This is a genomic window from Rhodococcus artemisiae (assembly GCF_036327795.1).
GTDB lineage: Bacteria > Actinomycetota > Actinomycetes > Mycobacteriales > Mycobacteriaceae > Rhodococcus > Rhodococcus artemisiae.
The window spans coordinates 55,828-113,498 of sequence record NZ_JAUTXY010000001.1; the positions used below are offsets into that span (position 1 = coordinate 55,828).

The 57,671-nt window shown below is 66.6% G+C and carries 49 protein-coding genes and 1 pseudogene (2 of these 50 only partly in view); 19 read left to right on the forward strand and 31 right to left on the reverse strand.

The features are described 5' to 3' along the window. From Q7514_RS00310 to pafA, 3 genes are all read right to left on the reverse strand, one after another. A protein-coding gene (locus Q7514_RS00310) for a helix-turn-helix transcriptional regulator (RefSeq protein WP_330131290.1) crosses the window boundary here: on the reverse strand, positions 1 to 818 show its 5' portion. 157 nt of this gene lie to the left of the window's left edge; only the first 818 of its 975 coding nucleotides appear in the window; the start codon lies at positions 816 to 818; its stop codon lies beyond the left edge, outside the window. Continuing rightward, positions 815 to 1,861, reverse strand: a complete 1,047-nt coding sequence (locus tag Q7514_RS00315) for a helix-turn-helix transcriptional regulator (RefSeq protein WP_330131291.1) — start codon at positions 1,859 to 1,861, stop codon at positions 815 to 817. Before Q7514_RS00315 ends, Q7514_RS00310 begins: the two co-directional genes overlap by 4 nt. 87 nt (positions 1,862 to 1,948) lie before the next feature. Beyond that, positions 1,949 to 3,307, reverse strand: a complete 1,359-nt coding sequence (gene pafA, locus Q7514_RS00320) for a Pup--protein ligase (RefSeq protein WP_330131292.1) — start codon at positions 3,305 to 3,307, stop codon at positions 1,949 to 1,951. A gap of 86 nt (positions 3,308 to 3,393) precedes the next feature. On the opposite strand from pafA, the gene Q7514_RS00325 reads away from it, so the two are divergent. After that, positions 3,394 to 4,875: a bifunctional phosphatase PAP2/diacylglycerol kinase family protein gene (locus Q7514_RS00325; protein WP_408016006.1), complete on the forward strand. Its 1,482-nt coding sequence runs from the start codon at positions 3,394 to 3,396 to the stop codon at positions 4,873 to 4,875. On the opposite strand, the gene prcA is transcribed toward Q7514_RS00325, so the two are convergent. The 6 genes from prcA to arc all read right to left on the reverse strand — a co-directional run bounded on the left by prcA (position 4,860) and on the right by arc (position 10,662). Further along, entirely contained in the window at positions 4,860 to 5,624 is a 765-nt protein-coding gene (gene prcA / locus Q7514_RS00330) for a proteasome subunit alpha (RefSeq protein WP_330131293.1), read from the reverse strand. The two genes, Q7514_RS00325 and prcA, sit on opposite strands and share 16 nt — an antisense overlap. Further along, complete coding sequence (prcB, locus tag Q7514_RS00335) at positions 5,621 to 6,475, reverse strand: proteasome subunit beta (protein ID WP_330131294.1); 855 nt, start codon at positions 6,473 to 6,475, stop codon at positions 5,621 to 5,623. The genes prcA and prcB overlap by 4 nt, the downstream gene beginning before the upstream one ends. Beyond that, a complete protein-coding gene (locus Q7514_RS00340) occupies positions 6,472 to 6,663 on the reverse strand; it encodes a ubiquitin-like protein Pup (protein ID WP_169690235.1) in 192 nt (63 codons plus the stop codon). The genes prcB and Q7514_RS00340 overlap by 4 nt, the downstream gene beginning before the upstream one ends. Positions 6,664 to 6,826: 163 nt before the next feature. Then, complete coding sequence (gene dop / locus Q7514_RS00345) at positions 6,827 to 8,320, reverse strand: depupylase/deamidase Dop (RefSeq protein WP_330131295.1); 1,494 nt, start codon at positions 8,318 to 8,320, stop codon at positions 6,827 to 6,829. A 10-nt stretch (positions 8,321 to 8,330) separates the two neighbouring features. Continuing rightward, positions 8,331 to 8,735 carry a nitroreductase family deazaflavin-dependent oxidoreductase gene (locus Q7514_RS00350; RefSeq protein WP_330131296.1) on the reverse strand — a complete coding sequence of 135 codons (405 nt, stop codon included), beginning with the start codon at positions 8,733 to 8,735 and terminating at the stop codon, positions 8,331 to 8,333. A gap of 145 nt (positions 8,736 to 8,880) precedes the next feature. Further along, positions 8,881 to 10,662, reverse strand: a complete 1,782-nt coding sequence (gene arc, locus Q7514_RS00355; protein ID WP_330131297.1) for a proteasome ATPase — start codon at positions 10,660 to 10,662, stop codon at positions 8,881 to 8,883. Between the two features lie 195 nt (positions 10,663 to 10,857). On the opposite strand from arc, the gene Q7514_RS00360 reads away from it, so the two are divergent. Then, complete coding sequence (locus Q7514_RS00360; protein ID WP_330131298.1) at positions 10,858 to 11,364, forward strand: nuclear transport factor 2 family protein; 507 nt, start codon at positions 10,858 to 10,860, stop codon at positions 11,362 to 11,364. 27 nt (positions 11,365 to 11,391) lie between these two features. On the opposite strand, the gene Q7514_RS00365 is transcribed toward Q7514_RS00360, so the two are convergent. Continuing rightward, positions 11,392 to 12,243 carry a tRNA (adenine-N1)-methyltransferase gene (locus Q7514_RS00365; protein WP_330131299.1) on the reverse strand — a complete coding sequence of 284 codons (852 nt, stop codon included), beginning with the start codon at positions 12,241 to 12,243 and terminating at the stop codon, positions 11,392 to 11,394. 167 nt (positions 12,244 to 12,410) lie between these two features. Between Q7514_RS00365 and Q7514_RS00370 the strand changes: the two genes are divergently transcribed. Next, a complete protein-coding gene (locus tag Q7514_RS00370; protein WP_330131300.1) occupies positions 12,411 to 13,247 on the forward strand; it encodes a thioesterase family protein in 837 nt (278 codons plus the stop codon). 46 nt (positions 13,248 to 13,293) lie between these two features. Here Q7514_RS00370 and hisG read toward each other — a convergent pair whose 3' ends face one another. The 6 genes from hisG to metH all read right to left on the reverse strand — a co-directional run bounded on the left by hisG (position 13,294) and on the right by metH (position 20,614). Then, on the reverse strand, positions 13,294 to 14,163 hold the full coding sequence (gene hisG, locus Q7514_RS00375) for an ATP phosphoribosyltransferase (protein WP_330131301.1): 870 nt from the start codon (positions 14,161 to 14,163) through the stop codon (positions 13,294 to 13,296). 100 nt (positions 14,164 to 14,263) lie between these two features. Further along, complete coding sequence (locus Q7514_RS00380) at positions 14,264 to 14,545, reverse strand: phosphoribosyl-ATP diphosphatase (RefSeq protein WP_199233311.1); 282 nt, start codon at positions 14,543 to 14,545, stop codon at positions 14,264 to 14,266. A gap of 38 nt (positions 14,546 to 14,583) precedes the next feature. Continuing rightward, a complete protein-coding gene (locus Q7514_RS00385) occupies positions 14,584 to 15,471 on the reverse strand; it encodes a pseudouridine synthase (protein WP_330131302.1) in 888 nt (295 codons plus the stop codon). 1 nt (position 15,472) lies between these two features. Beyond that, positions 15,473 to 16,336, reverse strand: coding sequence for an oxygen-dependent tRNA uridine(34) hydroxylase TrhO (gene trhO / locus Q7514_RS00390; protein ID WP_330131303.1), 864 nt, complete (start codon positions 16,334 to 16,336; stop codon positions 15,473 to 15,475). Between the two features lie 2 nt (positions 16,337 to 16,338). Further along, positions 16,339 to 17,052 (reverse strand): HAD family hydrolase, encoded by a 714-nt coding sequence (locus tag Q7514_RS00395; RefSeq protein WP_330131304.1) that lies wholly within the window; start codon positions 17,050 to 17,052, stop codon positions 16,339 to 16,341. Next, positions 17,045 to 20,614: a methionine synthase gene (gene metH, locus Q7514_RS00400; RefSeq protein ID WP_330131305.1), complete on the reverse strand. Its 3,570-nt coding sequence runs from the start codon at positions 20,612 to 20,614 to the stop codon at positions 17,045 to 17,047. The genes Q7514_RS00395 and metH overlap by 8 nt, the downstream gene beginning before the upstream one ends. A 51-nt stretch (positions 20,615 to 20,665) precedes the next feature. Here metH and Q7514_RS00405 point away from each other — a divergent pair, with 51 nt between their 5' ends. After that, complete coding sequence (locus tag Q7514_RS00405; RefSeq protein ID WP_330131306.1) at positions 20,666 to 21,559, forward strand: PAC2 family protein; 894 nt, start codon at positions 20,666 to 20,668, stop codon at positions 21,557 to 21,559. Beyond that, positions 21,556 to 22,698, forward strand: coding sequence for an MFS transporter (locus Q7514_RS00410; protein WP_330131307.1), 1,143 nt, complete (start codon positions 21,556 to 21,558; stop codon positions 22,696 to 22,698). The genes Q7514_RS00405 and Q7514_RS00410 overlap by 4 nt, the downstream gene beginning before the upstream one ends. A 250-nt stretch (positions 22,699 to 22,948) precedes the next feature. On the opposite strand, the gene Q7514_RS00415 is transcribed toward Q7514_RS00410, so the two are convergent. Then, positions 22,949 to 23,410 (reverse strand): 6,7-dimethyl-8-ribityllumazine synthase, encoded by a 462-nt coding sequence (locus Q7514_RS00415; protein WP_330131308.1) that lies wholly within the window; start codon positions 23,408 to 23,410, stop codon positions 22,949 to 22,951. Positions 23,411 to 23,534: 124 nt separating this feature from the next. On the opposite strand from Q7514_RS00415, the gene Q7514_RS00420 reads away from it, so the two are divergent. From Q7514_RS00420 to Q7514_RS00435, 4 genes are all read left to right on the forward strand, one after another. After that, a complete protein-coding gene (locus Q7514_RS00420; RefSeq protein ID WP_330131309.1) occupies positions 23,535 to 24,608 on the forward strand; it encodes a helix-turn-helix domain-containing protein in 1,074 nt (357 codons plus the stop codon). Between the two features lie 65 nt (positions 24,609 to 24,673). Beyond that, on the forward strand, positions 24,674 to 25,489 hold the full coding sequence (gene otsB, locus Q7514_RS00425; RefSeq protein ID WP_330131310.1) for a trehalose-phosphatase: 816 nt from the start codon (positions 24,674 to 24,676) through the stop codon (positions 25,487 to 25,489). A 41-nt stretch (positions 25,490 to 25,530) separates the two neighbouring features. Next, positions 25,531 to 27,954, forward strand: coding sequence for a glycoside hydrolase family 65 protein (locus Q7514_RS00430; protein ID WP_330131311.1), 2,424 nt, complete (start codon positions 25,531 to 25,533; stop codon positions 27,952 to 27,954). A gap of 16 nt (positions 27,955 to 27,970) precedes the next feature. Beyond that, on the forward strand, positions 27,971 to 28,750 hold the full coding sequence (locus tag Q7514_RS00435; protein ID WP_330131312.1) for an HAD family hydrolase: 780 nt from the start codon (positions 27,971 to 27,973) through the stop codon (positions 28,748 to 28,750). Between the two features lie 10 nt (positions 28,751 to 28,760). Here the strand turns inward: Q7514_RS00435 and Q7514_RS00440 are convergent, their stop codons facing one another. From Q7514_RS00440 to Q7514_RS00460, 5 genes are all read right to left on the reverse strand, one after another. Beyond that, the gene (locus Q7514_RS00440) at positions 28,761 to 31,142 is read right to left on the reverse strand and encodes a phosphoketolase family protein (protein ID WP_330131313.1); all 2,382 of its coding nucleotides are present in this window, start codon (positions 31,140 to 31,142) and stop codon (positions 28,761 to 28,763) included. 340 nt (positions 31,143 to 31,482) lie between these two features. Continuing rightward, complete coding sequence (locus Q7514_RS00445; RefSeq protein ID WP_330131314.1) at positions 31,483 to 32,652, reverse strand: site-specific integrase; 1,170 nt, start codon at positions 32,650 to 32,652, stop codon at positions 31,483 to 31,485. A 6-nt stretch (positions 32,653 to 32,658) separates the two neighbouring features. After that, a complete protein-coding gene (pepN, locus tag Q7514_RS00450) occupies positions 32,659 to 35,154 on the reverse strand; it encodes an aminopeptidase N (RefSeq protein WP_330131315.1) in 2,496 nt (831 codons plus the stop codon). 78 nt (positions 35,155 to 35,232) lie between these two features. Continuing rightward, a complete protein-coding gene (locus Q7514_RS00455; RefSeq protein ID WP_330131316.1) occupies positions 35,233 to 35,685 on the reverse strand; it encodes an NUDIX domain-containing protein in 453 nt (150 codons plus the stop codon). 70 nt (positions 35,686 to 35,755) lie between these two features. Further along, positions 35,756 to 36,604, reverse strand: coding sequence for an SDR family oxidoreductase (locus Q7514_RS00460; RefSeq protein WP_330131317.1), 849 nt, complete (start codon positions 36,602 to 36,604; stop codon positions 35,756 to 35,758). 144 nt (positions 36,605 to 36,748) lie between these two features. Between Q7514_RS00460 and Q7514_RS00465 the strand changes: the two genes are divergently transcribed. After that, positions 36,749 to 37,123 carry a winged helix-turn-helix transcriptional regulator gene (locus Q7514_RS00465; protein WP_330131318.1) on the forward strand — a complete coding sequence of 125 codons (375 nt, stop codon included), beginning with the start codon at positions 36,749 to 36,751 and terminating at the stop codon, positions 37,121 to 37,123. A gap of 75 nt (positions 37,124 to 37,198) precedes the next feature. Here the strand turns inward: Q7514_RS00465 and rph are convergent, their stop codons facing one another. The 3 genes from rph to Q7514_RS00480 all read right to left on the reverse strand — a co-directional run bounded on the left by rph (position 37,199) and on the right by Q7514_RS00480 (position 41,511). Next, positions 37,199 to 39,814: a rifamycin-inactivating phosphotransferase gene (rph, locus tag Q7514_RS00470; RefSeq protein WP_330131319.1), complete on the reverse strand. Its 2,616-nt coding sequence runs from the start codon at positions 39,812 to 39,814 to the stop codon at positions 37,199 to 37,201. A gap of 209 nt (positions 39,815 to 40,023) precedes the next feature. Then, positions 40,024 to 41,007 (reverse strand): alpha/beta hydrolase, encoded by a 984-nt coding sequence (locus Q7514_RS00475; protein WP_330131320.1) that lies wholly within the window; start codon positions 41,005 to 41,007, stop codon positions 40,024 to 40,026. A gap of 48 nt (positions 41,008 to 41,055) precedes the next feature. After that, complete coding sequence (locus tag Q7514_RS00480; protein ID WP_408016007.1) at positions 41,056 to 41,511, reverse strand: cupin domain-containing protein; 456 nt, start codon at positions 41,509 to 41,511, stop codon at positions 41,056 to 41,058. A 178-nt stretch (positions 41,512 to 41,689) separates the two neighbouring features. Here Q7514_RS00480 and Q7514_RS00485 point away from each other — a divergent pair, with 178 nt between their 5' ends. From Q7514_RS00485 to Q7514_RS00495, 3 genes are read left to right on the forward strand one after another with little or no spacing between them, the layout of a single operon-like run. After that, positions 41,690 to 43,150, forward strand: coding sequence for a TIGR02677 family protein (locus tag Q7514_RS00485; RefSeq protein WP_330131966.1), 1,461 nt, complete (start codon positions 41,690 to 41,692; stop codon positions 43,148 to 43,150). Continuing rightward, on the forward strand, positions 43,147 to 44,592 hold the full coding sequence (locus Q7514_RS00490) for a TIGR02678 family protein (RefSeq protein WP_330131321.1): 1,446 nt from the start codon (positions 43,147 to 43,149) through the stop codon (positions 44,590 to 44,592). Before Q7514_RS00485 ends, Q7514_RS00490 begins: the two co-directional genes overlap by 4 nt. Further along, complete coding sequence (locus Q7514_RS00495) at positions 44,589 to 48,755, forward strand: TIGR02680 family protein (RefSeq protein WP_330131322.1); 4,167 nt, start codon at positions 44,589 to 44,591, stop codon at positions 48,753 to 48,755. The genes Q7514_RS00490 and Q7514_RS00495 overlap by 4 nt, the downstream gene beginning before the upstream one ends. Before the next feature lie 84 nt (positions 48,756 to 48,839). On the opposite strand, the gene Q7514_RS00500 is transcribed toward Q7514_RS00495, so the two are convergent. Then, a complete protein-coding gene (locus tag Q7514_RS00500; protein ID WP_330131323.1) occupies positions 48,840 to 50,000 on the reverse strand; it encodes an RNA-guided endonuclease InsQ/TnpB family protein in 1,161 nt (386 codons plus the stop codon). A 104-nt stretch (positions 50,001 to 50,104) separates the two neighbouring features. On the opposite strand from Q7514_RS00500, the gene tnpA reads away from it, so the two are divergent. After that, complete coding sequence (gene tnpA, locus Q7514_RS00505; protein WP_330131324.1) at positions 50,105 to 50,521, forward strand: IS200/IS605 family transposase; 417 nt, start codon at positions 50,105 to 50,107, stop codon at positions 50,519 to 50,521. A gap of 48 nt (positions 50,522 to 50,569) precedes the next feature. Here the strand turns inward: tnpA and Q7514_RS00510 are convergent. From Q7514_RS00510 to Q7514_RS00520, 3 genes and pseudogenes are all read right to left on the reverse strand, one after another. After that, positions 50,570 to 51,134 (reverse strand): annotated as a pseudogene (locus Q7514_RS00510) (IS1380 family transposase); the annotation flags it as partial. A 359-nt stretch (positions 51,135 to 51,493) separates the two neighbouring features. Then, positions 51,494 to 52,219, reverse strand: a complete 726-nt coding sequence (locus tag Q7514_RS00515) for a VOC family protein (protein ID WP_330131325.1) — start codon at positions 52,217 to 52,219, stop codon at positions 51,494 to 51,496. A gap of 42 nt (positions 52,220 to 52,261) precedes the next feature. Then, positions 52,262 to 52,864: a PadR family transcriptional regulator gene (locus Q7514_RS00520; RefSeq protein ID WP_330131326.1), complete on the reverse strand. Its 603-nt coding sequence runs from the start codon at positions 52,862 to 52,864 to the stop codon at positions 52,262 to 52,264. 1,069 nt (positions 52,865 to 53,933) lie between these two features. Here Q7514_RS00520 and Q7514_RS00525 point away from each other — a divergent pair. Then, a complete protein-coding gene (locus tag Q7514_RS00525) occupies positions 53,934 to 54,167 on the forward strand; it encodes an SAM-dependent methyltransferase (protein ID WP_330131967.1) in 234 nt (77 codons plus the stop codon). A 26-nt stretch (positions 54,168 to 54,193) separates the two neighbouring features. After that, a complete protein-coding gene (locus tag Q7514_RS00530) occupies positions 54,194 to 54,535 on the forward strand; it encodes a hypothetical protein (protein WP_330131327.1) in 342 nt (113 codons plus the stop codon). A gap of 73 nt (positions 54,536 to 54,608) precedes the next feature. On the opposite strand, the gene Q7514_RS00535 is transcribed toward Q7514_RS00530, so the two are convergent. Together Q7514_RS00535 and Q7514_RS00540 are read right to left on the reverse strand one after the other, a co-directional pair. Further along, positions 54,609 to 54,926 carry a hypothetical protein gene (locus Q7514_RS00535; RefSeq protein ID WP_330131328.1) on the reverse strand — a complete coding sequence of 106 codons (318 nt, stop codon included), beginning with the start codon at positions 54,924 to 54,926 and terminating at the stop codon, positions 54,609 to 54,611. A gap of 55 nt (positions 54,927 to 54,981) precedes the next feature. Next, a complete protein-coding gene (locus Q7514_RS00540) occupies positions 54,982 to 55,671 on the reverse strand; it encodes a DJ-1/PfpI family protein (protein ID WP_330131329.1) in 690 nt (229 codons plus the stop codon). Positions 55,672 to 55,864: 193 nt separating this feature from the next. Here Q7514_RS00540 and Q7514_RS00545 point away from each other — a divergent pair, with 193 nt between their 5' ends. The 3 genes from Q7514_RS00545 to Q7514_RS00555 form a co-directional block, all read left to right on the forward strand. Beyond that, the gene (locus Q7514_RS00545; RefSeq protein WP_330131330.1) at positions 55,865 to 56,812 is read left to right on the forward strand and encodes a GlxA family transcriptional regulator; all 948 of its coding nucleotides are present in this window, start codon (positions 55,865 to 55,867) and stop codon (positions 56,810 to 56,812) included. Between the two features lie 209 nt (positions 56,813 to 57,021). Next, complete coding sequence (locus Q7514_RS00550) at positions 57,022 to 57,441, forward strand: DUF3626 domain-containing protein (protein ID WP_330131331.1); 420 nt, start codon at positions 57,022 to 57,024, stop codon at positions 57,439 to 57,441. Between the two features lie 29 nt (positions 57,442 to 57,470). Next, on the forward strand, positions 57,471 to 57,671 hold the 5' portion of the coding sequence (locus Q7514_RS00555) for a hypothetical protein (RefSeq protein ID WP_330131332.1). It continues 114 nt past the right edge of the window; 201 of the gene's 315 nt are visible here — the first part of the coding sequence; its start codon is at positions 57,471 to 57,473; its stop codon lies off the right edge, out of view.

Here is a 57,671-nt window from a genome sequence, read left to right on the forward strand (position 1 = left end):
AGCACCGCCTCGCAACTGCCGTCGGCGAGCAGCCTCACATCGGTGAGCGGGTAATAGTCGAGCAGCCACGTGTACGTCGGGGCGATCCACAATCGAGCGGCCGGCAGTGACGGGTCCCCGGCGAACAGTTCGAGGTGCTCGTCGTCGTCGAGCGCCCGCTGCGGGGGCCGCGCGGGTTCGTCGAGGATTCGGGCGGCATCGATCCGATCGAACCGGAACAGCCGCACTCCCTCGGCGGTGCGGCACCACGCCTGCAGATACGTGTGTTCGTCGATCAGCACGATGCGGATCGGGTCGACGTCTCGTTCGGAGACGGTGTCGCGGGACGCCGAATAGTAGGTCAGGTGCACCGCACGCCCGTCGCGGACCGCATCGCGGATCCGCGCGGCGACGGGATCGTCGGGAACCGGATCGGCCGCGGCCGCGGGCCCCGCCGCGGCGCTCCCGGCGGCCGCCTCGATCTTGGCGATGGCGCTCTGTGCCGCCGTCGGATCGACCACGCCGGGCATCTCGAGCAACGACCGCAGCGCGACGAGCAGCACCGTCGCCTCCGTCGAGGTCAACCGCAGCGGCCGGTCGATGCCCGCGGTGAACGTCACCACGATGCTCTCCTCGGAGAACGACAGGTCGATCAGATCACCGGGCCCATAGCCCGGCAGCCCACACACCCACAGCTGATTGAGATCGTCCATGATCTGTTTCGGCGTGACCCCCAGATCGCGGGCGGCGTCGGCTGCACTGATCCCCGGTCGCGCCGTGAAATACGGCACCAGATTCAGCAGCCGGGTCAACCGCCCGGCCAGTCGGGTACTGCTCATCGACGTTCCTCCCCCACGGTGTCGTCCCCCGCACTCTCGTCCGCTGCCCTGTCGTGTGCGGTGGCGCCACCGGCAGCGACCGAGCTCAGGATCTGCCGCACCTCGTCGCGTAACTCGGGTGGGTCGAGCACCAGCGCGTCGGGACCCTGACCGGCGAGGGTGCGGGCGATCCACTCCCCGGCACGCAGCGGCACCTCGAACACACTGCCGTCGCGGCCACCGACCGGCCGGGGCCCGAGATCACGGCCGAGCCGGCGCACCTCGTACGCCCGCCCCGCAGCCACCCACACCCGCGCCGACCCGGTCACATCACCGGGGCGGGTCGCGGCGAGCACCCGGGCACGCAGATCCACCCCCTCCGGGATCTGCACCGCACCCGGCTCCCCGACCCCGGTGACCTCATCGGAGATCCGCGACAGGCGGAACGTGCGGGTCGCATGGCGGTCCCGGTCGTGCCCGACCAGATACCAGCGGCCGTGCACCGTCACCACACCCCACGGTTCGACGGTGCGCACCGTCCACGGATCGGTGGGGGCACTGCGATGCTCGAACTGCACCGCCTGCCGCTCATCGACGGCGGCGAGCAACTTCTGCAATGCCGGTTCGGAACCGCGGGCCCGCGCCGGGATCGCCGTGACCGTGCCCGCCGGGTCCGCATCGACCTGCACCCCGGCCGCCCGCAACTTGAGCAACGCCCCCTGCGCCGCCGACGTCAACTCCGGTGACTCCCACAACGCCGCGGCGACGGCCACCGCGGCTGTCTCCTCCCGGCTCAGCTCGATCTCCGGCAACGCATAGGCATCCCGGTTGATCCGATAACCCTCGACGGTCGAATACCGCGACGCCAACCCCGTCTCGAGCGGAATCCCGAGGTCGCGCAGCTCGTTCTTGTCGCGTTCGAACATGCGGCTGAACGCCTCGTCGCTCGCGCACTCCGCGTAGCCCGCCACCGAAGCCCGGATCTTCTCCGCAGTGAGGAACTGACGGGTGGACAGCAACGCGATGACCAGGTTGACCAACCGTTCGACTTTCGAAATCGCCACGGGCCAACCCTAATGCCCCCGACGCGCACTGCCCCGCCCGCATCCGTGCGGGCGGGGCAGTGGCCGTCTCGTTCGTCGGGGTCGCTGCTACATCGAGGCGATGAGCCGATCGACGCGCTCGTCGACCGACCGGAACGGGTCCTTGCACAACACGGTGCGCTGCGCCTGATCGTTGAGCTTGAGATGCACCCAGTCGACCGTGAAATCCCGGCCCGCCTCCTGCGCCGCCGCGATGAAATCACCACGCAACTTCGCGCGAGTCGTCTGCGGCGGTGTCTCCACCGCCCGATCCACCGATTCGTCGGTGGTCAACCGCGTCGCCAGCCCCTTACGCTGCAACAGATCGAACACACCCCGACCGCGTTTGATGTCGTGATATGCCAGGTCGAGCTGCGCGATCTTCGGATCCGACAACTCCATGGAGTAGCGATCCTGATACCGCTGGAACAGTTTGCGTTTGATCACCCAGTCGACCTCGGTGTCGACCTTCGCGAAATCCTGCGATTCGACGGCGTCCAGCACCCGGCCCCACAGGTCCACCACCTGCGCCACATGCGCATCCGGCTCGCGGTGCCGCAGATATTCCACCGCCCGCGCATGGTATTCGCGTTGGATGTCGAGGGCACTGGCCTGCCGGCCCCCCGCCAGACGCACCGGGCGCCGCCCGGTCATATCGTGACTGACCTCCCGGATCGCGCGAATCGGATTGTCCAACGCGAAATCGCGGAACGAGATCCCGGCCTCGATCATCTCGAGCACCAACGACGCCGACCCGACCTTGAGCATCGTCGTGGTCTCCGACATGTTCGAATCGCCCACGATCACATGCAGCCGCCGATACTTCTCGGCGTCCGCGTGCGGCTCGTCGCGGGTGTTGATGATCGGCCGCGACCGGGTCGTCGCCGACGAGACACCCTCCCAGATGTGCTCGGCGCGCTGCGACAGACAGAACGTGGCCGCTTTCGGTGTCTGCAACACCTTCCCGGCCCCGCAGATCAGCTGCCGGGTCACCAGGAACGGCAACAGCACATCGGAGATGCGCGAAAACTCCCCGACCCGCGCCACCAGGAAATTCTCGTGGCAGCCATACGAGTTCCCGGCCGAATCGGTGTTGTTCTTGAACAGATAGATGTCGCCGCCGATGCCTTCCTCGGCGAGGCGTTCCTCCGCGTCGACGAGCAGATCTTCGAGCACCCGCTCCCCCGCATGATCGTGCTCGACCAGCTGAAGCAGATCGTCGCACTCGGCGGTCGCGTACTCCGGGTGGGAACCCACATCGAGATACAGGCGCGCCCCGTTCCGAAGGAACACATTCGAGCTGCGACCCCACGACACCACCCGCCGGAACAGATAGCGGGCCACCTCGTCCGGGCTCAGCCTGCGATGTCCGTGGAAGGTGCAGGTGACGCCGAACTCCGTCTCGATACCCATGATTCGTCGCTGCACACTTCGACAGTACCGCGCGCACGTAACACCGAGAGGGTGCAACGCATCTACAGTGTCCAGCTGTGACCTTCCGTCAGCGTCCAGCTGTGACCTTCCGTCGACACACCCGCGAGGCCGACCACGCGCTCTTCGCACTCACCGACCGTGTCCCCACCGCTGTCGACCCGCTCTTCCGGCGGCTGACCCGCAGCGCCGACCACAGTGTCCTGTGGATGGGTTGCGCCGCCGTGTGCGTGCTGTGCGGGGGTCGTGCCCGCCGCGGCGCAGTGCGCGGTTTGGCGTCGGTCGCCGGGGCCAGCGCACTGGCCAACGGCATCCTCAAACCGCTGTTGCCGCGCCGACGGCCTCCGGCCCGCACCGATCCGCGGTTTGCGCGGCGCCTCGTGCCGATCCCGACGTCGTCGTCGTTCCCATCCGGGCATTCCGCCTCCGCGGCCGCGTTCGTGACGGGGGTTGCACTCGAATCACCGGTCGCGGGTGCCGCCCTGGCCCCCCTCGCGGCGCTCGTCGCCTATTCACGGGTGCATACCGGGGTGCACTGGCCCGGTGACGTGCTGTTCGGAGCCGCCGTCGGCTCGGCGGTCGCACTGTCCACCCGGCGCTGGTGGGCGGTCCGCGCCGACGAACCGGCCCGCGCCGACACCGCCGCCGACGCCCCGGCACTGCCCGCCGGTGCGGGACTGCTGGTGGTGGTCAATCCACAATCCGGCACCGGCACCGGCACCGCCGACGAACTCGCCGACCGGCTGCCGCACGCCCACATCGCCGCACTCGAAGCCGACACCGACCTCGACCGATGGCTCGAGCAGCTCGTCGGCACCACACGACCGCAGGCGCTGGGTGTGTGCGGTGGGGACGGCACCGTGCAGGCCGTCGCCGCGATCGCCCACCGTCATGATCTGCCGCTTGCGGTATTCCCCGGCGGCACCCTCAACCATTTCGCGCTCGACGTCGGCGCGGGCACCCTCGACGACACGGTGCGGGCCGTGACCGACGGGCATGCGGCGCGCGTCGGCGTGGGGGCGGTGACCGTGCACGGCCCCCACGGGCCCAGCGAGCAGGTTTTCGTCAACACCGCCAGCCTCGGCGGCTACCCGGATTCGGTGCGGCTACGAGACAAGTGGCAACCACGGATCGGGAAATGGCCCGCGGCCGCCGCCGCGATGATCACGGTCCTCGCCACCGCCGAACCGATCCGTGCGCGGGTCGACGGCACCGACATGGCGCTGTGGTTGCTGTTCGTGGGCAACGGCCACTACCGGCCCACCGACCAAGTGCCGATGTCGCGGACCGCGCTCGACGCCGGAACCCTCGATGTGCGCTACCTCCGTGCGGATCGACGCTGGTCACGCACCCGACTGTTCTTCGCCGCGGCCACCGGCACCCTCGGCGCCAGCGCTGTGTACCGGCAGCGGGATGTCACCTCGCTGTCGGTACACCTCGACGGGCCGCCGGTGGCGTTGGCGACCGACGGGGAGGTCACAGCCGACGGCACCGCCTTCGAGGTGAAGGCGGTGCCGTCGGCTGTGACCGTGTACCGGCTACCGGACGCTCAGCTCGCACCCTGATCGGGGTCGCCGTCGTTCTTCGGGACGTCCGGGGTCGCGGCGGCGGGCAGCAGCGCGTCGAGGACCGCACCGGAGATCCGGCGGAACGCGCGCCGCGGCCGGGACCGCTCGAGCACCGCCACCTCGAGCTCACTGCGACCGAGGACCCGGCCCGCGGAATCCGCCCCTGCGGAGGTGCCCTTCTGTAGCGCGGACACAGCCACCTGCACAGCGTCCGCCAATGCCAGACCCGGACGGTACGACTCTCGTACCGCCGTCAGGATCGGTTCGGTGTTGCCGCCCATCACCACGAACTGCGGTTCGTCGACGATCGACCCGTCGTAGGTGATGCGATACAGCTGCGCCGATTCGTTGCCGCCTGCCTGACCTACCTCCGCGACACAGATCTCCACCTCATACGGCTTCGGCTGGTCGGTGAAGATCGTCCCGAGGGTCTGCGCGTACGCATTCGCGAGCGACCGGCCCGTCACATCCCGCCGATCGTACGAATAGCCGAGCATGTCGGCGCGCATGATCCCGGAGCGCCGCAACGCCTCGAACTCGTTGTACTTACCGACCGCGGCGAACCCCAGCCGGTCGTACAGTTCACTGATCTTGTGCAGCGCCTTCGACGGATTCTCCGCCACGAACACCACACCGTCCGCGTAGATCAACGCGATCACACTGCGCCCTCGGGCGATGCCCTTACGGGCCAACTCCGAGCGATCACGCATGATCTGCTCGGCGGACGCATAATACGGCAACGTCATCGGGCACCTCCTGCAGTACGGTCGACCACGATTGCCTGCGCCAACTCCGCCAGATCCGCCTCCGGGACCACGACCGCCCCGGCCTCTGTGACCGCCACCGCGGTCGGATAGATTCCGCGGGTCGTGTCCGGTCCGCCGGTCGCCGAATCGTCGTCGGCCGCGTCGTACAACGCCTCGACGGCGGTGCGCAGCGCGGTCGCCTCGCCGGCGTCGGCGCGGTAGAGCTTCTTGAGAGCCGACTTCGCGAACACCGACCCGGAACCCACCGCGTGATAACCGGCACGTTCCTCATAGCGGCCACCGACCACGTCGTACGACACGATCCGCCCCGCACGACGCACGTCCGGCGCATCCACATCGAACCCCACGAGCAACGGCACCACCGCAAGACCCTGCATGGCCGCACCGAGATTGCCACGCACCATCGACGCGAGCCGGTTCGCTTTGCCGTCGAAGGTCAGCGACACACCCTCGATCTTCTCGTAGTGTTCGAGTTCGACCGCGAACAACCGCACCATCTCGACGGCCAGCCCCGCGGTACCGGCGATACCCGCCGCGGAATACGCGTCGGTGACGAACACCTTCTCCACGTCACGTGACGCAATCATGTTGCCCATCGTGGCCCGCCGATCACCGGCGAGGATCACCCCACCGTCGAACGCGACCGCCACGATGGTGGTGCCGTGCGGTGCAAGCTCACCGAAGCTACCCAGCTCACGTGCGAACCGATTCTCCGGCAACAACTCCGGCGCATAGGCCCGCAGATGATCGGTGAACGACGACAGAGGGGACGCGAGGTGCAGGCGCCCCTGCACCTCTCGGTAAGGAAGCGAGGACCTGTCCGCTGTCACTGGCCACCCTTCTGCACATACGCCCGGACGAAGTCCTCCGCATTCTCCTCGAGCACATCATCGATCTCGTCGAGGAGATCGTCGGTCTCCGAGGCCAGCTTCTCGCGGCGTTCCTGCCCTGCCCCGCCGTCGCCGGTGACCTCGTCGTCGTCTCCGCCGCCACCGCGTGTGGTCTGCTCCTGCGCCATAGCCGCGACCTCCTCCTGCACTCGAGTGGCACACGACCCCGGTCGGCGACCGTGCCGCACACCACGACATCGATCTCCACACTACCGAGCAGACGCCACTGCGCGTGGCGTCCCGGCGCGTGTCGCCGCGGCAGCACCCCACTCCTGCGGCGTGATCCGACGGTCAGTGAGTGAGCTGATCGACCAGTTCCGCCGCCGACTGCGCCGTCTCCAGAAGCTCCCCGACATGCGCGCGACTGCCCCGCAACGGCTCGAGAGTCGGGATCCGCACCAGGGACTCACCGCCGAGATCGAAGATCACCGAATCCCACGACGCCGCCGCAATATCGGCACCGAACCGGCGCAGACACTCACCGCGGAAATACGCGCGAGTGTCCGTCGGCGGGGTATCCACCGCGTCGAGCACCTGCTGTTCGCTGACCAGACGTTGCATCGACCCGCGGGCCACGAGCCGGTTGTACAGACCCTTGTCGAGACGCACATCCGAATACTGCAGATCCACCATGTGCAGCCGCGGCGCCGACCATGCCAAACTCTCCCGCTGCCGGAACCCTTCGAGCAACCGCAATTTCGCAGGCCAGTCCAGCAGATCCGCGCATTCCATCGGATCCCGCTCGAGCAGATCGAGCACCATCGCCCACTTGTCGAGAATATCGACGACCCGCACGTCATCGGTGCCGTCGTGGAACTTCGCGGCCCGCTCATGGTACAGACGCTGCAACGCCAGTCCCGTGACCTCCCGGCCGTCCGACAACGCCACCGTCTTGCGCAGGGTCGGATCGTGACTGATGTGGTGCACCGCCGTGACCGGCCGCGCCAACTGCAGATCCGACAGATCGACGCCCCCCTCGATCAGATCGAGTACCAACGCCGTCGTGCCGACCTTGAGATACGTCGACATCTCCGCCAAGTTCGCATCACCGATGATCACATGCAGACGCCGATACTTGTCAGGGTCCGCGTGCGGCTCATCGCGGGTATTGATGATGCCGCGTTTGAGGGTGGTTTCCAATCCGACCTCGACCTCGATGTAGTCGGCGCGCTGCGACAGCTGGAAACCGGGTTCGTCACCGGACTGTCCGATCCCCACCCGTCCGGACCCGCAGATCACCTGCCGCGACGCGAAGAACGGGGTCAGACCCGCCACCACCGCCGAGAACGGGGTGTCCCGCGCCATCAGATAGTTCTCATGCGTGCCGTAGGACGCGCCCTTGCCGTCGACGTTGTTCTTGTACAACTGCAGGCGCGGCGCCCCGGGCACACTCGACGCGTGCCTGGCTGCGGCCTCCATCACCCGTTCGCCGGCCTTGTCCCAGATCACCGCATCGAGGGGGTCGGTGACCTCCGGTGCCGAGAATTCGGGATGCGCATGATCGACATACAGACGCGCCCCGTTGGTGAGGATCATGTTGGCCGCACCCACCTCATCGGCATCGATCACCGGTGCCGGGCCGTTGAAGCGCCCCAGATCGAAGCCGCGGGCGTCCCGCAGCGGTGACTCCACCTCGTAGTCCCAGCGGGTCCGCTTCGCGCGCGGCACCCCCGCCGCCGCCGCGTACGCGAGGACCGCCTGGGTGGATGTGAGGATGGGGTTCGCTGTGGGGTCACTGGGCGACGAAATCCCGTATTCGACCTCGATACCGATGATCCGCTGCATACCGTCGAGACTAGGTGATCGGCGAATCGGCGCCAGCGCGGCGGGCCGTGCAATCCAGATAGCTCGACGCACCGATCAGCCGCAACACCGCCGCGACCGGCCACGGCGCCCACCCGGCCCGCGGATCAGCGCCGATTCTCGGGTCCGACACCGGCACCCGCCGACCGCGGGTCAGCATCGCAGCACCCCCCGCGGCCCGCACATTCCGCACCCAGTCGGTGTCGGTGCCGTACGTCAACGCCACCCGAAACTGCGCACCGTCGGTGAACAGCAGCACCGGTGTCCGGTACTGCCGGCCGGACCGGCGACCACGATGCTCGACGACACCGGTGCCCGGCAGATACCGGGCCACCGGTGTCGCGATCCGGTTCGTGACGACCCGATTGGCCCGGGCCAACGCGCGCGGCAGCGTCATGACGCCTCCTCCGTCGGCGTGAGCGTCATGACGGCTCCTCGGTCGGCGTGAGCGTCATGACGGCTCCTCGGTCGGCGTGAGCGTCATGACGGCTCCTCGGTCGGCGTGAGCGTCATGACGGCTCCTCGGTCGGCGTACCGGTCCGCTACAGGTACTGGCCGGTGTTCGACTCGGTGTCGATTGCGCGGCTCGCGCTCGCGTTCTTGCCCGTGACCAACGTGCGGATGTACACGATCCGCTCGCCCTTCTTTCCGGAGATCCGTGCCCAGTCGTCGGGGTTGGTGGTGTTGGGCAGATCCTCGTTCTCGGCGAACTCGTCGACGATCGAGTCCAGCAGATGCTGCACCCGCAGCCCGTTCGTGCCCGTGTCCAGCACCGCCTTGATCGCATACTTCTTCGCGCGGTCGACGATGTTCTGGATCATCGCGCCCGAGTTGAAATCCTTGAAGTACAGGACCTCCTTGTCACCGTTCGCGTAGGTGACCTCCAGGAACCGATTCTCCTCCGACTCCGCGTACATCCGATCGACCACCCGCTCGATCATCGCCCGCACGCACGCCGACCGATCGCCACCGAACTCGGCGATGTCGTCGGCATGCACCGGCAACTGCTCCGTCAGGTACTTCGAGAAGATGTCCAGCGCGGCCTCAGCGTCGGGACGCTCGATCTTGATCTTCACATCGAGCCGGCCCGGGCGCAGGATCGCCGGGTCGATCATGTCCTCGCGGTTGGACGCACCGATGACGATGACGTTCTCGAGACCCTCGACACCATCGATCTCACTGAGCAACTGCGGCACGACCGTCGTCTCCACATCCGACGACACACCCGAACCGCGGGTACGGAAGATCGAATCCATCTCGTCGAAGAACACGATCACCGGGGTGCCCTCGGACGCCTTCTCCCGGGCCCGCTGGAAGATCATCCGGATGTGCCGCTCGGTTTCACCGACGAACTTGTTGAGCAGCTCCGGACCCTTGATGTTGAGGAAGAAGGACTTGGCTTCCTTCGAATCCTCACCACGGGCCTCGGCGATCTTCTTCGCCAGCGAATTCGCGACCGCTTTCGCGATGAGGGTCTTACCGCACCCGGGCGGGCCGTACAGCAGCACACCCTTCGGTGGCCGCAACGCGTATTCGTGGAACAGGTCCTTGTGCAGGAACGGCAACTCGACGGCATCGCGGATCTGCTCGATCTGCCGACCCAGACCACCGATATCGCCGTAGTCGACATCCGGCACCTCTTCGAGCACCAGATCCTCGACCTCGGCCTTGGGGATCCGCTCGAACGCGTACCCGGCCTTGCTGTCGACCAGCAACGAATCACCCGGCCTCAACGTGAGCCGATCACCGTTCTCGTCGGTGACGTCCTCGACCGACGAATCGAGGCTGCGGGCCGCGATCTGCGCGAGCGGTTCCGACAGCCACACCACCCGCTCCTCGTCGGCATGCCCGACCACCAGCGCGCGGCGCCCGTCGTCGAGCAACTCGCGCAGTGTGGTGATCTCACCGACACGTTCGAACCCACCGACCTCGACCACCGTCAACGCCTCGTTCAGGCGCACCGTCTGGCCGGTCCGGAACGAGTCGATCTCGAGATTCGGGGACACCCCCACCCGCATCTTGCGGCCCGAGGTGAACACGTCGACGGTGCTGTCCTCGAACGACTCGAGCAGCACCCCGTACCCGCTGGGCGGTTGACCGAGACGATCGACCTCCTCGCGGAGCGTGAGCAACTGCTGACGCGCCTCCTTGAGGGTCTCGAGCAGCTTCCCGTTACGTACCGTGACCGACTCGAGCCTCGATTCGAGGTCGCGGACGCGATCGGACGGTTCGGTGAGCCTGGTCCGGAGGGCGACCACCTCGGCGCGCAGTTCTTCGAGTTCCCGTGCGGCAGCACCCGAATCCGGATTCTCTGACGAGGTCATGTGCGACTCCCTCCACTTGGTCATTCCACGCTACCGGCAGTTCGCCGAAAGTGGGGGGCGACACGAAATCCTCGTGTTGCGAACGCGTGTCGCCTCAGTCACGGGTACACGGCGACGCAGCCCGTCGCCACACTGTTAGCCTTGCCTAATCTCGACAATCGTGCCGTTTCGTTTGTTCCCGAAAGGACTACTTCTGTGAACACCCGCACCCTCTGGGCCGCTGCGGCCACCGTCCTCGCCGTCACCGTGCTGCCCGCCTGCTCCTCGGACGGCGACACCACCAGCGACGAGGCGACCACCACGACCAGCGCTGACACCACCGGTATCGAGACCACCACCGCCACCGAGACCAGCGGCACTGCCCAGGCCCCCGTCGACGCCGCCGAACTCCAGACCCAGATGGACGTGTTCTTCGACCCCGCCGCCCCCGTCGACGCCAAGATCGCCGTCATCGAAAACGGTGAGGCCCGCACAGCCGTGATCACCCAGTTCAACGAGGTGCTCACCGGCTACCCCCTCACCGCCACGGTCGGGGAGGTCAACGGCGTCGACGACACCACCGTCACCGCCGTCACCGAGATCGCCGGACCCCACGGCGGCGCACCCGTGACCCTCACCTTCACCGAGGTCGACGACGCGTGGCTGCTCGCCGACGACAGCACCTGCTCCGTCCTCGAAATGGGTCGCCTCACCTGCGAGTGAGCCGGCACATCGCCGCCCGGCGGCGGCTCAGCCCTTGCTGGGGCGCCGCTGCGGCTTCGGGGTGACCGTGCCCTCTGCCAACTTGCGGGCCGACACCAGGAACGCAGTGTGCCCCTGCATACGATGCTCCGGCCGCACCGCCAACCCCACCACATGCCAGTCCCGCACCATCGACTCCCACGACCGCGGCTCGGTCCAGCACGTCTGCTCACGCATCGCCTCGACGACCTTCGACAACTGCGTCACCGTCGCCACATACACGATCAACACACCACCGGGCACCAGCGCATTCGCCACCGCCGGCAACGCATCCCACGGCGCCAACATGTCCAACACCACCCGATCCACCGGCCCGTGCTTCTCGACGTCGTACGACGCGACATCGGCGACCGTCAGATCCCAATTCGCCGGGCGCTCCCCGAAGAACGTCTCCACATTGCGCACAGCATGCACCGCGTGATCATCGCGCACCTCGTACGAGATCACCTTGCCCTCCGGGCCCACCGCCCGCAGCAACGAACACGTCAACGCACCCGAGCCGGCACCCGCCTCGAGCACCCGTGCTCCCGGGAACACATCCCCCTCGTGCACGATCTGCGCCGCATCCTTCGGATAGATCACCTGCGCTCCGCGCGGCATCGACAGCACATAGTCCACCAGCAGAGGACGCAACGCCAGATACGGTGTGCCGTTCGTCGAGGTCACCACCGTGCCCTCGTCCGTGCCGATCAGATCGTCGTGCACGATCCCGCCGCGATGGGTGTGGAACTCCTTACCGGACTCGAGGACGACCGTGTACTTGCGGCCCTTGGCGTCGGTCAACTGCACCCGATCCCCCACCCCGAACGGTCCGCTGCGCCCGAGTCCGCCTACTGCCATCGCCGTGCCACCTTCGCCTACATGCAACCGTCACACCCGTGACGCCCAGACCCGACACGGTGCCAGGCCGCACACCAGCCTGCCAGGCGACCACCCGAGACCCTCCACACCCCCCACATGCCATCATCGGATACCCATCCTCGAGACGATCCCGGAGACCGACCCGCGTGAGCGACACCGCCTACTTCGTGCCCATCCCCGCACCCGGGACCGCCCTCGACGGCACCGCCACCGACCCCCACATCGAATGCTTCCGGCCCACCCGCCACACCGTCAGCACCTGGGGCCCCGACCTGCAGCACGGCGCACCCCCATCCGCACTGCTCGTCCGCGCCCTCGAACGACACCGGCCACGCCCCGACGCGCGGCTCTCCCGTATCTGCATCGACCTGCTCGGCCCCGTACCGCTGACCGACATCGAAGTACGCACCCGCATCGACCGGCCCGGCCGACAGATCGAACTCGTCGTCGCCGAACTGTGGGCCACCGCCCCCGACGGCACCGGCCGCGCGGTTGCGCGCGGCACCGGATGGCGCCTGCAGACCCACGACCTTCCCGACGTCGCCCGCACCTCCGAACCGGCACTCGCCCCCTTCGACCCCGCCGCCGAGCCCTCCGACATGACTCTGTTCGGGCTCAGCGGCTACATCGACACCCTCGACTGGCACATCGTGACCCCGTTCGGAGTACCCGGGCCCTCCGCCGCATGGGTCCGCGCCCGCCTCGCCCTCGTCGAAGGAGAAACCGTCACACCCCTCGAACGACTCTTCGCCGTGGCAGACGTCGCCAACGGCATCGGATCCAAACTCGACCCCGCACACTGGCTGTTCCTCAACACCGACCTCACGGTGCACCTGTTCCGTGAACCCGACAGTCACTGGACCGGCATCTCCGCCGAAACCTCCGTCGGCCCCGACGGCATCGGCATGACCACCGGAGTACTCCACGACGAACACGGCCCGCTCGGACGCATCACGCAGAACGTGCAGGTGCGGCCCCGCTGACGCGCGACCGCACCTGTCACCTCACCCCGCAGCGCGGGTCATCACATCACTCCTCGGTGACGCCCCGCATCGCGCGACACGACCGGATATCCGACGCCAGGATCGCGCGGGCACCGATCTCCGCGAGCTGATCCATCACCGCATTGTGGCCCTTACGCGGCACCATCGCCCGGACCGCCACCGAATAGTCGTTCGCCAGCGGCGAGATCGTCGGCGACTCCAAACCGGGTGTCACCTTCACCGCAGCATCGAGCAGGTGCTTCGGGCAGTCGTAGTCGATCATCACGTACTGCTGCGCGAAGACCACACCCTCGAGGCGGGCGATCAGCTGGTTGCGGGCCCGATCGGTCCGATCCGCGGCCTCCCGCTCGATCAGCACACCCTCCGAGTCGCACAAAGAATCCCCGAACGCCACCAGATCGTGCTGCCGCAGCGTACGACCCGACCCCACCACATCGGCGATCGCATCCGCGACACCGAGCTGGATCGAGATCTCCACCGCGCCGTCGAGCCGGATCACCGTCGCCTCGATGCCCCGCTCGTCCAGATCCCTACGCACCAGATTCGCGTACGACGTCGCGATCCGCAGACCCCGCAGGTCCTCGATCTGCCACGCCCGACCCTTCGGACCCGCATACCTGAACCTCGACGACCCGAAGCCCAACGACAACCGCTCGGCGACAGGCGCACCCGAATCCAAGGCCAGATCCCGGCCGGTGATACCCAGATCGAGCTCACCGGACCCGACATAGATCGCGATGTCCTTGGGACGCAAGAAGAAGAACTCGACCTCGTTGACCGGGTCGATCACGGTCAGATCCCGAGAATCGGAGCGCCAGCGGTAACCGGCCTCCCGCAGAATCTCGGCGGCGGACTCGGACAACGAACCCTTGTTGGGAACTGCAACGCGCAGCATGGAAGAAATCCTTTCGGACAGAAGGGGGGCAAGAAGATCGATCGGGACACATCCGGGGCACGGACGGCACACCCGCCACCGAAGAGGCGGTCACCGGCCGTCACAAATGCTTGTAGACGTCCTCGAGCTTCAGGCCACGCCCCACCATCAACACCTGCGTCCAGTACAGCAGCTGGGAGATCTCCTCAGCGAGCTCCTCATCGGACTGGTACTCGGCAGCGATCCACACTTCGCCGGCTTCCTCGAGCACCTTCTTGCCCTGCGCATGGACACCGGCATCCAACGCAGCAACGGTGCCGGAACCCTCAGGACGGGTCGCAGCACGCTCGGTCAGCTCGGCGAACAGGGATTCGAAGGTCTTCACGGAAACCGATTGTTTCATGCCACGCCCCCGCGCCCACAATCAGGACACCGCACCACTCACCACGACAACTCCTGCGCACTGTCGAACCGCCGCACCGTTCCACTCACCGGATCCACGAACTCCAACGTGCGCGCCAGCAACTGCAACGGATCGGTGAACTGCCCCGGCGCGCGGCGCACGAACTCCGGATAGAAATTGTCCCCCTCGATCGGCACATCCAACGACATCAGATGCAACCGCAATTGATGAGTACGACCTGTGCGCGGATACAACCGATACCGAGCCCGCCCACCGCGGTGTTCCACCAACTCGATCAGCGTCTCCGAATTCGGCTCGCCCGGCACCTGCGTCGCCGTCAACTCACCGTGCCGCTTCACGATCCGCGTCCGCACCGTGCGCGGAAACTCCAGTTCAGGTCGATACCCCGCGATCGCCTCGTACACCTTGCACACCCGCTGCTGCTCGAACAACGCCTGATACGGACGCCGCAACACCGGATCACTCGTGCACAACAACACCCCAGCGGTCATCCGATCGAGCCGATGCACCGGCACCAGATCCGGCAGATCCAGATCCCGCCGCAACCGCACCGTCACCGTCTCCCGGATATGCGCACCACGCGGGATAGTCGACAGGAAATGGGGCTTGTCGACCACCACCAACCCGTCACCGCGATACAGCACCTCCACCGGGAACGGCACCGGCGTCTCCGGCGGCGGCTCCCGATAGAAATACACGAACCGGCCCGGCTGGAACCGAGTCAGCTCATCCACGTGCCGCCCGTGCTCATCGACGAGTTCCCGCGCCGCAATCCGGACGTGCCAGTCCTCATCCGGGTACTCGTCGAGCAGAAACTCGAGTACCGTGCGCGCGGCACCCTCAACCGGCATGCGAACCCGATCGGGACCCAACCCATCGCGCACCGGCAACGGCGCAGCGGCCACGTCAGGACCCGGCTTCGGTCGTGTCCGGAACACATCCCTCGCACACCAACGTCAACTCCCGACCGTCGACATCGGGATGATTGCGGTACCGCGACGTCGGCGTTCCGCACATCGTGCACCGCCCCAGCGTGACCGCGTCCCCGGAGAACTCCACGTTCATCCGACCGTCGAAGACGTAGAGCGAACCTTCCCACAACCCGGCATCACCGAACGTCTCGCCGTACCGGACGATGCCGCCGTCGAGCTGGTACACCTCTTCGAAACCACGATTGCGCATCAACACCGACAACACCTCACACCGCACCCCACCCGTGCAGTACGTCACCACCGGCTTCGACTTCAGGTGGTCGTACCGGCCGCTGTCCAGCTCCGCGACGAACTCGCGCGTGGTGTCCACATCCGGCACCACCGCATCCCGGAACCGCCCGATCTGCGCCTCGAGCTTGTTGCGGCCGTCGAAGAACACCACATCGTCCCGCTCGCTCATCAATGCATGCACGGCGTGCGGCGACAGATGCGTCCCGCCGCCGACCACACCGTTCTCGTCGACCTTGACCTCGTCCGGCGCCCCGAACGTGACGATCTCGGGCCGCACCTTCACCGACAACCGCGGGAAATCGTCGCCCGTGCCGTCGGACCACTTGACGTCGACATCACGAAACGCCCGATAGCTGCGCAACCCCCGCACATACTTTTTCACCGCCTCGATGTTGCCCCCGACAGTGCCGTTGATGCCGTGCTCGGAAATCAGGATCCGGCCGGTCAACCCGTTCGACGCGGCCAGGGTGTGCTGCCACAACCGGATCGCCTCCGGATCCGGCAACGCTGTGAACTTGTAGAACAGGACGATCTTCGGAACCGCCACGATCACTGCCGCCCGGATGCGTGCAGCGCGTGCAGATCTGCCACCGACAGACCTTCCAGCGTCGACCGGAACACCCGCCGCGACGAGCCCGGCACCGTCGTCAGCGACGGCACCACCAACACCGTGCAGCCCGCCGCATCCGCAGCCGCCGCACCCGTCGGCGAATCCTCGACCGCGAGACACTGCGCCGGATCGAGACCCAGCAACTCCGCTGCCCTCAGATACGGTGCAGGATCCGGCTTGCCCGCGGGAACCTCGTCCCCGCACACCGTGTGATCGAAGTGATCGCGACCGAGGGTGTCGAGCGCGACATCGCACAAGATCCGGCCGGTGTTGGTCACCAACGCCTGACCGAGGCCCGCGGCACGAACCGAGCCCAACGCGTCTCGCGCACCCGGACGCCACGGCAAACCCTGCGCGAACAACCCCGACATGTACGCGTTGAGCCAGTCCTCCGCGGCAGTCTGCTCATCCGGCGTCGGGTCGAGCCCCAGGCCGTCGAACGTCCGCCACACCGACAGATCCAGCGGACCCCCGATAGTCGAGATCCGGGTCTCCTCCGACATGGGCCCACCGAGATGCAGCGACAGCTCGCGCATCCCGATGTCCCACAACTGCTCCGATTCGAGCAGCGTGCCGTCCATGTCCCACAACACCGCCTGCAACACACCCGCCCGATTCGAGATAGCGGGTGCGTCGCCGATCAACTCAGACATTGAAGTACTTGGCCTCCGGGTGGTGCAGCACGAACGCATCGGTGGACTGCTCGGGATGCAACTGCAACTCCTCCGACAGCTCCACCCCGATCCGCTCGGGCTCGAGCAACTCGACGAGCTTGATCCGATCCTCGAGCTCCGGGCACGCGCCGTAACCGAAAGCGAAACGAGCGCCCCGGTACGCGAGCTTGAAGTACTCGGCCACCTCGTCCGGATCCTCGTCCGCGGCCGTGCCGCCACCGGAGAACGCAAGCTCCTGCCGGACCCGCCGATGCCAGTACTCGGCCAGCGCCTCGGTCAACTGCACACCGATACCGTGCACCTCCAGATAGTCGCGGTACGAGTTCGACGCAAACAACTCGTTCGCGAAATCCGCAATCGGCTGACCCATCGTCACCAACTGGAACGGCCACACATCGACCTCACCCGACGCGACCGCATCCTCACGCGACCGCACGAAATCGGCGATGCACAAGAAACGCGACCGCTGCTGACGCGGGAACGTGAACCGGTACCGCTCCGGAGCATCCGGACGCGGCTCCGTCAGGATCACCACATCATCACCCTCGGACACCGCCGGGAAGTACCCGTACACCACCGCAGCGTGCTGCAGAATGCCCTCAGTCGACAACCGATCCAGCCAATACCGCAACCGCGGCCGACCCTCCGACTCCACCAACTCCTCATACGTCGGACCGTCACCGGCACGCTGGCCCCGCAGACCCCACTGGCCCAGGAACAACGCCCTCTCGTCCACCAACGACGCATACTCGGCCAACGCGATCCCCTTGACCACCCGTGTCCCCCAGAACGGGGGCGTCGGCACCGGCAGATCCGCCGCCACGTCACTGCGCTCGGGGATCACCGCCGGAGTCTCCTCCGCCTTGCGCTTCTCCGCGATCCGTTTGCTGCGCTCGTGCCGCGCCTTACGCTCGGCCGCCTTGCGCGCGGCTTCGAGCGCCTCCGGGCTGTTCGGATCCGGACCCTCGCCGCGCTTGATCGCCATCACACGATCCATCAGCGTCAGTCCCTCGAACGCGTCGCGCGCGTACGACACCTCACCCGAATACACCTCGGCGAGATCGTTCTCGACGTAGCTCCGCGTGAGGGCCGCACCACCGAGAAGTACCGGGAACTGCTCCGAGACACCCCGGGAGTTGAGCTCCTCGAGGTTCTCCTTCATCACCACGGTCGACTTCACCAACAGACCGGACATGCCGATCACATCGGCGCGCTTGTCGATTGCTGCTTCGAGAATCGTCGAGATCGGCTGCTTGATACCGAGGTTGACCACCTCGTACCCGTTGTTCGACAAAATGATGTCCACGAGATTCTTACCGATGTCATGCACATCGCCCTTGACGGTCGCCAGGACGATCCGGCCCTTGCCGTCGTCGCCCGTCGACTCCATGTGCGGCTCGAGATGCGCCACGGCTGCCTTCATCACCTCAGCGGACTGCAACACGAACGGCAACTGCATCTGCCCGGACCCGAACAACTCACCGACCGTCTTCATCCCCGACAACAAGGTGTCGTTGATGATCGCCAGCGGCGGCACCGTCGTCATCGCCTCGTCGAGGTCGGCTTCGAGACCGTTGCGCTCACCGTCGACGATCCGCCGCTCGAGACGCTCGAACAGCGGCAAGCCAGCGAGCTCCTGCGCGCGGGATTCACGTGCCGACGCCGCCGACACCCCCTCGAACAGCTCCATCAGTTTCTGCAGCGGGTCGTAGCCCTCGCTGCGCCGGTCGTACACCAGATCCAACGCGACCTGTCGCTGCTCGTCGGGGATCCGGGCCATCGGCAGGATTTTCGACGCGTGCACGATCGCGGTGTCGAGGCCCGCCTCGGTGCACTCGTTCAAGAACACCGAGTTCAGCACCTGCCGCGCTGCCGGGTTCAGACCGAACGACACATTCGACACGCCCAGGGTGAAGTGCACCCGCGGATGTAGGCGGTGGAGCTCGCGGATCGCCGCGATCGTCTCGATCGCGTCGCGCCGCACCTCCTCCTGCCCCGTCGAGATGGGGAACGTCAACGCGTCGACGATGATGTCGTCGGGTTCGAGACCCCAGTTCTCGGTCAGATCCGTGATGAGGCGCTCGGCGATACGCACCTTGTGCGCAGCCGTTCGTGCCTGACCTTCCTCGTCGATCGTCAGCGCGACCACCGCCGCGCCGTGCTCCACGACGTGCGCCATGATCCGCTGGAACCGCGACCCCGGCCCGTCACCGTCCTCGTAGTTCACCGAGTTCACGGCACACCGGCCACCGAGATGCTCGAGACCCGCCCGGATCACGTCCGGCTCGGTCGAGTCGATCATGATCGGCAACGTCGACGACGTCGCGAACCGCGACGCGAGCTCCGACATGTCGCGTGCACCGTCGCGACCCACGTAGTCGACATTGAGGTCGAGCATGTGCGCACCGTCGCGGATCTGATCCTTGGCGATATCGAGGCACTTCTCCCAATCCGCGGCGATCATCGCCTCACGGAACGCCTTCGACCCGTTCGTGTTGGTGCGCTCACCGATCATCAGAATCGACGCGTCCTGCTCGAACGGCACCGCCGTGTACAGCGACGACACACCCGGCTCGTGCTGCGGGGCCCGAATCGCCGGCTGCGCCTCGCGTACAGCCTCCGCGACCTGACGGATGTGCTCCGGCGTCGTACCGCAGCACCCACCGACCAGCGCGAGCCCGAACTCCGACACGAACCCGGCGAGCGCCTCCGCAAGCTCGTTCGGCAGCAGCGGGTACTCGGCCCCATTCTTACCGAGCACCGGCAGACCGGCGTTCGGCATCACCGACACCGGGATGCGGGCATGCTGCGACAAGTACCGCAGATGCTCGCTCATCTCGGCGGGACCCGTCGCACAATTCAGCCCGATCAGATCGATACCGAGCGGCTCCAACGCGGTGAGCGCTGCTCCGATCTCCGATCCGAGCAACATCGTGCCGGTGGTCTCCACCGTGACATGGGCGATGATCGGGATCCGCCGGCCTGCCTGCTCCATCGCGCGGCGGCTGCCGATGATCGCGGACTTCGCCTGCAGCAAGTCCTGACAGGTCTCGACGAGGATCGCGTCGGCACCACCGTCGAGCATGCCCAACGCGGCTTCGCCGTAGGCATCTCGCAGCACATCGAACGGCGCATGGCCGAGGGTGGGCAACTTGGTGCCCGGACCCATCGAACCCAGCACCATCCGAGGTACCCCGTCGGCGGACGGACCCATCTCGTCTGCCACCTCCCGTGCGAGCCGGGCGCCGCGCTCGGAGAGATCGCGGATGCGGTCGGAGATGTCGTAATCGGCGAGGTTGGGCAGGTTGCAGCCGAAAGTATTGGTCGAGACGATGTCGGCCCCGGCTTCGAAGTACGCCCGATGGATCCCCTTGATCACATCGGGTCGAGTCTCGTTCAAGATCTCGTTGCACCCCTCCAGGCCAAGGAAGTCGTCGAGCGACAGATCCGCAGCCTGCAACATGGTGCCCATCGCCCCGTCTCCGATGACAACACGCTGTTTCAGCGCATCGAACAAGGCAGAGTTCAGTGGGGTGGACATGGCAACCAGAGTAGTGGGCGCACAAACCGCACCCGGCCGTAGGCTGGATGGGTGAGTGCACGTGAGTATCCCGAGACCCCGGAGCAGGCCGTTCCCGAGTTCCGCAACCCGGTGCTCGTCGCCGCGTTCGAAGGATGGAATGACGCCGGCGACGCCGCCACCGGGGCTGTCGAGCACCTCGAACTGATCTGGGACGCCGAACCCTTCGCCGAACTGGACTCCGAGGAGTATTACGACTACCAGGTCAACCGCCCCCAGGCCCGCCTCGTCGACGGCGTGACCCGACAGATCGAGTGGCCCGCGACCCGCCTGTCCGCGTGCTCCCCGCCGGGCAGCGACCGCGACATCGTGCTGCTACGCGGTATCGAACCCAACATGCGCTGGCGCAGCTTCTGCGACGCGATCCTCGAACTCATCGACGACCTGGGAATCCACACCGTCGTGGTGCTCGGTGCACTGCTCGCCGACACCCCGCACACTCGCCCGGTACCGGTGACCGGCACCGCCTACAGCGCCGACGCCGCCAAGCGGTTCAACCTCGAGAAATCGCGATACGAAGGGCCGACAGGCATCAACGGGGTTCTGCAGGACGCGTGCGTGCGCGCGGGAATCCCCGCCGTGTCCTTCTGGGCGGCCGTCCCCCACTACGTGTCGAACCCACCGAACCCCAAGGCCACGGTCGCTCTGCTGCGCCGCGTCGAAGACGTCCTCGACGTAGAGGTCCCACTCGGTGAACTCCCCGCGCTCGCCGAGGAATGGGAAGAGGCCGTCACCTCGATGACCGAGGACGACGAAGACATCACCGACTACGTGCGCGGTCTCGAAGAACGCGGCGACGCCGAAACCGATATCTCCGATGTGATCTCCAATATCGACGGCGACGCGCTCGCCGCCGAGTTCGAACGCTATCTGCGACGAAGGGGCCCCGGCGGGTTCGCTCAGTGAGCGGATACCGCGAATCGCTCCAGCGCGCGGCACTGTACGTCGGCGGATTCCTCGGCCCGTTCGGTGGTGGCGTCGTCGTGTCGATGCTGCCCGAGATCGGAGACGACACGGGAGTGTCCGCCGGAGTCGCCGCGACCACGGTCACCGCGTACCTGGGCGTGTTCGCCGTGTTCATGTTGTTTTCCGGAACCCTCGGCGCACGCTGGGGTCGGTTGCGGACTGTGCGTACCGCCTACGTGGTGTACGCGGTGGTCTCGGTCGCTGCGGCACTCGCGCCGACGTTCTCGCTGCTGATAGGCGCTCGCATGCTGCAGGGTGCGGGAAACGCGTTCACCACTCCCCTGCTGCTCGCAGCGTTGGCAGCGATCACTCCACGTGAGTCGCTGGGGCGTGCACTCGGCCTGTTCGGCGCGATGCAGGCGGCCGGGCAGACCACAGCACCGCTCGTCGGCGGTCTCGCCGCGGAAGTGAACTGGAGATGGGCATTCGTCGTCCTCGCCGCCGCTGCCGTCGTACTCGCCGTGATCGGCCTGCCCGATCGTATGGACGAAGCCGAGGAAGGTCCGGCTCGGCTACGGGACGCCCTACGTCCACGCGTACTCCGGGTCGGAGTGGTCGCGCTCCTCGGCTTCGGCGCACTCGGCGGGTTGGGGTTTCTCCTGGCATTCCGTGTCGAAGACGACTTCGGTCTTTCCCCTGCAGGCCGAGGTGCGCTGCTCACGGTCTTCGGGCTGGCAGGGATCCTCACGGCCCGTCGTGTGGGAACGCTCATCGACCGAATCGGCGCGCAACGCTCGGTCCTCCTCGGTGCAGTGTCCGGCGCTGTCCTCCTGGTCGCGGCAGGAACGTTGGGAAGCATCGCCGTCATCGCGGCGGTGTGGTTCGTCGCCGGTATTGCCTCGCAGTGCGTCCTGGTCGCGGCGAACGCCGCAGTCCTGGGCGACTCCGGAGGTAATCGGGGTGGCGCGGTCTCTGTGGTCCTGGCATTCCGCTTCGGTGGCGCGGCCATCGCTCCTGCCGCGTTGACTCCCCTGTATGCCACCCACCCGACCGCGGCATTCGTCGTCCCCGCTGTGCTGCTCGCAGTGATGGCGCCGCTGATGATGCCGTCGGATCCGGCGTCGACGACCGACCGCTGAACACCGCTCTTGTCAGAGCGGTCGGTGAGGGAGGCTCTCATAGCGGTGAATATTCGGTTTTTCAAGCTTTTCCGTATGGTTCAGAATATTTCGAGAGTCGCCACGCCGGGCCGGTCTTCATACATAGCGAGTCGCTCGATCCAGGAGCCACCGACCGCTCGTGCCCGCCACAGTGCGCTCCCAAGCGGCTCGATGCCCGTCGTGGTGTGGGCCTACTTCCCCACCGAAGCCGAGAGCCTCCGGATCGCTACTACTCCCCCGTCGGGAGTGCGCGTAGTGACTTCACTGTCGCATCGACTGCACGTGCCGCTTCCGCCCCCTTGGTGACGAAGTGGCGCGTGAAGTAGTTGATGTGCTCCTCGTGCTCATGGAAGTGGTGCGGGGTGAGCACAACCGAGAACACCGGAACACCTGTGTCGAGCTGCACGCGCATCAGACCGTCGATCACGGCTCTGGCCACGAAGTCGTGTCGGTAGATGCCACCGTCCACGACGAGCCCCGCCGCGACGACTGCGTCGTACCGCCCGGAGTGAGCGAGGCGCTGAGCGTGCAGAGGAATCTCGAATGCACCGGGAACCTCGAAGAAGTCCAGCGAGTCCTTCGCGTACCCCAGCGCGACGATCTCGTCGGTGAATCCTTCCTTCGCCTGGTCGACGATAGTGCGATGCCATGTGGCCTGGATGAACGCGATACGGCGCGCGGTGTCACTCATGTCGATGAAGTTAGCGCATCGACCTACCCCACTTTGCGGCTTGTACCGATGTGACGTGCACGACAGCACCACTATTTTGTTTATTCTGGGTTTCCGTCTCGTACAGACTGTTAGTGTGGTGGATGTGGCGCACCAGGACTCACCGGATACGATCGAGGCCGCGGGCCCCAAGCCGGAACGGCCGATCGACATCTACCGCCGCGCGGCGGTCTGCCTCGAAGCCTGCCTTCCCCTGGGATGGACGATGTCCAGCGACAGACCCCGCTCCCCCGAGGCTCCCCAGCGATTGGTCGTCACCTCCCCCGAAGGTGAGTCGGTGTCGTTCGCGATCGTCGCGTCCCGAGGCGTCCTCAGCGGCGACGTCGCGCGCATCGCAGCCGAACTCTCCGACTCCGACCGTGGCTTCGTGTGCGCGCACTACCTGTCAGATCCCGTGCGCCGGCAACTCGACCAGCACGGCATCTCCTACGCAGACGCCACCGGAAACCTCACTCTGGTCGCGTCCCGGCCCGCAGTATGGGTGCGCAATCGCGGAGCCGACGCAGATCCGTGGCGGGGCCCGGGACGCCCCTCCGGTGTGCTGACCGGAGAACCTTCCGACCGAGTGGTCCGCGCCCTCGCCGACCACTCCGGTGAAATGACCGTGCCGGAATTGATCAAGCTCTCCGGCGCGTCCACCGGCGCCACCTACCGCGTGGTGGAGGTCCTCATGGAGCGGGAGTTCATCCGGCGCATCCCCCGCGGGGGCATCACCGAAGTGCGGTGGGAACAGATGCTGCGCGCCTGGGCCGCGGATCGGAAGATGTGCGCAACCCGTCGCTTCGCAGCGCCGGACGGCCTCGAGATCGTGCGGAACCAACTCGCCGAGCGAATCGACATCACCTACGCCCTCAGCGGTGTCGGTGCCACCGACTACGCAGACTCCGACGTCCTGGAACTGTATGCCGACGACCCCGACGACTTCGCCGGCGCATTGGGACTGCGCCCCGTGGACCGCGGTGGCGACGTGGTGGTCGCGATTCCGTGGTCGCCGGTGGTGTTCGACCGCATGGATCGCGCGCGGTCTCTGCGAAGCGTGGCGCCGTCGCACGTGTACGCAGACCTGCTGTCGGGCCCGTTCCGCGATCAGGAAGCCGCCGAACACATGCGTGCACGCCTGACCGCAGACGAAGCGCACTGGCGTCGCCCCATCCACTGACCCGCTCGCCGGGTGCCTGTACGGTTCGAGGTGGCAGCACACGCACAACAGGAGGTTCGGCCGAGATGGATTCCACGTCGGCGGTCGGGGACCTCCCCTCAGCGCTCGACTCTGCTGCATTGGCAAGTCGATTGGGCGAACACAGGCCGGCGGTATTCCTCGACTACGACGGCGTGCTCACCCCCATCGTCGACAGGCCCGACGACGCAGTCCTGTCCGCCACGATGCGCACCACTGTCCGGAAACTGGCCGACCGCTGCCCCGTGTGCATCGTCACCGGTCGCGACCGCGACGTCGTCCAGCAATTGATGGGCATCGACGATCTCACCGTCGCGGGTAGTCACGGCTTCGATATCTGGAAGCCCGGTCAGGGCGTGATCTCCCCCGATTCCCTCGGCGATTTCACCGAACTCGTCGCCGACACCACCGCGACGCTGCGCGAACGACTCGCCGACACCGACGGGGTGACCCTCGAACCGAAGCAGGCCTCGGTGGCTGTGCACTACCGGAACGCCGGGCCGCAGGCACGTCAGCACACACGCGATGTCGTCCACGCGCTACTCGACGAGTTGCCTGATCGACTCGAGTTGATTCCCGGGAAAATGGTGTACGAACTGCGGCCGGCAGTCGACTGGAACAAGGGCAAGGCCGTCCTGCACCTGATCGACGTGCTCGGCCTCGACTCCGACGACATCGTCCCGATGTACCTCGGCGACGACATCACGGACGAGGACGCGTTCGCTGCTGTCCGCGGCACAGGAATCGGGATTCTCGTGGGCAGCCCCGATGACCCCGAAATGAAGAATCGGGTCACCGCAGCCGAATTCGGGCTCGCGTCGGTGGACGACGTGGCACGCTTCCTTTCCGAGCTGGGTAGATGACGATCATGTAGCCGAACGGTTCGGCCGGCAGGAGGTAGTCCGTGTACGACCCCGAGTTCAGTCTCGAGTACGACCGGTTCGATCCCGAGGCGGAGGGCCTGAGGGAATCGATGACCTCGACCGGCAACGGGTACTTCTGTACCCGCGGCGCCGCCGAGTGGGAGGACACGGGCGAGGTCCACTACCCCGGCACCTACGCGCACCGCTGCTACAACCGCGAGACGACCATCATGGGCGGAAGTCCCGTCCACAACGAGGATCTGGTCAATCTCCCGAACTGGCTGGTTCTCAAACTGCGCATCGACGGCGAGGACGCGATCCGGTTGTCGAATGCCGAGGTGCTGTCCTACCGGCACGTGTACGACATCCGCACCGCGACGGTCATCCGAGAAGTTCGCTTCCGGGATCGGAACGGCCGTGAGACGTCTTTGGTGAGTCGACGTTTCGTCAGCATGGCGCATTCGCATCAGGGTGCACTCGAGTGGACACTCACCCCCGAGAACTGGGCCGGCCGCGTCGAGATCGTCTCGGCGATCGACGGTCGTGTGTCGAATCGTGCGGTAGCCCGTTATCGCGATCTCGAGGGGCGCCATCTCGATCCGGTCACACCTCGCACCTTCGGTCCTGACACGATCGCATTGAAAGTTCAGATCCGGCAGTCGGACATCTACATCGCTCAGGCCGCACGCACTCGGGTGTTCTCCGGCAGCAACACCGAGCCCATCGACGTCGACCGCGACCTGTATCAGATGGAGGACTACATCCAGCAGGTCCTGGCCTTCGACGTCGCCGAGGGTAGCGCGGTCCGCGTGGAGAAGATCGTGTCGATGTTCACCTCGCGTGACGATGCGATCACCGAGCCGCTCGCGTCCGCCGGCCGACATGTGTTGCGTTACTCCGATTTCGCCGCGGCCTGGGACGAGCATGCCGCGGCCTGGGATGAACTGTGGGACGTCTGCGATATCCGGCTGCCCAGGGAGCCCCGCACGCAGTTGCTGCTGCGCTTGCACGTCTCGCATGTTCTTCAGGTGTGTTCCCGTCACACGTCGCGTCTGGATGCGGGTGTTCCGGCCCGCGGACTCAATGGCGAGGCCTATCGTGGGCATGTCTTCTGGGACGAGTTGTACGTGTATCCGTTTCTGGATCTGAGGATCCCGGAGGTCACCAAAGGGCTGATCATGTATCGGTACCGGCGGTTGTCCGAGGCTCAGGCCGCAGCGACCGAGGCCGGGTATCGGGGCGCGATGTACCCGTGGCAGAGCGGATCCGACGGTACGGAGGAGACCCAGCTCGTCCATCTCAATCCGCTGTCGGGTCTGTGGGATCCGGATCTGAGCCGTCATCAGCGACACGTGAGTGCGGCGATCTTCTACAACGTGTGGAGGTACTACCAGGCGACCGACGACTTCGAGTTCCTTGCCGACCAGGGCGCGGAGATGATGCTCGAGATCACCCGGTTCTGGGCGTCGATTGCCGAGTACAACCCCGAACGGGATCGCTACGAGATCCACGGGGTGATGGGGCCCGACGAGTTCCACGAGCGCTACCCTGACTCGGACGAGGCCGGGCTGCACAACAACGCATACACGAACGTGATGGTGGCGTGGATTGCGGCGAAGGCGATCGAGGTGCTCGAACTGCTGTCGACCAGCAGGCAGACGGCGCTGCGAGCAGCGTTGCGGGTGACCAACGAAGAGTTGCACCGTTGGTCGGAGATGAGCCGGAAGATGTTCGTCCCGTTCCACGACGGGGTGATCAGTCAGTTCGAGGGCTACGAGAAACTCGACGAGATCGATTGGGATCACTATCGCGCGGAGTACTCGAACATCCAGAGGATGGACCGGATCCTGCGTGCCGAGGGGCACGATCCCAATCGTTTCAAGGTGTCGAAACAGGCGGATGCGGTGATGCTGTTCTTCCTGTTCGACGACAACGAGTTGAGGCCGATCTTCGAGCGTCTCCGCTACGAGTACGACCGGGATCTCGTGCGGCGCACGGTCGACTACTACGACGAGCGCTCCTCACACGGGTCCACGCTCAGTTTCGTCGCGTACGCGGGGGTGCTGGCGGGGTTCGATCCCGAGTCGTCGTGGGAGCGGTTCAAGGTGGCGCTCGAGAGCGATGTGAGCGATCTGCAGGGCGGTACCACCAAGGAGGGGATCCACATGGGTGTCATGGCCGGGACGTTGGATCTGGTGCAGCGCTATTACGTCGGTGCCCGGATCTACGACGGTGTGCTGGTGTTCCGGCCCCGGCTGCTCCCTCACCTCGACGGGGTGTCGTTCTCCATGCGCTATCGGGGCACCCCGCTGCGGGTGCAGATCTCCGGTGAGACGTTGACGGTGCGTGCTGAGGCCGAGGGGTTCCGGGTGCCGGTGCAGGTCGGGGTGAACGGAGAGACGGTGCAGCTCGGCGCGGGGCAATCGCACGAGTTCCGGGTCCCGACCGCTCCCCTGCCCGCCTGATCGAGCGGGGATCGCCATGACGCGCGAGGAGAGTTCGCCCGCAACGGGGTTCGCGGGTGTGATCTTCGACGTCGACGGGGTGCTCGTCGACTCACCCCACGAGGTGGCCTGGCGGGAGTCGCTGGCCGAGCTCATGACGGGCCCGTGGCGGCATGCGGCCGAGCGCTCCGCCTGGTCGCCGGGCGCATTCACCTCCCGGGTCTACCGCGAGGTGCTGTCCGGGAAGCCTCGGCATGCGGGTGCGCTGGCCTGCCTCGAATACTTCGAAGTCCCCGACGCGCAGCGGCGTGTGAGCGAGTACGCGGAGCGTAAGCAGGCGATGCTGCTCCGGTTGATCGAGGAGGGCCGGTTCGACGCGTATGCCGACGGGGTGCGATTGGTGATGGCGGTGCGGGGCGCGGGTATTCCCGTCGCGGCGGCGTCGTCCTCGAAGAATGCACACCGATTCCTGCAGGCGATCCGGCTCGGGGATTACGGAGGTGGCGACACAACTTTGCTCGACGTGTTCGACGCGGACCTGTCGGGTCGCGATTTCGCCGAGGGCAAGCCTGATCCGGAAATCTTTCTCACTGCGGCCGCCCAGCTCCGCGTGACCGCGGAGCGGTGTGTGGTGGTCGAGGACGCGGTCAGTGGTGTGCAGGCCGCCAAGGCGGGCGCGATGGTCGCGCTCGGTGTGGCGCGCGCCGGCGACGAGCATGAGTTGGCACATGCGGGTGCGGATCTTGTCGTGACCTCGCTCGATGATGTGGATCGTGACGCGTTCGTCGACGGACGGCTGGCACGGCGCGCACGCTGACTCGGAGGGTTCAGCGGTCGAGTCCGCGCCAGCGCCAGTCGGCGATCTCGGGCATGTCCTCGCCGTGCTTCCGGATGTACTGCCGGTGCCTGATCAGCGTGTTCTTCAGATGTTCGCGCGCGTAGGCGGCCACCGGGAGGAGGCGTTCGACGCGGTCGATGACGTCCAACGCCAGATCGAATCGGTCGATCCTGTTGAGCACACACATGTCGAACGGGGTTGTCGTGGTGCCCTCTTCGATGTATCCGCGCACGTGGATGTTGTCGTGGTTGTGACGGCGGTAGGTGAGCCGGTGGATGAGCCACGGGTATCCGTGGTACGCGAACACGACGGGAGTGTCGGTGGTGAACAGAGCGTCGAAGTCGGCGTCGGGTAGTCCGTGCGGGTGTTCTCGGTCGTCCTGGAGGCGCATCAGGTCCACGACGTTGACCACCCGGATCAGCAGGTCGGGGAACCATTCGTGGAGCATCTCCACTGCGGCGAGGGTTTCCATGGTGGGGACGTCGCCTGCGCAGGCGAGTACCACGTCGGGTTCTGCGTCGCGGTCGGTGCCGGCCCATTCCCAGATCCCGATCCCTTTGGTGCAGTGGACGATGGCGTCGTCGATGGAAAGATACTGCGGCTGAGGTTGTTTCCCTGCGACGATGACGTTGATGTACTGGCGGGTGCGCAGGCAATGGTCGGTGACCGAGAGGAGGGTGTTGGCGTCGGGTGGTAGGTAGACGCGAATCACGTCGGATTTCTTGTTGACGACGTGATCGATGAATCCGGGGTCCTGATGGGAGAATCCGTTGTGGTCCTGACGCCACACATGTGAGGTGAGTAGGTAGTTGAGGGACGGAATGGGGCGACGCCAGTCGATCCGGTTGGTGGTGCGAAGCCATTTGGCGTGCTGGTTCACCATCGAGTCGACGATGTGCACGAACGCCTCGTAACAGGAGAACAATCCGTGTCGTCCGGTCAGCAGGTATCCCTCGAGCCATCCCTGGCAGCTGTGTTCGGACAGAATCTCCATGACCCGGCCGTCCGGTGCGAGGTGATCGTCGGTCGGTAGGATCTCGGCGTTCCAGGTGCGATCAGTTGCGTCGAGGACGTCGTCCAGCCGGTTGGAGTTGTGCTCGTCGGGGGCGACCATGCGGAAGGTTTTCGGGTTGTCGCGCATGACGTCGCGGAGGAAGGTGCCGAGGATTCTTGTGGATTCGGCGACGTCGTGTCCGTGGACCTCGACGGCCACAGCGTGGTCGCGGAAATCGGGTAGTGCGAGATCCCGGATTGCGGGACCGCCGTTGGCGTGTGGATTGGCGCTCATGCGTCGAGGTCCGGCCGGGTTCAGCGTGCGCAGGTCCGGCACGGGTGTTCCGTTGCCATCGAACAGCTCGTCCGGGCGGTAGCTGCGCAGCCAGTGTTCGAGGATATCGCGATGCTCGTCGTCATCGCGAGCCTGCGCGAACGGCACTTGATGTGCCCGCCACGTGCCTTCGATCGGGAGCCCGTCGACCTCCACCGGTCCGGTCCAGCCTTTCGGGGAGCGCAGCACGATCATCGGCCACGACGGTCGATCGCTGCTGCCGGACAGGCGGGCTTGCTGCTGGATGTCGGTGATGCGGTCGAGACAGCGGTCCAGCGCCCCGGCGAAGTGCCGGTGCATGTAGTCGGGATCCTTACCCGAAACGACGATCGGTTCGTGTCCGTATCCGCGAAGGAGCGATTCGAGTTCGTCGTCGCCGATGCGGTCGAGAAGCGTGGGACCGGCGATTTTGTATCCGTTGAGGTGCAGGATGGGAAGTACGGCTCCGTCGCGGCGTGGATCGACGAATTTGTTGGAATGCCAGCTCGCGGCGAGTGGGCCGGTTTCGGCTTCGCCGTCTCCGATGACCGCTGCGACGACGAGATCGGGGTTGTCGAATGCGGCGCCGTACGCATGGGACAGCGAGTACCCGAGTTCGCCTCCCTCGTGGATGGATCCGGGGGTCTCCGGGGCCACGTGACTGGGTATGCCCCCGGGGAACGAGAACTGGGTGAACAGGCGACGCATGCCCGATTCGTCCTGGGAGATGTCGGGGTAGATCTCGCTGTATGTTCCTTCGAGCCAGGCTGCGGCGACCGGCCCGGGCCCGCCGTGGCCGGGCCCCATGATGTAGATCATGTCGAGGTCGCGGGCGAGGATCGCGCGGTTGAGGTGCGCGTAGATGAAGTTCAGCCCCGGGGTGGTGCCCCAGTGTCCGAGAAGGCGCGGTTTGATGTGCTCGGCTCGTAGTGGTTCGCGTAGCAGCGGGTTGCCCATGAGATAGATCTGCCCGACGGACAGGTAGTTGGCGGCCCGCCACCATGCGTCGAGATCGTGGACGTCCCCATCGGTCAGGGTGGTGGGTTCAGTGTCAGGGGTCTGCATCAGGCTCCTCATCGACGACAACCGACCGTGATGTTGTGCTGCACAGCCGGCTCATTCGCGTACCCTCTGCACGAACGGTACCCACCGCACAGGCGTCTCACTCGTCGATCTCGGATTCAGCGGTGGGTCGCCCGTCAGGAGGCCGGCCGGGCCTGCGCGGCGTGGCCGTAGACACGAGGTCGTCGCCGAGGTGGCGCAGCTACGAGGTCCGGTGAGCGACGAGGTCGACACCGGAGTGTGGTTGCTGTCGGGCCGCACCGAGTCGTGGAGCGAGATCTGGCCTCAGGTGCAGACGTTGCAGGTGAGCTGACCCCGGCCTGCCTCCAGACGGCGAGAATGCTCAGAGCCCGAGGCGGGTCACGGCGTTCGCGACCAGGCCGGCGTGCTGACGGCTGTAGAGCGCGACCATGCGTTCGTCGGCGTGCCCGGTCTGGGTCATGATCGTCTGGGTGGTGGCTCCGCCGCGGACGGCCTGGGTGACGAACCCCGCGCGCAGGCTGTGTCCTCCGAGGGTTGCGACGAGTTCGTCGCTGAATCCGGCGCGGCGGGCGCGGCGTTGGATCATCGAATGCACAGATTGCCCGGACAGCGCTCCGGCGCCGAGTGACCCGGTGCGGTGCACCGGGCGGAACAGTGCACGGTTGCCTGTGGGTTTCGTCCCGGTGGATGTCGTCCCTGCGGCGAGGCCCCGGCAGCAATGTTGCATCGGACCTTCATCGCCGTGCTCGAGTAGCGCCGCAACGGCGGGTCTGCCTCCGTCGTCCCAGGTATCGAGGACTTCACGCCAGCGACGATACGCGCACACGGGGCAGGTGTGTGGGTCGTGGCCGTGTGGGAGGGTGACGGTGCGGCCGCGCGCAGTGCGGTCGGTTTTGGACTGGCGCACGGTGACATAGAGGCCGTCGGCACGGTGTGGGACGACGTCGGCGACCGTGAGCGAGGTCAGTTCGGAGCGGCGCAACGCCCCGGCGAGTCCCATGAGTAGTAGGGCGGCGTCGCGGCGTTCGGCGGCACGTTCGGCCCAGCCTGCGGTCGCGGCGTCGGTCCGCATGTGGGTGAGGATAGTGCGGATGTCGTCGGTGAGCAGCGGGGTGCGTCGGGCGGGTGGGGTGGCACGGTCGCGGCGGATTCCCCGGAGGAGTTCGCGGACCGATTCGTGCTGCCCGGGTTTCGGGTATCCGGCCAGGGAGTGCATCTTGTTGATGGTCGAGATCCACCGGGACAGCGTCGACGGTGCGTAGGCATAGCGGCCGTCGGCTCGCACTTCGACCGATTTCTCGGTGACGAACCAGGAGATCTGGTCGGGTGTCGCAGGGAGCGGGGAGTGTCCGGTGCTGTGGCACCAGCGGGTGTAGGTGTCCCAATCGTTCAGCTGCGCCGCACGGGTGTTGTCGGATGCGGCCTTGTCCCGCAACCGGCGCATTGCGTCGGTGATCGTGTCCGGAGGTTGCGGGGTGTGCTGGGCGAGGTCTGCCGGGGTGACGACGTCGGGACCGTGTTCGGTGCTCATCGTCGGTCAGGCCTCGTTGGCGTGTTGGACGCGCAGGTCGCGGGCGAGGTGGTCGCGTTGTTCGACGACGAGGCGGCGCAGTGCACCGGGGGCGTCGGCGTTCGCGGCGAGCCACGCGTCGACCTGGTCGAGGGTGTCCGTGGCGGGAAACAGTCCGAGGACGATGCGGCGGGCGATCTCGATGCTGCGTTCGGACCAGGTGTCTCGCAGGATTGCGAAGTAGTCGCTGTCGTAGGGGCCGGTGAGGTCGCGGCGCGCACCGGCACGGAAGCCACCGATGGTCGCGTCGAGGTGGTCGTTGGTCAGAGCGTGGTCGGCGCAGATCGCCGCCCAGGCGTGGGCTTTGACCTCTGCGCGGGGGCGAGCTGTCATCGCCCGCAGGTGGGCGGTTCGGCCGGTGGCGGTGTCGTCGCGACGCAGTTCGTCGTCGAGGTCGGGCTTGTCGGCGTATCCGGTGGCGGTCAGTGCCGTCCACCAGGCCCATCGCAGATCTGCGTCGAGTGCGAGCCCGGTCGGTGCGGGTGTGGCGCCGTCGAGGATCGCTCGGAGGTCGGCGGCGCGGTGAGCGTCCATGGCGGCGGCAGCGCCGACTGCGCGGGCGAACGCGAGTTGGGTGCCGCTGCCGGGTTCGGCGCTGCCGAGTCCGTGCCACATTGCGTCGAGCCACGCCGCGCGCGCGTCGGGGCGGGCGGCGGCAGGAAGGTAGTGCTCGATGGCGGCGGGCGCGTTGGCGAGGACCGCGGTGAGCAGCGAGAGGTTCGGTTCGTCGGTCGAGAAGCGCCTCGCCATGGCGATGTAGCGGGTGGCGGTGAGTTCGCCGTCGCGGGTTGCGTTCCACAGTGCCGACCAGATAAGGCCGCGGGCGAGGGGATCGCGGACGCGGTCGAGTGAGGATTCGACGGTGTTGAGGGAGCGTTCGTCGAGGCGGATCTTGGCGTAGGTGAGGTCGTCGTCGTTGAGCAGGATCAGGGGTGCCTCGGGTAGGTCGATGGCGGTGTGGGCGTCGTCGATGTCGATCTCGGCGCGGTGGGCGCGGATGAGGTCGCCGGCGGAGTCGTGGTCGTAGCAGCCGACGGCGAGCCGGTGGGGTCGCGGTTCGGTCTGCACGATGTCGTACCGGCCGTCACCGGCCGGTTCGATGGTCAATGTGGAGACACCGGTGGTCTGCAGCCACGCGCGCGCCCATTCGGTGAGGTCGCGGCCGGAGGTGGTGGACAGTTCGCTGAGCAGGTCGTCGAGCGTGGTGTTGCCGTAGGCGTGCGCGCGGAAGTAGCGGCGGGCGCCTTCGAAGAACGCGTCACGGCCGACGTACGCGACGAGTTGTTTGAGGACGCTGGCACCTTTGGCATAGGTGATGCCGTCGAAGTTGAGTTTGGCGGCTTCGAGGTCGACGATGTCGGCGACGATCGGGTGGGTGGTGGGGAGCTGATCCTGCAGGTACGCCCAGGCTTTGCGGCGGTTGGCGAAGGCGACCCAGGCATCGGTGTATTTCGTGGCTTCGGCGCTCACGAGAGAACCCATGTAGTCAGCAAAGGATTCTTTGAGCCACAAGTCGTCCCACCACTTCATGGTGACGAGGTCGCCGAACCACATGTGTGCCATCTCGTGCAGGATCGTATTGGCACGGGCCTGGTACTGGGCTTCGGTGGCGGCGCCGCGGAAGACATAGGCCTCGGTGAAGGTGACACAGCCGGGGTTCTCCATGGCTCCGAGGTTGTATTCGGGGACGAACACCTGGTCGTATTTGCCGAACGGGTACGGGTAGTCGAAGTGTTCGGCGTAGAAGTCGAGGCCTTCGCTGGTGACCTGGAGGATCTCGTCGGCGTCGAGGTGTTCGGAGAGCGAGGCGCGGCACAGCAACCGCAGCGGCACTGTGAGCTCTCCCGTGCTCCATGACGAGTCGATGCGATGGTAAGGCCCGGCGACGATGGCGGTGATGTAGGTGGAGATCGGCAGGGTCGGGGCGAACGTCACGGTCTGGTTGTCGCCGCCCCGCTGGCGGTGGTCGACGGCTTGGTTGGAGATGACCTGCCAGTGTGCGGGTGCGGTGACGACGAACGTGTGCGCGCCCTTGAGGTCGGGTTGTTCGAAGCACGCGAAGACGCGGCGCGCGTCGGCCGGTTCGTATTGGGTGTAGAGGTAGGTTTCGCCGTCGACGGGGTCGAGGAAGCGGTGCAGGCCCTCCCCCGATCGGCTGTAGCGGCCGGTGGCGACGATGGTGACGACGTTGATCTCGCGGAGGCCGCTGACGGTGATCCGTGCGCCGTCGTAGACGACGGGGATCAGGTCACCGTTGACAGTCACGGATTCGACCGAGTCGCCGAGGAAATCGAGCCAGGTCTCCGGTGTGGACGCGGTGAACTCGACGGTGGTCACCGTGGGGAAGCCGGTGCGATCCGGGTCGACGGCGCCGCGCAGGTCGAGTTCGACGTGGTACGAGTGCACGTCGAGAGCGCGGGCGCGCGCGGAGGTTTCGGCTCGGGACAGGTTGGCGGAACTCACGGATTCGATCCTGCCATCCCCGCGCTGGTTTCTGGTCGGCTCGGGTCGGTGTGCGTGTGTCTGCGGGTGCGATGGCGGTTATCGGCGGGTCAGGGTCGTCCAGTCGGGATCGAGGCGACCGAGGAACAGATCCTGCTCGTCGGCAAGCGAGCCGGATAGTGGTAACGACACGAAACGGCACGCGAACTGTAGTCCCGCGTCGGTGTCGGTGCCGCGGACGGTGTGGATCCAGGAGTCGTGGTCGTCCTCGGGGGCGTGGAGGTGAAGGACGTGGGTGTGCCGGGGTTGCCCGGTGATCGGGTGCGGTCGGTGATCGATACCGACCGCCCCGATCACCGGGCAGAGGTCGAGGCCGGTTTCTTCGGTGACCTCACGGAGCACGGCTGTGTGCGGGTCTTCGTCGGCTCGGATGCCTCCGGCGGGGATCTGGGTGCCCGCGTCGGGGATATCGAGGTGGTCGAATACGAGCAGCTCTGGTCCTGCGCGGTGGCGGATCACGTAGGCGGCGACGCGTCTGCGAGGTGTCGGCATCGGCTCAGTATCGAGGTGCCGGCTCCGCCTTGTGTTCCAGGGGCCCTGTGTTCCGGAGGCCTTGCGCGTGTCAGGCGCCGAGGACGTCCGCGAGTGGGGTCGAGGGGCGGCCGGTGAGGCGGCGCAGGTCGTCGCGGTCGGTGTCGAGGACGCCTGCGGCGATTCCGGCATCGGAGTCGGCCAGGATCTGCGCGAACTGCGCCGGCACTCCGGCTCCTTCGAGCATGGTGGCGTATTCCGCCTGCGGTAGGTTTTTGTAGGCGACCTCGGTGCCGAGGACGCGGGAGAGCGCGTCGGCGATGTCGGTGTAGGTGAGGTGCTGGTCGCCGGCGAGTTCGTAGGTGACGCCGTCGTGGCCGTCGGTGGTCAGGACTGCGGCGGCTGCGTCGGCGAAGTCCTTGCGGGCGGCTCCGGCGACGCGTCCGGTGCCGGCTGCGCCGAACAGTGCGCCGGTGGCCTTGGCGGTGTCGACCGCCGATTCGTAGTTCTCCCAGTACCAGCCGTTGCGCAGCAGTGTGTGGGTGATTCCGGACTCGGCGAGCAGTTCTTCGGTGGCCTTGTGCTCGGCGGCGAGCGCCAGAGGGCTGGTGTCGGCGGCGAGGATCGAGGTGTAGGCGATGGATCGGACTCCGGCTGCCTTGGCTGCTTCGATGAGGTTGGTGTGTTGTGGCAGTCGCTGGCCGACCTCGCTACCGGAGATGAGGAGCAGCTTGTCGACGCCGGTGAGGGCCTCGCGGAGTGCAGTGGGATCGGCGTAGTCGGCGGCGCGAACCTGGATACCGGCGGCTGCGAGGTCAGTGGCCTTGGCGGTGTCACGGACGACCGCAACGATGGTGCCGGGGTCGACGCCACGTTCCTGCAGTGCGGCAATGGTCAGACGGCCGAGGTGTCCGGTAGCTCCGGTGACGGCGATGGTCATGTGTGTCTCCTCATGTCGGGTCCGCGCGCAGAGGCGCGCACACTCTCGAGCTTCAACTTCCAGCACTATTTATACGCTTACTTTTCTATAGTGCAATGTTTTCATTAGCGCTTCCCCGAGGTTCGCGAGGTAAAATGGACAGCCATGAGCACCGCCGACCTCCCCGAAGCCAATGTCTTCGCGCGCGACTGCGCATCCCGGCCCGTGCTTCAGAACATCACCGGACGCTGGGGTGCCCTGGTGCTCGCAGCACTGTCCGAGGCGACCCACCGCTTCTCCGAACTGCGCCGCCATGTCGACGGCATCAGTGAGCGGATGCTCTCTCAGACCCTGCAGACCCTCGAGCGCGACGGCCTCGTACACCGAGAGGTCCTCACGACCATCCCCCCGCACGTCGAGTACTCGCTCACAGAGCTGGGACACCGGATCGCCACTCCGCTGCTCACACTCCTGTTCCTCGTGGAAGAGAGCGTGCCCGAGATCCTCGCGGCGCAGATCGAGCACGATCGCACCCACTGAGCGTGCACACGCCGGCCGACAGCACCTCACGCCCCGTACGGCGGAGGCGTGCGGGTGCACGTCACATCCGCCTTGTCACATCCGCTCGGAGAGAATCTCGACGTACCCGTCCGTTCCATCGACGCGGATCCGCTGCCCGTCACGGATCGAGACGGTGGCGCCCGGCACCGCGACCACCGCAGGTAGTCCGTACTCCCTCGCGATCACCGCACCGTGTGTCATCAGTCCACCCACCTCGGTGACCAGACCCGCGATCGTGACGAACAGCGGCGTCCAGCTCGGATCGGTGTAGGCGGTCACCAGGATGTCGCCCGTTTCCAGGTCGGCCTGCCCGATGTCGGAGACCACGCGGGCGCGTCCTTCGACGACCCCTGTGGACACCGCCAGGCCGGGTAACGCACCGGTGGGAAGATCCTCGCGGCGGTACACGCCGGTGACGATCTCACCGTCCGAGGTGAGCACGCGCGGCGGTGTGAGCGTTCGGAACGCACGGAACTCCTCTTCCCGTTCACGGAGGAGTTCGGCGGAGGCGTGTTGTGTGCGCACGACCTCACGGAGTTCGTCGAAGCGCAGATAGAAGATGTCGTCTGCTCGTCGAAGCACCCCGACCTGGACGAGGCGTTCGGCTTCGCCGAGTAGCGCCTGCTTGTAGACGAAGTAGCGAGAGACCATTCCGTACTTCGGATATTCGCGATAGCCCGCGAAGGTGCGGACGCGGTCGATCATCGCTTTGATCTCGCCCGCCTTGCGGGCCCCATCCGGCAGAGCGCGGAGCCGCTCGAGTACCTCGTGTTCCTTCTGCTGCGCCGCGCGCAGACCGTCGTCGAAACGTCGGCGGGCGGCGCCCGGTTCGAAGTTGGCGACGTTGGCGAGAATGGTCGGGACGAGCGCGGTGGGGTGTTCGCGCCAGCGAGGCCTGGTGATGTCGATCTCGCCGACGCAGCGCATCCCGTACTTGTCGAGGTACGAGTCGATGGCGTCGCGGGCCTCTCGTCCGCCGGGGACCGCGGCGAGTGCATCGAAGAAGTGCGCATCGTCGATTCCGGTGTCCTCGACACGGTGAAGGAATGCGACGACTTCGGGACGCGGCCGGATCACGTCGGCCACGTCGAGTAACTCGAGGCCCATTTCGGAGGTGATGTTGTGGGGGACGGATTGGGTGAGGGCGTCGATGGCGTGTCCTTCCCCCAGCCATTCGTCGAGGTGGTCGCGGAGCCAGGTCGCGCCGTCCAAGGAGGCCATGATCGCCTGGTAACTCCTCGGCGCGAACAGGATCCGGCGCAGTTCCTGGATGTCTGCGTCGATGAAGTCGAGGAGAGCGAGCCCGGTTCGGGTTCGGATGTCGCGGGCCAACGCCGAGGTGGAGGCTTCACTGTCTGCGATCAGTTCGATGACGAGCGTGTCGTCGGTCTCGATCGACGCGGGTGGGGCAGCGGGAGCCGGTGTCCCGTCGGAGAGTGCATCCGGGTGGGTCCGGACGAAGCCGCGCTCGACGAGGGTGCGCAGTGCGTCGCCGACAAGTGGTTCGGAGCTGCCGAGCGCCGCCACCAGGCCTGCGCTCGCCCTGGGCGATGCCAATCTCTCGGTGACGTCGACGAACAGCCGGCCTCCCGCGTCGCGCATGGGTGCTGTGCTCGTCATCTGCCATACGGACAACCCGAGCGGTTTCATGGCGTCGGTCATCATCTGCTGGTGGCCGACCGAGACGTACACGCGGTTGGCGTCGTCGGCGGCTTCAGGGATCGGGAACAGGGTGGTGATGGGCCGGCTCTGGACGACCAGGAACTCGTCGTCGGAAAGACACCATTCGATGTCCTGGGGGCGTCCGAAGTGGGCTTCGATGTCGCGGCCGAGTTGCGCGAGGCACACTGCCTGCGCATCGGTCAGCACCGGCCGGGTCTGCTGCTCCGGTTCGAGGGTGCAGATTTTCGTTCCGCCTGCCGGATCGGCCTCGACCGCGAGCTCTTTTCTCGCCACGGCCCTGTTCGTGACGTCCCCGTCGCGCACTGTGTAGACGTCTGCGTTGACGAGTCCGGAGACCAAGGCCTCACCGAATCCGAATCCGGCGTCGATGGAGACCACGGTGCGATCGGAGGTGACGGGGTCGGCGGTGAACAGGATCCCGGAGGCCTGCGGAAACGCCATGCGCTGCACGACGACCGCCATGTGGATCGTGCGGTGATCGAAACCGTTGCGTAGCCGGTAGGTGACGGAGCGGTCGGTGAACAACGACGCCCAGCACCGGCTGACGTGCCGGAGGATCTCCTGTGCACCGATGACGTTGAGGTAGGTGTCCTGCTGACCGGCGAACGAGGCGTTCGGCAGGTCCTCGGCGGTCGCGCTCGAGCGCACGGCATACGCGCCGCGTTCGCCGAGGCCAGCGTGCGCGCCGACGATCGCCGCCGCTACTTCGTCGGGGATCGTGCACTCTTCGATCGCGCGACGAATCTCGGCGCTCGAGATTATGATCTGCTCGCGGTCGTTCTCGTCCAGCCCCGAGAGCCGGTCGATCAGCGCCTCTACCCGGGGTGCTTCGGCGAAGACCCGACGAAAGGCATCCGTCGTCACGCAGAAGCCTTCCGGAACCTGTGCGCCGGCGAGACGTGCCAATTCGCCGAGGTTCGCGCCTTTACCTCCGACCTGTGCAATATCGGTACGGTCGATCTCGTCGAAGTCCAGCACGTAACCCATTCGCTGCTCCTCACCTGTGGTGTCGGCATGTGAGAGGCGAGTATGGACCAATTATCGGGGTCTCATGAGCGGCACCGATCGTGTATAACGTGAAAGGGGGACGGGGAATTCTCAGGCAGTCGGTCCGATCTGGACAATCCTCAACAGTTGGTGCTCGATCCGACGGTTGGCGTCCGATATTCCGATACACCTGCAGTCATTACCGGCACCTATTGTCCGGGGCGCACGGATCGTGGTGCTCGCAGTCGGTCGACGATGACGCCGCGGGCAGCTCGTCCTTCCGGTGTGGGAGTGAGCGGGTAGACGTGCAGAAGCCCGTCTCCTTCGTGATAGTCGACGTCGACGCCTGCCGCCATCGCCTTCTCGACGAGCAGGCCGGTATCGGGATAGATGATATCGCGGGTGCCGATGAACACGGTGAGTGGTCCGAGGCCGTGTAGATCGGCGGCGAGGGGGCTGACCCACGGGTGGTCGAGGGCGAGGTCGCGGCGCCAGTGGTCGATGAACACGCGGGTGCCCTCCCGGGCGAGCCACGGATCGGTGGGTTGGACGAGGTCGATCTCGGGGTTGGACAGAGACAGATCGAGAGCCCCCGAGATGAGCACCGTACGTGGCAGCAACAGCGCGTGCTCGTCGCGCAGGGCGATCGCGGCCGAGAGCGCGATCTGCCCGCCCGCGGAGTCGCCGGCCATGCGCACGGTGCCGTACAGATCATGGTTGGCCCGGACGAGTTCGGCGATCGCGGGAACAACCTCACCGGCGGTACCGAACGGCACCAGCGGGTAGATCGGCACGGTGACGGTCGTCTGCGCTTCCGCTGCAATCTGCGACGCGAGATGCCAATGCTGCGAAACGATTTCGTTTACCCATCCCCCACCGTGGACGTAGACGGTATTGCCGTGCGGCTCGCCCGCGGCGGGGACGATCGTGTAGATCGGCCACTGTCCACTCCGGTCGAGCGTCACGGTCACGTCACGGCGCAAGCGGGCCGGCGGCCCGTAGGTGCGCGGACGGAGCGACACTTCCTTCAGATGGGCGCGTGCGGTGGCCGGATCGAGGTAGTTGCGATTTCGGCGCATCGCCTTGATCACTGCGGGCAACAGACGACTCGGCACACTCGGCAACGTGTTCCTCCAGTATTCGACGGTGCAACCGCGCTCGACGGTCGGATCCCCGCTCTGCGTCGTGCCCACTGTAGATACCGAACCCATCCGGCGACCGCTACCGGTAGTCAGCGGGGCTCAGGTGGTGGCGCACGCGGGCGCCGGCGCATCCTCGGACAACGGCGCCCCGATCGGCGTGAGATACACGACGTCGAGGACCACCGGCACTGTGCCGACATTGCGGCCGACGTGCACGTGGTCGGCTCCCGCAGGTTCGTCGATCACATCTCCTGTGTCGTAGACCACCGGCACGCAATCTGCTCCGGGATGGGTGAGCGTTCCCGCCCGGACGATGCCGAGGACGGGCCCGTCGTGGTAGTGCCACCCCGTGGTTCCACCCGGATCGATGGTGATCTCCCGCGCCACCGCGTGCACGCCGGCGGGGACGAACGGCAGAAGATTCGGTGGAATCTCGATGTCCACCCATGTCACGCCCGAGATTCCCTGGCTCGGCGTGGCGTGGGCCCACCCGGGCACCGCCACGGACCCAGCGATCACGATCGCCGCGAGCACACCACGCATGGGTCGCCTCATGGCCTCCGACGTTACCGCCCGCGCAACCTGCACCGGGGCCGAACGCGCACGCCGGTCGCCGACACGGACCGCGGGTGATGCGGGCCCGAGGCCGTGGTCCGCCTACCCTGTCACAGTGAACGAAACAGGTCGATCCCACGTCGGAGCGGTCGAGGACCCGCTGGTGCGGGACGACCGGCTGCGGTTGTTCTCGTTCGCGACCGCCGAGAAACGCACTCACTACCTGTGGGTTCTGCGCGCGTTCGACCACGCCCGCGGCAACTACACGGTGCTGCTGCACGCCGGGGACGTCGAGACCGTTCTGAACCGCATCGCCGCGGACGGTCCCGGCGACGTGCCAGAGGCCTCCGATCTTCCGGCGTTGCTCGAGCAACTCCACGCGTGGGGTGTGCTCGAACGCAGCTACGACGGCACACGCGCCGCGACCCTCGCCGAGTACCGCAACCGCCACTACGTCTATCAGTTCGGGCAGGCAGGTTACCGGGCGTTCCGCGCGGTCGAGGATGTGCTCTCGGCGCGCGGGGAAGACGTCTCCCTGTCGCGGTTGGCGCTGGCGGATCTGCTCGCCGACCTCACCGAACTGGCCGACGCGAACGCCGCCGGTGATGGTGAACTCGTCTACCGCAAACTGAGTCGGCTCGACGCGACGCTGTCGGACATGGCCGAACGGGCTGCCCGGTTCTACCTGGTGCTCGGCGACCTGGTGCGCACCACGGAGATCACTCCGGAAGTATTTCTCGATCAGAAGGACGCGCTGCTCACGCACATGCGCGAGTTCAGTTCCGATCTTGCCCGCTACGCCCCCAAGCTCACGGCCGCACTCGACCGTGTCCATGCCACCGGCGCCGACACACTGCATACGCTCGCGGCGCAGCATGACGAGCGCGTTCTGCTCTCGTTCGAGGAGCGTGAGGCCGACTGGCGGATGCGCTGGCGCGGCGTCGAGCACTGGTTCGTCGGTGTGGGGTCCGCGCCGAGTGAATCGGAACGGCTGCGCGGCGCCACGATCAATGCCATCTCGGCGGTGTTGTCGCTGCTGCGACGTCTGACCGAGCAACGGCGCGGCGGGGTCAGCCGCGAATCGCAGCTGCGGCATCTGGCCGGGTGGTTCGCGAACTCGCCCACCGAAGACGCCGCGCATGCCCTGTTCGGGGCGGTGTTCGACCTCGGCCGGCCTCGGCATTTCTCGATCCCGCATCCTGACGCGGACGTCATTCCCGTCACCCGCTCGTGGTGGGAGGTGCCGCCGGTGGAGATCGCCCGCACGCTCGCCGAGACCGGCCGCCGCCCCGCCGCGGGTGCCCCCGGGCGGATCCAGCGCAACGATGCCGGGGTGCGCAGGCTCCGCGAGAAGCAACTCGAGACGCAACGGCGCCGAGCGCAGGCCGCGAAATCGCTCGCGGCCGGTGGGGTGCGACAGAGGGAGCTCTCGGAGCCGGAAGCCGAGGTGTTGTTGAGTCTGCTGGATGCGGCGTTGTCGGCGCGGGTACCGGTCAGTGGCCGGGTGCGAGCAGATGAGGGGTCCTCCGGGACGCAGAACGGGGTGAAACTCACATTGCGGCCGAGTGGGGAGTCGATGGTGGTGCGCACCGCGCGGGGCAGTCTGTATTTGGATCATCTGTCGGTGGAGGTGCAGTGAAGGCGCGTTCGATTGCGTCGGTCGATCTCGATTCGTATCAACGTGCGGCACGACTGATCCTGACGCATCATCTGGTGACGACGACGTTCCCGGATCGGTCGGCGTTGTCGTCGCTGCGCCGGTGGGCGACGGAGTTGCGTGAGGATCTGCTCGCCACGTTCGGGTATCGGCTCGAGGTCACAGAGACCACGGCGCGATTGTTCACGGTCGCCGATCGGCTGGATCCGGGCGCGGGGACGAGTACGGCGACGGATCGGTCGTTCGATCGTCGCCGGTATGCGTATCTGGCGTTGGCGATCGCGGCGCTGGGGCGCGGTGGTGGTCAGATCACGTTGTCGGAGTTGGCCGATCATGTGGCATCGGACGCGGGCCGGGTGGAGGGGGTCGATCTCGACACCGAGCGGGCCGCGGACCGGGATGCGTTCGTCGATGCGGTGGCGTGGTTGACGGCGCGGGGTGCGCTGGCGCTCGCCGATGGTGATGCGGGTGGTTGGGCTAGCGACCCGGGGCGCGGGGAGGCGCTCTACGACATTGATCGTGCGGTGGTGGCCGCGGTGTTCCGTCCCCCGCGGGCGCTGCAGCATCTGACGTCGGTGCGGGCGCTGCTCGGTTCGTCCGTGCCGCACGGCGACACCGGTGAGGTGCGACGCCGGGTGCGCCGCGCGCTGGTCCAGAAGCCGGTCGTCTACGCCGAGGAATTGTCGGACGACGAAGCGCTGCAGTTGGCGTTGCCGCGCACCACCGATGAGGTGGAGTTGTTGACTGGTCTGGTGTGCGAGCGGCGCGCCGAAGGGGTGGCGCTGGTCGACACGTCGGGCCGGTTGTCGGATGTGCGGTTTCCGAATACGGGGACGGTCGCGCAGGTCGCGTTGCTGTTGGCCGGGGAGATCTGCGATCGGGTGTTGGATCCGGATGCTCCGGCCCCGGAGCGGATGCCACTGCCCGCGGGCGGGCATGATGCGCTGGCGGCGGCGATCGATGGTGCGATTCCGCGGTCGGGGTTGTTCACGCCGTTGGCGTCGGCGATGCCGGGCGAGTTCGTCGATCGGTTCGAGGGCGCGTCGGAGCGTCCGGCGACGCATCCGCTGATCGAGGATTCGTGGATTGCGGGCACGATCGGGCGGCTCGTCCACACCTATGGGCGGACGTTCGCTGCGCAGTGGCAGGCGGATCCGGCGGGGCTTGCGCAGGCGGCGACGGAGCGGCTCGAGCAGATGCGGTTGGTGGTGCGCACGCCCGGCGGGGTGCTGGCGTTGCCGGCGCTGGCGCGGTTCCGTGGGGTGACGGTCAGTGTGCGCAAGCGTGATCCGGAGATCGAACTGTTTCCCGATTTGTCTCTGCCGGACGATCCGCCTCCGAGCGGGCCCGCGCTCAGTGACCCTGATCTTTCCAGCACCTCGGCGTCCACTGTTCCCGATTCGATCGACACGGAGATCTCATGAGCAGCGCCCGTTTCCGCCCGACACGTGCCGGGATCATCAACCTGTGGGACTACCGCGACCAGGAGTTCTCGTTCGCGGACGGCCGTCTGGTGCTGCGCGGCCCGAATGGCTCCGGCAAGACGAAAGCGCTGGAGGTGCTGTTCCCGTTCGTGTTGGACGGGCGCATCGAGCCGCGGCGGCTCAACCCGTTCGCCGGTGAGGAGCGCACCATGCGCTCGAATCTGCTGTATCAGGGGCAGGAGAGCGCGCATTCGTATGTGTGGATGGAGTTCAGCCGCGGGCAGCGCGACGATCCGGAAGCGGTCACGGTCGGGATCGGGATGCGCGCGACCAAGGGCAACGACAAGGTCACCCGCTGGCATTTCGTGGTGGATGGGCGGGTCGGTGTCGACTTCTCTCTGCTGGACGACGAGGATCGGCCGCTGACGAAGAAGCAGCTGATCGAGCAGGTCGGTGCCGAGGCGATCACCGAGCGCCCGATCGAGTACCGGGCGGCGATCGATGCGCGGATGTTCGGGCTCGGTGCGCAGCGGTACGACCAGTTGATCAATCTGATCCTGACCTTGCGGCGTCCGCAGCTGGCGAAGAATCTGGACCCGAAGGGTCTGTCGCAGGCTCTGACCGACGGGTTGCGGCCCCTCGATGACGAGCTCGTCGTCGAGGCGGCCCGGTCATTCTCCGATATGGAGGAGGTCGCCCGCACGCTGGAGTCACTTGCGGCCGCCGATGATGCGGCGCAGCGGTTCGTCACCGTCTATTCGAAGTATGTGCGGCAGCAGGCGCGAGTGGCGGTGGAGCAGGTCTCTGGGCGGCTCGATGCCGTCGACGCGGCGGTGCTCGCGTTGCGGCAGGCCGCCACCACCCGGCAGGAAGCCATGGTCGCGCGCACCGAGTCGGAGGAGCGGCTCGCCGGGACCGAGCGGGAGCACGAACAGGCCCGCACCACGCTAGATGCGTTGCAGCGGTCGAGCGCGTACGAGGGTAAGCAGCAACTCGACGATCTCGCGTCGGTGGTGGCGAATCTCGAGCGCACCACGTCCGCGCAGACCGAGAATGCCGGGCGGGCGCAGGCCGCGGTGGCCGACCGGATCAGCGAGCAGTCCCGCGCCGAGGAGATCGTGACTGCCGCGACGTCGGCGCGGCGCCGCACAGAGGATGCGATGCAGGCCGCAGCCGAGGATGCGTCGATCGCATGGTCGGGTGTGGAGCACGGCGACCGGACGGATCGTCTGGTGGCGGCGATCGAGGCGAACGCCGAGGAACGCGACGCCGATGTGCGGGCGGTGCGCAGCGCCTTGTCGAAGGTCGACGGGGCTGCCACGGCGCGCACGCGGGCGGAATCGGCGGCGACGCGGAGTCGCGGTCAACGCGACACGGCTTCGGCGGCGGTGGAGGCCGCGGAAACCGTGGTCGAGCTTGCCCGCAGCGAGGCGGCGAGCGAGTTGCGTCACTGGTGGACCGACCACACGAACACTTTTTCCGCCGTGGGGTTGTCGACGCCGGTGTTCGAGGCGCTCGATGCGGCGTTCGGTGCGGTCGGTGAGGACGACGCGACCGCGCCGGCTGCGGCGCTGGCCGAGCACACCGGCCCGGTCGTCGAGGAGATCCGGTTCCGGCGACGCGCCATGGGTTCGGAGATCGACGCGCTCGCGGTGCGGATCGGGGAGCTCGAGCAGGAACGCGCCGCGGTGGCGGCGGAGCGGGACGACGCTCCCCCACCGTTCCGCGCGCGCTGCGGGTCGCGGGAGGGCTGGGCCGGCGCTCCGTTGTGGCAGCTCGTGCGGTTCCGGGACGATGTGTCCGCGGACCAGGCGGCGGGTGTCGAGGCGGCGTTGCAGGCGGCGAATCTGCTCGACGGGTGGCTTGTCGGGGGCACCGGCGAGGTGCCGGATCTCGAGTCGGATCAGGTGCTGGTGGCGTTGCCGCCAGAGCAACGACCGTCCGGCCCGACCGTTTCGGATGTTCTTGTTCCCGAATCGGATACGTCGGTTCCGGAGTCGCGGGTCGCGGAGGTGCTGGCGTCGATCGCGTTGACGACCGAGCCGGAGCCGGGCATCGGTGTCGCGGTGGATGTGCGCGGCGGCTATCGGCAGGGCGTGCAGGTCGGCCGGCACGTGAAGGATCACGCCGAGTTCATCGGGGCGACAGCGCGGGCGCGGCGCCGGCAGCGGCGCATCGCCGAACTGGAGGCGACCATCGCCGAATCTCGCGCCGAGGTGCGGACCCTGCGTGCGGCGGAGCACTCGCTCGGCGATCGACTCACCGCCCTCGACCGTGCGGTGAAGGCACTCCCCCGCACCGGCACGGTCCTCGCGGCGCTGCGAAAGGTCACCGAGTGTGCTGGTGCGTTGCGTACCGCGCAGGAATCGGCGGCGGCGGCCGACCGGGATCTCGATCAGGTGATCGCCGATGCGTCGGTCAAGGAACAGCAGTTGCGTGCGGCCGCGGCGCGGCACCGCACCCCGCTCACCACCACCGAGCTGGACAGCCTCGACGCCGCGATCCGGCATTTCCGGACGCAAGGTCAGGCGCTGCTGCGGGCGCTGCGCGATCAGGCGAACGCCGCCGAGCGTCTGCGGGAGGCGCAGTCTCGGCACGACGAGGCGCGGATCGCGTCGGACGAGGCCGCCGAACGGTCCCTCGAGGCAGCGCAGTCGCTGGCGCATCAACAACAGCGGCTCGAGACGTTGCGGGAGTCGATCGGGGCGAGCGCCGAGCGCATCGATGCGCAACTCGAGGGGGCGCGCGGGCGAATCGAATCGGAGAAGGCGGCCGAACGTGTGGCCCGGAATGCGTTCCAGTCAGCGCTCGAGCAGATCGGCAAGGCCGAGGCGGCGCACACCGCTGCGGAGCAGGCGTTGAGGTCGGCACTGGTGGAATGTCACGTCGATGCCAGCAAGCTGGCGCCGTTCGCGCACCGCGACCTGTTGGCGTTGCTCGAGGTGCACAGTGAGCACGTGTGGCCGGCGAGTGAAGCGGCGTGGCTCGATGCCGATCAGGTGCTCTACCGGATCCGGCACGCGTCGGACACCGAGGGTGCCGTCGAGGTGCTGCCCGTCGAAGTGACCGGGCTGTTCCGGTCGCTGGAGGCGGCGACGGTGTCGGTGTCGGCGGGGGAATCGGCTCGTAAGTCGACGGGGTCGGCGTTGACGTCGGCGCTGCAGGATTTCGATGCCGAGCTCGCGCGGGGACGCGACTATCGCCTGACCTGGGATGCTCCCGACGGAGTGACGGTGGTGCAGGTGCAGGACGAGCAGGGTTACAGCTCGGTCGGGCGGTTCGCGGCGCGCATCGCGCAGGCCAGGCAGGAGCAGGAAGCACTGCTCACCGACTCCGAGCGTCGCATCCTCGAGGATGCACTGTTGACCGGGTTGTCGCAACAGATCCACGAACGCACCGTCGACGCCCGTGATCTGATCGGTCGGATGGGCGCCGAGATGCGGCAGCGGCACATGTCGTCGGGCACCACGATCGGGGTGCACTGGGTGCTCGCCGATCATCTCGACGAGCGGGCACGGGCGGTGTGCAAGCTGCTCGACCGGGATGCGTCGGCGTTGTCGCCGGAGGATCTGGCGGGGATCCGGGCGCATTTCGCGTCGCGGATCCGTGCGGAGCGGGCGGCGCATCCGGAGCGGTCGTACCCGGAGATCCTCGCGTCCACGCTCGATTACCGGCGGTGGCGGGTGTTCTCGTTCAGTCTCATCGGTGCCGACGGCAACGAGGACCGGTTGACGCCGGCGCGGCATTCGGCGTTGTCCGGTGGTGAGCAGTCGGTGTCGCTGCATTTGCCGTTGTTCGCGGCGGCGCACGTGATGCTCGATTCGGCCGATCCGCACGCGCCGCGATTGCTGGCGCTCGATGAGGCGTTCGCCGGTGTCGACGACACCGGGCGCAGCGAATTGCTCGGGTTGTGTGTGCAATTCGACCTCGACCTGTTCATGACCGGTTTCGATCTGTGGATCACCTACGGCGGAGTGCCGGGGTGCGCACACTACGATCTGTCGCATTCGGTGGCCGAGCACACGGTCGCGGCGACCCTGCTGGTGTGGTCCGGTGGCGAGTTGCTGGCCGAGCACGACGGGTCGGATCTGGCGATGGCGCTGGGGTCACCGGGCACGCGGCGGGTGGTGCAGCCGGTCGATGGCACGTTCGAGTTCGCCTGATCAGCACGGGGTTCTGCTCCTCTGATGGCGGTTGAGACGGTGGGGTGTCCTTGACTTCCTCCCCCGCGTGAACACGGAGGACTCCTACGCAGCCTCACCACATGGTGCGGTCTGTTCAGCGGGTTCCTGCTTCACCGGGTCCGCGCATGCAAGCACACGTCTTACGCTCCCTCCACAAGCGTTTACCCTCCCCACCAGCCCAGCGGCGAGCAACACATTCACAGCAGCGTTGTAGTCCCGATCCAACACCAACCCACACGAAGCACACACCCACACCCGCACATCCAACGGCTTCGCCCCCTCACGCACCCCACACCCCGCACACACCTGCGACGTCGGCTCCCACCGGCCGATCCTGTGCACCACCACGCCGAACCGGGCGGCCTTCTCCTCGATCAGCCGAGTCAGCATCGACCAGCCGGCATCGTGCACCGACTTCGCCACCCTCGTGCGCGCCAAACCCGCCACCGACAACCCCTCGAGCGCGACCGCTTGGTTCTCGCGGACCACCCTCAACGCCAGCTTGTGGTGATGATCCAACCGCGTCTCACGCACCTTCCGGTGCGCCACCGCCACCCTCCGACGCGCCTTGTCCCGATTCCTCGACCCCCTCATGGTGCGTGAGTGCGCCCGCTGCGCACGGGCCAATCCTCGCTCCTTCGACCACAACCAGCGAGGATTGTCGACCTTCTCACGAGTACCGTCGTCGTAGACGATCGCCGCCAGATCCGTCAACCCCACATCCACACCGGCAGCCCGAACCGGCGGAGCCGGAACCACCGCCGGCGCCGGCTCATCGACGACGAAGGACACATAGTGCCGCCCGTCCGCCTCACGGATCACCGTCACACTCGACGGGTCCGCCGGCAACGGTCGCGACGACTCGTACCGCACACGCCCGATCTTCGGCAACCGCACACACCCGATACCACTGCCCGGCTCGAGAACCGAGAACCCCGCGTTGCGGGTGAAACGAGCAGACTGGCGATGTGTCCGCTTCTTGAATTTCGGAGCTCCGACCTTGCGGCCCTTACGTTTCCCGGTACGAGAATCGAAAAAGTTCGCGTACGCGCGATTCAGGTCCGCCAGCGACTGCTGCAACGGCACCGACGACACATCAGCCAGCCACGCCCGTTCGGGAGTTGTTTTCGCGGCGGTCAGCGCCGCCGACAACTCACCCTTGCTCGGGATCGACCGGCCCGCCCTGCGGGCAGATTCCCTCGCGGCGAGGGCATCGTTGAACACCCGGCAGCACCCGAACAATCGAGACAGCGCCCTGTGCTGTTCCCCTTGGGATAGGCACGATAGCGGTATCGCTTGAGCACCCTCCGACGATATCATTTGGTGTCGTGAATGAATCTAGTCTTGTTCGCTCTGGTAGACGCGCAGTGTGGGACTGTCACGCACATTTGGTGTTCGTCACGAAATATCGGCGTGGCGCGTTCACCGGCCCCATCCTGACAGACTGCGAGCAGATCATGCGGAAGGTGTGTGGGGACTTCGGATGCGAACTGCGGGAATTCAACGGCGAGGACGATCATGTGCACCTGCTGATCGACTTTCCCGCGACCGTGCAACTGTCGAAGTTGGTGAATTCACTCAAAGGCGTGTCCTCACGGCACTTGCGGCGTGATCACGCGGAGCACCTTTCCCGTTACCTGTGGGGCGGGCATTTATGGTCCCGCTCCTACTACTGCGGGACTGCGGGCGGCGCCCCACTGTCGGTGATTGCCGAATACGTGAAGTCCCAACGTCGCCCTGCGTAACGGTGATTCACTTCCACCGTGAACGATGGAACACTCTCACCGAGATCGGTAGAACGCCGAATCGGCCCGCAGCAGGAGCTTGCCGGTGGCGTTCTCCGCTCGCATCCGGTGCAGGGGGGGAGGGTTGTCGGCGATGATCCGAGCGGCGCCGCGTGGTGAGCCGCAGGGGCCTTTGCGGACGCGCTGCGCGGCGATTACCGGGCGGTGCTGTCGGTGGTGATGGCGGCGATAAGGGCGTTGAGTCCGCGGACTCCGGAGTACCCGTATCCGAAGCCTTCCTTCGTGTGGCCGTGGACGTCAACGATCGTGTCGTCGACGTCGACGACAACCGGCCCGGTGTCGATCCCGGCCACCAAAGGGGTTCGTGCGGCGAGGTTTTTCAGTAGCCTCGCGGCGACTGCGTCGAGTTGGCGGACGTGCCCGCGACCAACGAACACACCTCCCTGCCGGCATTCGCTTCTTTGTCGGTCGGGATGGTCAGGTGTTTGTCCGCCAACTCATGGATCATCGCGTGTTGCGCCAGTTTCACGGTGGGAACAAGTCCGGCCGTCTCGATCAGGTCAGGATCGTCGAAGAGTACTTCGGCGCTGCCCGAGGGTCGGCTCAGCTTCATCGGTGACTACTCCTTCGAGTGATGTTCGCGCTGCCGGACAACGTGGGGCCCGGCCGGCCGCCAGGCGCATCGCCCGCTGCAACGCCGCGTTGATCACGAACGCTGCGATACCTAACACGCCGACGATGGCCACTGCCGCGGCCGGGTAGGGAGCGGTGAAAGTGAGGGCAAGCATTGCGGCGCCACACCAGCTCGGAATTGGTCAGCACCGGCGGGCGACCTGTCCAGCGGACCGGGCAACTCGTCATCGATTTCATGCACGGTGCGGTCAGGAGGGGCGTCCCGATCGTTCGTCACACAATGGCCATAGGGGCACTCCGCCCATGTCCGGGCATCACTGGGATTTCGGACTTGCTGGTCTAGGGTGCGAGTCCGACGACAGCCTCCAGGTCTTCGAGGCCGGCCAAGTGCGCGGTGAGTTCGCCTCGTTCGGCTTCGGTGAGGGGGACGGCGCGGGCACGGGTGAGGGCATCGACCGCGGCGGTGGTGTCGTCGGCGCGGATGGCGAGTTCGGCGCGGTAGGCCAACGCCTCGACCAGTTCGGCGGCGGGTGCGCGATCCTGCTCCCGGGCCAGCGTGGCGTCCAGGATCTTCGCCGCCTGCTGATTGTCACCCTTGGAGTCGCCGAGCACGACGGCGTTCTCCAGCGCCCTGGTCAGCTTGCCGACCGCGGGTGCACCGGTGCCGCCGGTACCTGGGGACGCGAAGATTCGGATCCAGTTCCCGCCGGGGTCGACGACAGTGAACCCGGAGTGGTTGTCGGCGTTCTTGCGTTTCCGCGGGCGGGTCATCCGCGGGATTCCGGAGACCAGGAGCTTGCCGTGGACCGCGCGCATGCCCGCGGCGAACGCCTCGAAGAGCTGCTGGGTGTCGGGCACGCTGACTATGCAACTACCGTAGGAGTCCTCGGGTCTGAAGTCCGGCATGCCGAAGAACTGCAGCTGGAGGTCTTCTCGCTGCAGACCCACGCACGGGTTCGGACGGACCTGGTAGTAGGTCCGGGTGAAGCCGAGCATGGTGTAGAACTCGACGATCTCGTCGATGGATCCGCATGGAAGCAGCGGGACGGTTATCTCATGGGCCATGTCATTGCTCCGTTTCGAGGGGTTCGCCGATGCTCGCGGCCGCTACTCGGCCGGCTGTGCGGGGCGGCTGATGGGGGAACCGGGCTCTCCGGCCATGCTGAATGCGCCCTCTTCCAGGCGGTGGATCAGTCGCCGGGTCCACTGGGCGCCGGTATCGGCGGTCGCGAGCCACAGCGAGATGACCTCGCCCACCGGCCCCCAGGCGTCCAGCTCTGTGTCCGCGGGCAGGTGTGCGGTGATGCTGGTGCGCCAGTCGCGCATCGCGTCGGCGCGGGTGCGCAGGACCTGCAGGGCCTGCCCCCGGGGAAGGTCCTCGATCAGGCCCACCGCGGCACACAGGACGTCCAGCCGCGGCTCGCGGTCGGCCAAGGCCCGGCGCAGGAGGCTGAGGTACTCCTGCTCACCCTTGTCCGTCAGCTCGTATTCGATCCTCGGCGGGCCCCCGGCGACCGACGGATCCGAATGGGACGCCGCCGCCAGCAGGCCCTGTCCGGCCATGCTCTTGAGCGCGTGATACACCGAACCCGATGTGGCGGTGGACCACTCGTGTGCGCCCCAGGACTCCAGATCCGCGCGGATCTGATATCCGTGTGCGCGCCCGCGCCTGCGTAGCGCTCCCAGGACCAGAAGTCGTACCGGCTTCATCGAACCCTTCCCGTATAACTAACCAAATTTGGCGACTGCGAGAAGCGTACTTCGCCCCGGGCATATTAGCCAAATTTGGTTATACCGAGTCGTGCGCCGCCTCGGGCCGTGCACGATCATGTGGTTGCGTCTGTCCTCAGCGACGAACACGACCTCGAACTCGTCAACACACCGGGCACCCGCAGCGTCGACAATCGACGCCGAGCCATCCTCGCCACATCACTGAGAATTCGCCGCCGATTTCGCCACTTCGACGAGAACTCACCAGATCAGAAGTGAACCGACACCGAAGACCCCGGCCGTTGGTTCGGCAGACCGCTCGAAGTGTGTTGGGGCGAATGGCTTTGCCCGCCACTCGCGGCGAAGCCCGTCCGGCGCTGTCAGCGCACTGAGGTGACCTTGGTGAACAGACCTGAGCGTCGAGCAAGAACGGCCACACCTGGACACTTACCTCACCCGCCAGGTGCTGCCGTAGCAAAGTGTAGGGCGTAGCCGCATCACCTGTGCTGCACAAGCATTCAGAATGGAAAATGCTACAAGACCCGACAGAATCGGTGGATCCAGGCTTCGTCCCTTGCGTATTTCCAGCCGAAGTGACCATCGCAGACATGCTTTCTGGCCAAGGAGCACGGGGGGCACCGCCTGGTGGGATGAATTCGCGCGCCATGACCCCTTCGCCAAGGCCGACCCCACCACCCTGCGTGTCGACGCCGAGATCGCGTACCGACCCTTTGCCCAGCGAATTGACCATCTCTCAGCTAATTCGGTGGAAACGTCCAACTCGGAAGGATTACGTTCATCGGGTTCAAGATTCTTGCGTCCTAACGAGGTGTATGTGATGACGGCCCGAGCAACGGCAGTCGATCCAGGTCGACTGTTCTCCGCACATGAGAACTGAACGAAGCTCGAGGAGTACCTCTCGTGGATCTTCCACGCATCTTCACCATTCGCGAAAGTAGCCACCGCATCCACAACCCGTTCACCTCTGGCAAGCTCGCCGCCTTGGGGCAGGCACTGCACCTGAAACCCGGGGACGCGCGTGCTCGACCTCGCCAGCGGGTCGGGCGAAATGCTCTGCACCTGGGCCCGTGACCACCGCGTCACGGGGACTGGTGTGGACATCAGCACGGTGTTCACCGAGCAGGCCCGCGCCCGCGCCGCTGAACTCGGCGTCGCTGACCGGGTCACCTTCGTGCACTCCGACGCCTCCGGCTTCGTCGCGGACACACCGGTCGATCTCGCCGCGTGCGTGGGCGCCACCTGGATCGGAGACGGCGTGGCCGGCACCGTCCAGCTGCTCTGAGAAAGAGTCTGCGTCCCGGCGGCCTGATGCTGATCGGTGAGCCGTACTGGCGTCGGGAAGTGCCCGACCAGGAAACCGCCAAATCCTGCGGTGCGAGCGGCAAGGACGCCTTCCTGCTACTGCCGGAGCTCATCGAGCAGTTCGGCGATCTCGGGTTCGACATCGTGGAAATGGTGTTGGCCGATCAGGACAGCTGGGATCGGTACCAAGCAGCGCAGTGGCTCAACCTCCGCCGCTGGCTCGACGACCATCCCGATGACGAGCTGGCCGGCGAGGTGCGGGCCGAGCTCGCCACCGAGCCCGCCCGCTACACGCGGTACCAGCGTGAGCACCTCGGCTGGGGAGTGTTCGCACTGATGGGCCGCTGACAGTGTGACGAGCGCGGGTCCGGGCAACACTGCCTGGACCCGCGCGTTCTTCATGTCCGATCTGTCGAGTAGGTCATACTTGGCGTTCCGGGGTTGCCTGACGCGCGCCGGTGACCTTCGACGACGGAAGGCGGCCGGCCTTGGAGGTGCCATGGAGGGTGTCGCCGTCGACCGTCACGTCGAACGCCAGGTTCAGCCTCATGGGCTTGGTGATGGCCTGCTTCCAGGTGAGCCGGTCGCCGTCGAGGACCACGGCGTGCAGCGGTACCTGCTCGCCCGCTCCGTGGGCGGTTCCGGTCAGGACTCCGTCGCGCCGGTGGAATTCGACCACGGCCGTCATCGTGCCGATGGGGGTGGAGATGGTGAGCTTCCAGGTGCCTTCTACGGGCATGCCGTTGTACTTCCTGACTTGTGCAGTTACGGGAATGGAGCGCGGTGGGGAGGTTTCAGAGAGTGGCGGGAGCCGGTCCTTGGGCGCGCCAGACGGTGCCGCGCCGCTCGTGGGCAAACAACTCTTCGACCGTGTGGGCGATCCGAGGGCCCAACTCGCGCTCCAGTAGATAGAGCCCGAGGTCGATCCCGGAGGTGACTCCGGCGCCGGTGATCACGTCGCCGTCGTCCACGATGCGGGCGCGGACGGCATGGGCGCCGGTTGCATCCAGCAGATCGAGTCCCAAGTGGTGAGTGGTGGCGTGTCGCCCTTCCAGCAGACCGGCCATGGCCAGGACCAGCGAGCCGCCGCACACGGTGGCGATCGTGATGGCGGGGTCAGCCATTGCCTGCCCGAGGAGCGTGGGCAACTCGGTTGTCAGAGTCCGGCCCAGTAGCACCGGGATGAACTCGTCCCGCTTCCATTCGCCATCGCCCGCCACCGCTTCGGGGTCCTCACCGGGTTCGCCGATACGGCCGGATGCGCCGGGCACCAGAAGCATGTCTGCCCGCTCCAGGTCGAGAGCACCTGCGGCGCGCAGCACCAGACCCCCGGTGCCACTGATCACCTCGCGGGGCCCCTCCGCGGAGACCAGTTCCACGGTCAGCGCTCCGTCCGATGCCGTGCCTCCCGCGTACAGCACTTCGTATGGGGCGATGACGTCGAGTGGGTCGAAGCCGTCGAACAGCACAATCTGGATGTGCATGGGGTGTTCCTTCGTATCGATTTCTATGGGACGCATGAAGTCAACCGGCTGTCGACCGGATCGACCAGTGGCGTGAGTGACGTTCTTCAACGAGATACTGTCAACTCTATCGGGAGGCTTGAACGTATCCTCACCTGTGGTTATCTGAAACTTGCTATGATTGATCCTATCGGCGATAGGGTAGATTCTCGCCATGCACACCGTTGCCGTTCTCGCGCTGGATCAGGTGATCCCTTTCGACCTGTCCACCCCGATCGAGGTCTTTTCACGGACCCGCCTGCCCGACGGGCGGTCCGGCTACCAGGTCCGGGTGTGTGCCGAGAGCGACGAGATCGACGCCGGAGCTTTCACGCTGCGTGCACCCTGGGGCCTGGAGGGCTTTCAGGACGCGGACACGATCATCGTGCCGGGAGTCATCGATCCCACCGCTCCCGTCTCGCCCACTGTGCGTGACGCGCTGCGGTCGGCCGCTGCCGACGGCACACGGATCGCCTCCATCTGCTCGGGCACCTTCCCCCTGGCGGCCACCGGACTCCTGGACGGGTTGCGCGCCACGACGCACTGGCTTGCGGCTGGGCTTCTGTCGGATATCCACCCGAACATCGACGTCGACCCGAATGTCCTCTACGTCGACAATGGCCAGTTCCTCACCTCTGCCGGTGCTGCCGCGGGTATGGACCTGTGCCTGCACATGATCCGCCGTGACTACGGCTCGGCTGTCGCCGCCGATGCCGCCCGTCTGTCGGTGATGCCTCTCGAGCGGGAGGGCGGACAGGCACAGTTCATCGTCTACGACCACGCCCCCACCCCCCAGGGCTCCGAGCTGGAGACACTGCTCACCTGGCTGCGGGAGAACCTTGTCCGTGACCTCACCTTGACCGATATCGCAGCGCGGGCCGGTACCAGCACCCGCACCGTGATCCGACGTTTCCGCGACCAGACCGGCACTACGCCTCTCCAGTGGCTCCACCAGGCCCGCATCCGCCAGGCGCAACACCTCTTGGAAACCACCGACCATTCCGTGGAACGCATCGGTGGCCAGGTCGGCTTCGGCTCATCCACCACCTTCCGCGACCGCTTCAAACTCATCACCGGCGTCAGCCCGCAGACCTACCGACGCACATTCCGGAGCGAGCCCTGACTGTGATGGACATCAGTGTGTTGGTCCCTGCGACGGCCACCGGAGTCACCCCGCCGTGGCCCAGCTCACACTGGGAGGAGGCTCGGTTTCCGAGAACGGTGGCCGATCAACAGATAATGCTTGCGTTCCTGTCGATTCCTCACCTCGCTCCACTGCCATTGCTCACGGAGCGGCCTTGCCCAGCGCTCCCCGCTCGATCGGGTTTCCGTGTGACACAGCACTTCCACCCAGACCTCCCCTTCGCCGCCCACTCGCCGCTGGAAGCGATCCGGGAAAGCCGGATGTTCGGCGGCGCCCATGGCGAGCATGACCCGGTTGAGCGACCGAAGTATGGATCGCTGAACTTCCGCGCCCACCCGTACGCGGTTCACCTCGTTTCGGTTCGTCCTACTTCCTGCTCGCCGAGCACACGCTCGACCGGACCACTTTTGCTTCCCGGACAGCGTCTCGGGCCCGACCTGTTCGGCACAGCTGAGGCGATGCACTTGATAGGGGCTGGCGACGCGGTGGAATTCGGCGATCCTCTCGACGACTACATCGAAGCCCACGTTCACGGACCCATCGACATAGCGTCGGACTTCGAGGCGCTTGTGCTCGACCCGAGCTACCGCGATTCGCCACTCACCTGAATTGCTGGCACCACGGTAGGTTCGTCGACATGGAGGCCGTCGAGCATATGCCGGTCTCCCCCACAAGTCCGGCGGTTCGCCGCGCCTATCTCGGATGTTCGTGCAGCACCGACGAACGCGCCAGCAACCACCTCGAACCATCCGTGCGCGCCGATGCACTCGAAGTCCTGACCGATGTCGATACCGACGTCGCCGCCCAGTTGCCGGAGCTCGAGATGCTTGACACATGG

Coding starts and splice junctions, on each gene's coding strand:
- dop (WP_330131295.1), bottom strand. CDS start 8,320: ATGCAGCGGATCATCGGTATCGAGGTCGAATACGGGATTTCGTCGCCC.
- Q7514_RS00380 (WP_199233311.1), bottom strand. CDS start 14,545: ATGAAACAATCGGTTTCCGTGAAGACCTTCGAATCCCTGTTCGCCGAG.
- prcA (WP_330131293.1), bottom strand. CDS start 5,624: ATGACGTTGCCGTATTATGCGTCCGCCGAGCAGATCATGCGTGATCGC.
- Q7514_RS00545 (WP_330131330.1), top strand. CDS start 55,865: ATGCACACCGTTGCCGTTCTCGCGCTGGATCAGGTGATCCCTTTCGAC.
- Q7514_RS00365 (WP_330131299.1), bottom strand. CDS start 12,243: ATGGCAGTAGGCGGACTCGGGCGCAGCGGACCGTTCGGGGTGGGGGAT.
- Q7514_RS00445 (WP_330131314.1), bottom strand. CDS start 32,652: ATGAGCACCGAACACGGTCCCGACGTCGTCACCCCGGCAGACCTCGCC.
- Q7514_RS00495 (WP_330131322.1), top strand. CDS start 44,589: ATGAGCAGCGCCCGTTTCCGCCCGACACGTGCCGGGATCATCAACCTG.
- Q7514_RS00455 (WP_330131316.1), bottom strand. CDS start 35,685: ATGCCGACACCTCGCAGACGCGTCGCCGCCTACGTGATCCGCCACCGC.
- rph (WP_330131319.1), bottom strand. CDS start 39,814: ATGGGTTACGTGCTGGACTTCGACGAGATCGACCGTACCGATATTGCA.
- Q7514_RS00530 (WP_330131327.1), top strand. CDS start 54,194: ATGCTGATCGGTGAGCCGTACTGGCGTCGGGAAGTGCCCGACCAGGAA.
- Q7514_RS00480 (WP_408016007.1), bottom strand. CDS start 41,511: ATGAGGCGACCCATGCGTGGTGTGCTCGCGGCGATCGTGATCGCTGGG.
- Q7514_RS00465 (WP_330131318.1), top strand. CDS start 36,749: ATGAGCACCGCCGACCTCCCCGAAGCCAATGTCTTCGCGCGCGACTGC.
- hisG (WP_330131301.1), bottom strand. CDS start 14,163: ATGCTGCGCGTTGCAGTTCCCAACAAGGGTTCGTTGTCCGAGTCCGCC.
- arc (WP_330131297.1), bottom strand. CDS start 10,662: ATGACCTCGTCAGAGAATCCGGATTCGGGTGCTGCCGCACGGGAACTC.
- Q7514_RS00460 (WP_330131317.1), bottom strand. CDS start 36,604: ATGACCATCGCCGTCACCGGAGCTACCGGACACCTCGGCCGTCTGACC.
- otsB (WP_330131310.1), top strand. CDS start 24,674: ATGGATTCCACGTCGGCGGTCGGGGACCTCCCCTCAGCGCTCGACTCT.
- Q7514_RS00340 (WP_169690235.1), bottom strand. CDS start 6,663: ATGGCGCAGGAGCAGACCACACGCGGTGGCGGCGGAGACGACGACGAG.
- Q7514_RS00350 (WP_330131296.1), bottom strand. CDS start 8,735: ATGACGCTGCCGCGCGCGTTGGCCCGGGCCAATCGGGTCGTCACGAAC.
- Q7514_RS00535 (WP_330131328.1), bottom strand. CDS start 54,926: ATGCCCGTAGAAGGCACCTGGAAGCTCACCATCTCCACCCCCATCGGC.
- Q7514_RS00440 (WP_330131313.1), bottom strand. CDS start 31,142: ATGCAGACCCCTGACACTGAACCCACCACCCTGACCGATGGGGACGTC.
- Q7514_RS00525 (WP_330131967.1), top strand. CDS start 53,934: ATGCTCTGCACCTGGGCCCGTGACCACCGCGTCACGGGGACTGGTGTG.
- metH (WP_330131305.1), bottom strand. CDS start 20,614: ATGTCCACCCCACTGAACTCTGCCTTGTTCGATGCGCTGAAACAGCGT.
- Q7514_RS00515 (WP_330131325.1), bottom strand. CDS start 52,219: ATGGCCCATGAGATAACCGTCCCGCTGCTTCCATGCGGATCCATCGAC.
- Q7514_RS00540 (WP_330131329.1), bottom strand. CDS start 55,671: ATGCACATCCAGATTGTGCTGTTCGACGGCTTCGACCCACTCGACGTC.
- Q7514_RS00520 (WP_330131326.1), bottom strand. CDS start 52,864: ATGAAGCCGGTACGACTTCTGGTCCTGGGAGCGCTACGCAGGCGCGGG.
- Q7514_RS00435 (WP_330131312.1), top strand. CDS start 27,971: ATGACGCGCGAGGAGAGTTCGCCCGCAACGGGGTTCGCGGGTGTGATC.
- Q7514_RS00415 (WP_330131308.1), bottom strand. CDS start 23,410: ATGAGTGACACCGCGCGCCGTATCGCGTTCATCCAGGCCACATGGCAT.
- Q7514_RS00395 (WP_330131304.1), bottom strand. CDS start 17,052: ATGTCTGAGTTGATCGGCGACGCACCCGCTATCTCGAATCGGGCGGGT.